The following is a 57671-nucleotide window of genomic DNA, read 5'->3' as shown; positions in this document are numbered from 1 at the left end:
GCGGAAGTGCAAAAGAGTCTTGCCCTCAAGCGCTGGGGCCAGCCGGAAGAGATCGGCGATGCGGCGGTGTTCCTTGCATCCAACCGCGCCGCCTATGTTACCGGGCAGCAGATCAACGTATCGGGTGGCTATGGCATCTAGGCATGGCATCCTATCCACAACAAGAGGTCGAGGCCGCCATTACCCGCCTGCGCGACGCCTTTGTCGAAGCGGAGGCGCGTAACGACTGGGCATGGATCGCCGACGAACTCTACCATGAGGACTGCGTCTATATCTGTCCCTATGGTGGCGCGATGCCCGTCCGTGCGGACGGGCGCGAGGCGATAAGACGGACCCATTATAGCCGCGACATGGATGTCGGTTCAGGGTGGGAAGGCTGGACCTTCCCCATATTGGACTGGGCGATCACGGATGATCGGATCATCAGCCACTGGGTCAATCGCGGCCCCGGCAGACGAGCGGACGGGGGATTTTACGAGACGCATGGCGTATCGCTGATCACCTATGGGGGCGGCGGTAAATTTTCATCGCAATATGATCTGTTCGACATCGCCCACCAGATGCGCCTGTGCGATGAACTGGAGGATGCCGGTCTGCTTAGCCCCACGCTTAAGGCGGAATGGGTCGATCCGATGAAGGACAGGCTCATAACCATGCTGGAACGGCGCTGATCCCTTCCAACGTGACGATGCGCGCCTGATGCGTAACCACCAATCAGGATGTTTGACACCTGCCATCCGAGCAGGGTGAAGGAGGATCGCCACATGGCCTATAGCCATCTGCTCGCACCGGGACGTATCGGCGCGATGGACTTGCGCAATCGGATATTCATGACGCCGATGGGGTCCAACCTTGCGGACGAAGACGGGATCACCGGCGAACGGCTGCGCGCTTATTATGAGGAACGCGCAAAGGGCGGCGCGGCGCTGATCACGATGGGATCGGTATCGATCGGCTATCCCGAAGGCTCCGGCAATTGGCGCAACGAGGCGATTTCGCACGAGCGCCACGTGCCGGGCGTGCGGGCGCTGGCCGACGCGGTCCACGCTCATGGCGCGAAACTCGCGATGCAGCTTCAGCACGCTGGTCTGGTCGCGATGAACGACATGCTGGCTGGACGACCGATCTGGACGCCTTCGATCCCGGCGGTCGGCAAAAGCGATGGCGACATGATGGAGGGATTCCTGGAGGATGAACTGGCCATCTTTACCGCGCCATTTGCTGCCATGGGTGCGCCCAATTACCGCGTCATGACCGTGCAGGATATCGAACAACTGGTCCAGATGTTCGCCAGCGCCGCGCAACGCGCCCAGCGCGCAGGCGTCGATGCGGTCGAACTTCATGCCGGTCACGGTTACCTGATCTCATCTTTCCTCAACCCGTTGATCAACCAGCGCGACGACGATTATGGCGGCTCGATCGAGAACCGCTCGCGCTTGCTGTGCGATATCATTCGCGGCGTGCGCGCTGCCGTCGGCCCCGCCATGCCGATATGGCCGCGCCTGGACAGCCAGCATTTCCTGATCGACGGCGGGATCACAGTGGAGGACGCGGCCGCGACCGCCCGGCTGGCGCAGGAGGCAGGAGCAGACGCCATCCACATATCGGCCGATGGCCATCCGGGGCGGGGCCTCACCTATTCGACCGGACATGCAACCGACACGCGCAACGGGTTTGTCGAGGCCGCAGCGCGGATCAAGGCACATGTGACCATACCGATCATCTGTCCCGGTCGGATCGAGCCGGAAGATGCCGACCGCTTCATTGCTGATGGGAAGCTGGATTTCGTGACGATGGGCCGCAAGCTGCTGGCCGATCCTCATTTGCCGGCCAAGCTGGCCGCAGGGAAGGCCGATCAGATTCGCCCTTGCGTCTACTGCTACACCTGCATCAGCCAGATATTTTTCAGTCGTCCGGTGAAATGCGCGGTCAATCCCGAAACAGGCTTTGAGCGTGAGCGCGCGCTCGTTCCTGCCGCCGCCGCTCGTCATATTGTCGTGATCGGCGGTGGACCGGCCGGAATGGAGGCGGCGCGTCGGCTGGCAAAGCGGGGCCATCGGGTCACGCTGCTGGAGGCAACAGACTCGTTAGGCGGGACTGCCCGCTTCGCATCGATCGCCTATGCCCCGAACCAGGGCATTGTCGATTGGCTGAAACGGGAAGTGAAGGGGGATCCGAATATCACCGTGCAACTGGGCGCGAAGGCGACGCCCGAACTGCTCGCGTCCCTGGCCCCCGACGAAGTCGTGGTCGCCACCGGCGCGCGACGTGCGCTGCCCCCCATTCCCGGCGCGGATCGCGACAACGTGTTCAGCGGCGACGAAATGCGCAGCCTGATGCTGGGCCAGGATCTGGGCAAGCTGGCGCGCAAGGTCGACGCCAAGACGCGGCTGATGATGCGTGCAGGTCGTGTCACCGGCCTGACGGCGCGGCCCGGTTTCATCCGCGCTGCCAGCACCTATTTCATGCCCTTTGGCGAACGCGTGGTGATTATCGGCGGCGAATTGGTTGGGCTGGAACTGGCCGAATTCCTTGCCAAGCGCGGCCGAAAGGTCGTCGTGATCGACGAAGCGGCCAAGATGGGTGCGGGTCTTCAGGTCGTGCGCCGCTGGCGGGTGCTTGATGAACTTCACCATCTGGGCGTCACGCTCCTGCCGAACGCCGGGGACATTGCGATTGGCGATAAGAACGTCAGCTACCGCAACGGCTGCGGACAAGTGAGAACGGTGGCCGCCGACCAGGTGATCGTCGCCAAGGGCGCGCAAGGCGACTCTCGCCTGGCCGACCAACTGAAAGCGGTCGGATTCAGTGTGCGCAGCATCGGCGACGCCAATGGTGTAGGCTATATAGAAGGTGCGATGCAGGATGCGGCCGACGCCGTGCTTGATATCTGAAGAAAGGAATGGCGATGTTCGACTTTACCGGACGGCACGTGCTCGTCACCGGGGGGACCAGCGGGATCGGCGCGGGCATCGCTGCTGCCTTCATCGCTGCGGGCGCACATGTTATCGTCACCGGCACACGGCCGACAGAGGCGGATTATGAAGACATTCCGCCAGGCGCCACCTATCGCCCCCTTCGTCTTGGCGACCGGCTTAGCATCGACGCCTTGGTGGCGGGTTTGGGGACGTTGGACATCCTCATTAACAATGCGGGCGGTACGTCCGTCCCGGAGGATTTCGACGCAGCCATCGACGCCAATCTGAAAGGCGTCCATGCGTTGACGATCGCCTGCTTGCCGCTGCTGATGCAAAGTCGGCACGACGGCGGCGGCGCGGTCGTGACGATCGCCTCGATGATGGCGATCTTCGGCAACTCCATGTTCCCCGGATATAGCGCGGCCAAGGCTGGCCTTCTGCTACTGACCAAATCGCTGGCGCAAGGATGGGGGACAAAGGGCGTGCGGATCAACGCCGTGGCGCCTGGTCCGGTCCGCACGCCGATGACGGTGCGTTACGCCGATGATCCTGTCTATGGTCCCGGCACGGCGCAGCGGATGGCGCTTGGCCGCTGGGGAACACCAGACGACATAGCAGGGCCGACCCTGTTCCTCGCCAGCGCGGCAGCGCGGTTTGTGACGGGGGAATGTCTGGTGGCGAGCGGCGGGTATATGATCGCCGAGGCATGATGCTTGCCAAAGACATGGTGACGATTGGCAAGCCTCGCGCAACCGACTACGCTCTCCATCAGACGCATCCGGTAAAGGAGTGCGAAGGAGATAATAGGATGGTTGCACACGCGAATGAAGTCGCCTGCTTTTCGCGTATGATCCTGGCGCTCAATGCTTCGCTGGTCAGCGAAGATCCATGGCGAGACTTTCTGCTGCTGCTTCGCGACCATGTGAACGCAAAATGGGCAACGCTGATCCTCACGCCACCCAATATAGATGGTTTGGGCACAATGATAACGCCCACCGCACCACCGCCTGCGATTCAGGAATATCTTGACCGCTTTATGCAGATCGACCCATTTGTCGGCCTGCCCGAAGGCAAGGTCATGGCGTTGTATGAATATGTGGCCGAGGCGAAACTCAAAAATTCAGCCTATTATAAAGGGTGGCTGGAAGGGATCGACGGTTCGCACGTTCTTGGCGTGGATCTGCGCATAAGCAATGGCCTGGAAGCCCGACTTCGGCTGACGAGGGCGCCCGATGGCGCCCCTTTCGATACCGAAGAGCGTGGCCGCATAGAAGAAATCGTGCCCCATCTGCGGCAGGCGGTCGAACTCTATCGCCGACTGGAGGTATCCCGTTCGGAGCAGGCAGTGATGACCGGCGCCATCGAACAGTTCGCTGTCGGCACCGTGATGCTCGATCATAATCTGAATGTTCTCAAGATGAACGAACTTGCCGCATCCATCCTGGCCGATGCGGATGGGATAAGCATCGTGGGGCAGCGTCTGGCGATCGCCAATTCCAACCGTGACCGCGAATTTCGCCAGCAACTCAAGGATGCGGTGAACGCCGCGCCAGGATCATCTCCTTCAGTATTCCTGGTCGAACGTCCATCGGGCCACCGAGACATCGGGATCGTCATTCGGCCAATCACTATTCCTAATTTCATGCATGGCGGGACAACGCCGGCCATCGCGCTTTTCCTGGGCGATCCGGAACGTCAGTGCGTCGTGACCAGCGATGCCCTGAGGGAATTGTTCGCCTTTACCCCGACAGAGGCGTCGATCGCGGCTTCGCTTGCAAACGGCGTGTCGGTGATCGAGACCGCGCATCGGCTGGGCATTGCCGAAAACACCGTGCGCGCGCATCTCCGCTCTATCTTTGCCAAGACGGGCGCGAGCCGCCAATCACAGCTTGTGCATCTCATCCACACCAGTCTGCCCGAACTCGCCGTTGTTCGCCGCTAAATTATCCAGCCTAATTGATTTGAAGGTATTGCAGGACGCTTAGCAGAACGATGTTCAACCACACAGGATCCGCGCCAAAGCGGACAGGACTGAGGGGATATCGAAGATGGCTTACGGAAAATATCATTATCTTGCTGGTTCGGCATTGATGCTTGCTCTGGTAGCGTCGCAGGCAAATGCGCAGGATTCTTCGCCAGCAGCACCCGCCCAAGCGACGCAGGGCGTGGGTCTTCAGGACATCGTGGTTACTGCGCGGAAGCGTACTGAAAACCTGCAAAATGTCCCAACAGCCGTAACAGCTCTCGGTGCGCTTCAAATTGCGGATTATCAGATCAAGAGCTTCCAGGACGTCGGCAAGACCGCGCCAAACGTCAATATCCAGAAGCAGGCAGGCTCGCCCAGCGCGCCGCAGTTCAATATTCGCGGCGTTTCGTCCGGCTCCATCAACTTCCAAGTCGATTCCGGCGTCGCGCTCTATGTAGATGGCGTTTATCTCGGCCGCCCCGGCAACTCCGCCTTCGATCTGGCCGATCTGGAACATCTCGAAGTCCTGCGCGGTCCACAGGGCACACTCTTTGGCCGCAACTCGACCGGCGGCGCAATCTCATTTGTGACGGCCAGCCCGACTGGCAAATTCGGTGTTGAAGCCGAAGGCACGCTAGGAAACTATCAGCGGCGTCGCGGGCGGATAACGGTCAACACGCCTGAATGGGCTGGTCTTTCGGCGCGGTTCACATATGTCCATGACGAAAATGACGGTTATGTGAAGAATTCCGCACCGCAGCGCACATTCCTTTATCCGGCACCGTTCGGGCCGTCCACCAGCGCGAAGAGCTTTGGCGCGAACAACACCGAGTCGTTTTTCGCAGCAATCCGTTATGCCGGAATCGATGGCCTGACGCTCGATTATCGCTTCAACTATACCGACGCGGTAACCACGCTCGACGCCATGCAATTACTGCACAGCGGCGCCGCATTTAGCGGCATCACCAACTTCCCGAACCAGCCTGCACTTGGCGGCACGATGGTGGAGAGCCTGACGCGGCTCGACCGTATTCCGATCGATGGCCTTTCTCCAGCTACCCAGAAAACCTGGGGCCACAGCTTTACGGCCGTTTATGAGCTTAGTGATTCCTTGAGCGTCAAATATATCGGCGGGCTGCGCGGATTTACGCTGAACACATCGTCTGATCTCGACGGAAATTCGCTGGTCGACCCTTATGGCGGGACGGGCGGATATTATCAGGCGCTTGCAGCCGAGCGCTATGCAAAGCAGCGGCAGTCGTCCCACGAACTGCAACTCCTCGGTCAGACCGGCAGTTTGGATTTTGTTGGTGGCCTGTTTTATTATCGCGAAAAGGCCTACCTCAATAGCCCCACCATCTTCGGACAGGTCAGCCAGCCGGGCGTCCCGATCCCCATCGATAATCCCGGCAGCTATCTTGCGAGTGGCGATCTGCTTAAGGTGCTCAACAAATCTTACGCGGCTTATGCCCATGCCAATCTCAGGTTGACCGATGCGCTCGAACTGGGCGGCGGCATCCGCTACTCTAAAGATGATCGCACGGAGAATGATCTGATTGATGCGGATCGGACCCCCACGGTTCAGCGCGGCAGCTTCAACGCCAAGCAGGATCGCGTCGATTATGACGCATCATTGAAATATCAGTTTGCCCAGAGCAGCAACGTCTATGCGAAATTCGCGACCGGCTTCGTTTCGGGGGGTATCTTCCATGGCGCGGAATTCCAGCCGGAAACCATTAAATCCTACGAAGCGGGCGTGAAGTCTGAATTTCTCGATCGGCGCGTCCGGCTTAACGTCGCTTTATTCCAGGCGGATCGAAAAGGCCTCCAGGTGACGGGCTTTGATCCCAATCAGGGTGGCAACATCCTGTTGAATGCCGGTAGCGAAAGAGCGCGGGGTTACGAGATTGAAGCCACGATCCTGCCGGTCGACGGCCTTACTTTGACCGGCACTTATGGCTTTACGGACGTCAACACAAAGCCACAGACGGCTAATCCGGCCGCTACCCCGGTGCGTACATATCAACCCCGGCGCACCGGCTATGTCGCTGCGCAATATGAGTTCCCCGAATTTCCAGATGGCACCAAGATGAGCTTCCGCATTGATGGCCAGTATAAGGGCGATCATTTCCGGTTGCAGTGCCCGGTGGGGGCCACACAATCGGCGACCGACGGCTGTATCGGCGCTGGTGACCCCGTGCTCGACGACCAGTTGGTGATAAGGGCAACTTGGGAAATAGGCGCACGGTTCACCTTTGCCGAAATCCCGGTAGGCAACGCTAAGGGCAAGATTTCCCTCTGGGGCAAAAATCTCAACAATTCGGATAAGCCAGAGTTTCTGTTTCCGATCTTCGATACGTGGGTACTCGGCACCTTCCAGGCTCCGCGCACATACGGGATCGACGTCGGTATCGCGTTCTGAACTTCAAGTGTGTGTGTCGGCTGCTTCGTTATTGTCGACACACACACGCCATTTCTTATTGCGACGGACGGGTATATCGCCTTCCCCGTCAGAAAATGGCTATCCCTTTCGGCGGCTTTGATTTGAAGTGTGACACCCGGGGTTATGCATAGTATTTCATCCGGCTTGAGGAGGGCGACCTGTTCTCCCACGACATCGTGCGGGGTGCGATAGCTCAGGCACTTGAGGGTTGTGCTGTTGAGGCGATCAGCGGCTTGTGGATTTCCTTGTCCGACAGCAGCGTAACGTGTTGGAGGGCAGGAAGCGCCGTATCCGTCCATTGCAATTTTCCACGCCGCCTTTCTGCCGGGCGCGGACGGCAGGCAGAAATAGCTGGAGATGCCGAGTTGTTTCGCAGTTTCGCAAAAGCGGCAAATTCCGTGTCCGGATCGAAGGTGATGCTGCGCCAGAGGGCAGGGCGGATGCCCCGCAAATGCCGATCGATGTCGGCCATGACCCCGGCGGAATGCCGACTCGGACTACGCGCGAGAAAAGTGAAACGGCTGCGACGTTCGACCAGCGAGGTGAGGTTTGCTTTGCCTTCCTGGAAAGGGGATCAAACCCTTATAAATCCTGGGATTTCGCACTTCGAAATAGAATCCGCCATCCGCCTTAGGGAAATTCGATAAACTCACCTAACTTCCTTATAGGTCACCTCTGACGGCGACCCATCGCAGTCGTTTAGTCGAAAAGACTCCGATCTCCGCTGCGGACAGTCCCCTTGTTCCGTTGCCAAGTCTCTAACCGCACAATGGCGGACTCGCAGACTTCGCTCGGGTCAAAGATATAATTGCCGCAGAATATGGCACAAACGGCGCTATCTTATAGGCGGGTCAATCACCCAATTTGCCTCCCCGGTCAGCGCCACGGCACGCGCCAGCGCCTCGCGGCATTCGCCCACGATGCGCTCGATCAGTTCGGCGCAGGTCGGAATATCGTCCATCAGACCGATGCCAAGGCCTGCCCAGACTAGCCCGCCATCCACTTCGCCGCTCTCCAGCGCCGCACGCCCGCGCGCACCAGCGACCAGCGGCCGGATATCCTCAAAAGTCGCGCCGGGCTCCCGTTCCTTGACGTTCACCTCCTCGGCGACGGCATTGCGGAACACGCGCGCGGTGTTGCGCAGCTGGCGGAAGATCAGCGTCGTATCGCGCTCGCTGCCCTGCACCACCGCCTGCTTGATCGCCTCATGGATCGGCGCTTCCTTCGTCAACATGAAGCGGGTGCCCATCGTCACGCCTTCCGCCCCCAGGGCGAGCGCCGCCGCCATGCTGCGCCCGGTCGCCATGCCGCCCGCCGCCAGGATCGGAATCTCCAGCGCCCGCGCCGCTGCGGGGATCAGCACCATGCCCGGAATATCATCCTCGCCCGGATGCCCCGCGGCTTCGAACCCGTCGATCGACACGGCATCGACGCCTGCCCGCTGGGCCGACAGCGCATGGCGGACGGCGGTGCATTTGTGGACGATCTTGACGCCCGCCTGCTTGAACCGAGCAATGAACTCGGCGGGACTGCGTCCGGCTGTCTCGACCACGCCAACGCCGGAGCCTGCGATGACTTCGGCATAGGCTTCGTAAGGGACCGGCTGCGCGGTCGGCAATATGGTCAGGTTCACGCCGAACGGCTTGTCCGTCATCGTGCGGCACCGCTCGATCTCGGCCGCCAGCGCCTCGGGCGTCGGCTGCGTCAGCGCCGTCAGGATGCCGAGGCCACCAGCATTGGACACCGCCGAAGCCAGCTCCGCGCGGCCGACCCACTGCATGCCACCCTGGATAATGGGATAGCGCGTGCCGGTAAGCTCGGTAATCCGGGTCTTCATTCCACCATTCCCCTGTTGATCAGGCCGCTTCCGCCTCGCCTTTATCCTGCGTCCCCAACCGCCAGCACTTGTATGTGGCGTATAGCCCAGCGCTTCTGCTTAGTTTTCGAAAGTAAGAGCAAGGATGAGAATCTTCACGACGCCAAGGCTCTACGGCCCTGTGTCCGGCTCATCCAAGCAAAGTTGATAGCCGCCCCGAAAGATAGAGCCATGAGCAGCAGCATCGCCACATGATAGTTGTTCGTCGTATCCCGCAGCCAACCTGCGGCCGGAGCGCCGAACGTGAAAGGCAGGGTGAAAGCGCCCAGAAATCCTATAGTGCGCGGAAATGCCGCTACCCCAAATATCTGGGCGACAAGAACCGCAACCAGCGGGAAAATGGCCGCTCCTGATATACCCATGATGATCATCGCCAGCGCCAATGCTGGAAACCAGCCGCTTGCTGAAATTAGGATCCAACTGACGGTCAATCCGGCACCGGCAGCACTCAATGTGCGCGCGGGGCCAAATTTATCGCAAGCCAGTCCTGCCAGGATGGACCCGAATATGCTTGCAAAGCCCTTGATGGACAGGAGCAGCGCTCCCCAGCGGGCCGCGACCCCATATTCGGTTGCGATGGCAACGATATGGGCAGACCCAGTGATGGTACTCGCCTGAAGGACACCCTCGCCGATCAACACCCCCCAGAACAGCGGCTGCGAGAGGATGGAAGGTCGTGAGCCCGCAGCCACTGTGGCGCTTTCGGGGTAATCGCTCTGCGGCGGCTCCGAAACGCCCAGCAGTACGGGCAGGAGCAAAATGTGCAGTACCGCCAGGGTCACGAAGAATGCCGGCAGGCCAAATCTTTGTATGACTGCAAGGCCGAGCAGGGGAATGACAGTGACGAATAGCGGAATATACGCAATCCCGACCGCCCTTCCTCGCGCATGTGGATGCCAGTTCCCGGCCAATATACTAGGCGGCAAGCCTCCGAGCAGAGAAGCGCCAGGGCCGATCGCGAGCGTGCATACGATAAGTGTAGCCTCAATCGATTGCACCAAGGCAAGCAGAAAATAGCCTGTTATCGAAAGCACAGCACCGGTCATCATGGTGTTGCGCAGGCCGATGCGGGAAATCATGCCCGCGACGATCAGACCCAGCCCGCTCATCGCCAGCACCGTGAGGGCAAGGACCATCGCGGCCATGCTCCGCGTCGTGTCGAAACGGGCCTGAATCGCCAATATGCTGACCGCAAAGCCGCCAAACGCGCACCCTGTGGCTGTGTTCTGCGCGAGAAATGCCCGGACGAGCATCATGCGCGCTGTCCGCCTGTTCGGGTCAGCGGCGGCGCGCCGTTGCGCAAGGCTGCTCATATTATGGCGATCCCAAAAAAGTGGAGAAGGCGAGCGTAGCCGCCACATCAACTGTGACGAGCGGCTACCTTTGCTCACAATAGCTGCCTCATTTTTCCCGCAACGATGCGTTATCGATGACGAATCGGTAACGCACGTCGCCCTTTTCCATGCGCTCATAGGCGGCATTGATGTCCTGAATGTCGATCAGTTCGATGTCGCTCGCGATGCCATGCTCTGCGCAGAAATCGAGCATCTCCTGCGTTTCGGCGATCCCGCCGACATTGGAGCTGGCGACCGACTTGCGGCCCATCATCAGCGACACATTGTGCAGCGGCGGATCGATCGGGCCGAGCAATCCCAGCAGGATGAGTGTCCCGTTCCACGCAAGTGTCGCGACATAGGGATTCACGTCATGCGCGTTGGGAACAGTGTCGAGGATGAAGTCAAAGCTGTTGGCCGCCGCCGCCATCTGCGCCTCGTCAGTCGACAGCACGACATGGTCCGCGCCCAGGCGGCGTGCTTCTTCCTCCTTGTCGGGGCTGCGCGTGAACAGCGTCACTTCGGCGCCCATCGCCTTGGCGAACTTCAGGCCCATATGACCCAGGCCGCCCAGGCCGATCACCGCGACCTTGTGCCCCGGGCCGACCTTCCAGTGGCGCAGCGGTGAATAGGTGGTGATGCCTGCGCACAGCAATGGCGCCGCCGCCTTCGCATCCAGCCCATCGGGGATGCGCACCGTGAACTTCTCCGAAACGACGATATTCTCGGAATAGCCCCCTTGCGATGGCATGCCGTCATGCCGATCCGCGAACCCATAGGTGGGCGTCGCATATTCCACGCAATAGGGCTCTTCACCCGCATTGCATGGCTTGCACTTCTGGCAGGAGTCCACATAGCAGCCCACCCCAACCATGTCGCCGGGCTGGAATTTGCTAACGCTGCTCCCGACCGCCGCCACCCGGCCAACGATCTCGTGGCCAGGAACGGTAGGATAGGTGACATACCCTCCGTGATTACGGACGTGATGCAGGTCGGAATGGCACACGCCGCAATAGAGGATATCGATGGCCACGTCGTCGGCACGAAGATCCCGGCGGGCGAAGGAGAAGGGCTCCAGATCGGCATCAGAGGCGAGCGCCGCATAGCCTTTGGTCAAGTTGGTCATGACTGTGTCTATTGTCCTTAGATGAGGCCGAGACCGGAGAGGTCAGCCAGATATTTGCCGATCAGTTCGCGCAACAGATGCGGGACGTCCTTGGCAGCGCCCACTTCATGTCGGATCACATCCGCGCGGAAGCGAGCGGAAGGAACGCTGGTCCCGAATTCTCCCGGCATCTGATATTGCAGCTGGTGCAGCAGCGGCAGCGACGAATGTTGCCGCCGATCCTCGGGCAGCGCACGCATGGCGGTGCCGAAACGTTCGAGCCAGTCGGCGTAATCCTCGATCCGTTGGACCGGATATCCGGCGGCGTCGATCCAATCGACGAAGCTGTCCAGCGAAATGCCGTCATCATGGGAATTGATGACATGGTAGGTGCGATAGCCGCTCGTCGCCTTGGCCCCCAGGACGGCGATGGCCTCTGCCGTGAAGTCCACCGGCAGCCCGGGATAATGGGGCTTGGCCGTGCCGCTGTAGAATGACCGCGGCGCCAGCCCCGTCACTACGATGCTGAGCAGCAAGCGGGTGAACATGTCGGGGACGTTGAGTTGCCCTTCATAACGGCTGTGCGCCAGGATCATGTCCGATCGGAAGGTCGCGACCGGCAGGCCGAAGCGATCATGCGCATCCCGCAACAGAACCTCAGCCGCCCATTTGCTGTTGGCATAGCCATCGGCGTAGCCCTCGCTCGACAAGGGCCGGACGGGGGAGGTTGTGCGCACGTCGGCGTCTTCGTCGATCATCACGCCGTCCGGCGTATGGGCCGCCGCCACGGTCGAGACATTGTTGATGGGCTTTAGCCTATGCGTGATCGCCAGGCGGATGACCTCCGCCGTGCCTGCGACATTGGGGCCGAACAGCTGATGATAGGGCAGGACGTGGTTCACGAGGGCGCCCGGATGGACGATCAGATCCACATCCTGGGCCAACCGCTTCCAATCGGCATCGGCAAGGCCAAGCTGCGGTTCGCCAAGATCGCCTGCCAGAACCTCCAGATGCGCGTCGGCGAGCGCCTCAAAGCGGCTCTTAAGTTGCGGGTCGCTGCTGAAGACCTGCGCGATGCGCTGTCGTGCCGCTGCTGCGTCGCGACCACGCGCGACGCAGATCAGCTTGCCGCCTATGTCGGCCATGCGCTCCAGCCATTCCAGGCCGAGGAACCGCCCCAAAAAGCCGTTCGCTCCGGTGAGGAAAACCGTGCGAACTTCCGTCGAAGGAGGCAAGGCGTTGCGCGCCGCGTCGAGGACACTGCCATCAATGAAGCGATCCAGCGTCAAGTCGCTCGCCCGGATCTCCTTCGCACCGGCACCGTGTACCGATGCAAAGGTCGTTCCCTTCGCCTCGCCACTCCGACCCCGTTCGATGAACTGGGCGAGGTCCTGCATGCTGCCGGCAGGGCTGTTGATGACCGATACCGGCACATCAATGCCGTAAATATCTTCAAGCAGCAGCGAGCAGGACACGGCCGAGAGCGAGTCTCCACCCAGATCGGAGAAGCTCATCCGCTTGGAAAGATCGACATCCTCCAATCCGAGCGTCGCCTTGACGGCGCGGGCGACGGCTTCGAGCACGGGAAGCTCCTTGCCTTCACGGCGCAGGGCCTCAAGCTCATCCTGCTGGCTTGCCGCGATCCTGTCGTAAACGGCTTCAAGCGCGCCGGTATAGCGTTCCTTGAACTTGGGCCGCTGATATTTGCCGATGCCCGCCAGCAGGCCATTCTCTGCGCTGAAGGGCTCATGCTCGACGATGAAGTCGCGCGGCACTTCATAAGGTTGCAACTGTTCTGCGCGCGCGATGTTCTGGATCGCTTCGCGCAACGCGTCCTTGATCGCAGCCGGGTCATCGGCGATGCCCATCTGCTCGAGCGTCGCTTCATTGGGCACAAAGACGCCGACCAGGAAGGCGCGCTCGCTGCTGCCGTATAGATAGACTTGCCGGATGAGCGGATCGCCGTTGGTGAAGATCGCCTCCAACCGGGCAATGGCGACGAACTCGCCCTGGGCGAGCTTCAGCACATTGTTGCGGCGATCGATGTACACCAGATGGTCGGGTGCGATCTCCTGCATGATATCGCCGGTCTTGTAATATCCGTCTTCGTCGAAAACTTCGGCGGTCACATCAGGTCGCTTGTAATAACCAAGCATGATGCTCGACGTCTTGATCCGCAACTCACCGCGCGGATAGGGCTTATCGGTCTTGAAATAGCCAAGCTCCGGTACATCATCCAGCTTATAGTCGATCACCGGCGGACGCTGAATGCGGTTGTCAGTCAGCACTGCGGCGACTTCGGTGGCGCCATAATTATTGCCGAGCTTGTAGCCCAAACATTCTTCCATGAACTGCGATAGTTCAGGGGCGAGCGGGGCCGAGGCGAATGAAGCGACGAGCAGCCGCCCGCCGAGGAGAATATCGCGTGTTTCGCGCAGCAACTCGGCCTTCACCGTGTCCAAGTCCGCGCCGGGTACGGAGCGCCGGTCGAGCGCGACCTGATATTGCTGGTAAATCATTTCGCACACGCGCGGGACCAGCATCATGTAGCTTGGCCGACAGATGCGCATGTCGTCGAACAGTTCGGACAGGTCCTTCTTGCCCGTGAAATAGCCGATGCCGCCCAGCCCCAGGAGCGAGAAGACGATGCTCCGCCCTGACGTGTGGTTCATCGGCATGTAGATGAGGTTGATCATCGGCATGGGCGAATCCACCAGCCACAGCTGCTTGATCATCCGCTCAGGCAGCATCGCGCCCTTGGGCAAGCCGGTGCTTCCCGATGTGTAGTAGATGGTGGAGAGCCGCTCTCCATCCGCTTTGTCGAACAGTGGCGCGGGCGGCAAGGCGCTGCCCTCCGTCAGAGCCTGTTCCAGCGTGACCAGCAAATGCGACAGACCCGCATCGGCGAGCTTTGCCCGGGCGGCTTCGAACCGTTCGCGCTCGTCATCAACCTCCGGATGATAATCGAACAGCAGCACACCGCGCGGACGATGGCCCTGGATGACCAGTTCGGTGGCCGTTTCGATATATTCCAGGCTGACCGCGAGCCAACTTGGCGCCACCTCGTTGAAGATGGACAGCGACTGCTGGAACGCCCCATTGGCCTGAAGGGGAACCGCTACCGCCCCATTGTGGATCGCGGCAAGATCGACCGTCGCAAAGTCCACGCTGCCAAAGGCAAGAAGGCAGAGAAACTCATCGGCTCCCAGCAACTGATCAGGATTATTGTGCCAGAAGGCCGCAAGTCGACGCGCCCGGTCCCATAGCGTGGCGTAGCTCGTTGTTTCGAAATGCTTCTGGATTTCCCGCGTGGCCCGGCCAGTCGCGGGATCGACCTTCAGTTCCACCGCGCGCTCCGCCAACGCAGGGCGGTCAGCATAGCCCTCCATGCAAATCGCCACGATCTGGGCGAAGCCGAGACCGCTGAGACGCTTTGCAGTGTTGATTGCAGGGTCCGGTATCGCTGCCGCGACTTGCGGATCGGTTTCGATCAATAACTTCAGCCGTGTTGCAATGCCTTCGGCATAATCATCTATCGACACCGTGTATTGCGAGCGATCCAGCTTGTCCTGAATACCCATATCACCTCTCGAAATTATCTTATTCAGAACAATATCATTCTATTGTCCGGAACATCTTTATTCAGTTCATCCATCTAACGATGAGGATGATCGAAATTGCAGCCGTTGCGCAGTATGGCTGCGGTGCCGACTTTTGCCTTGCGTCGTGAAACTACGGCTCCTGCCGCCGGGCAATTCCGTCGTCAGAAGCATGGTCTGAATATTTGGCAATCACCAAGTTTTGTCAATGACCGTTTTTTGAGCAACGCGCATTTCCTGCGCGCGCGCAGAGGCAAAGCCTAGAAGAGGCCGTGCATCTGGTCATCCCGTTTCCGTTTGGCGCCCTGCGCGTCAGCCCTACTTGGCCCGGGATTTAGCGTCTGCCTTGGGGAGTTTCGATATGTCTCGCGGAGTGATCGTTTTCGCGAGCTCTACCAACCCCTTGATCGCGATATTTTTGACGCCGGGCATGTCGGATGCCCAGGGCCGCCCAAAGCCCGAAAACATCGTCATTCCATCTGTCGCGCCATATATGAATATGGCCACCACTTCCGCATCCTTATGGCTCAACGCGGGGTTCAACCGCTCCACGAAAGAGGTTATCATCTGATGGACATGGCGATGCAGTACCCCCAGCCTGTCCGCCACCAATTTGTTATGGTTGGCCATTGCCCAAAGCTCGGTAAACAGATGCGCGGTCTGCTTCGTGCTGACGTCATCAAGAATATGGGCGATCAACCGCGCTAACCCGTCCTCTGCGGAAAGGCTGGGCTGTTCCATCGCCCCGTTGATCTGGGTTTCGCCCGCAACAAGAATTTCGTCGAGCAGCACCTCGACCAACAACTCCTTGCGCGGAAAGTGATGATTGACGTGTCCGACCTTCAAACCGCATTCGGTAGCGATGCGTTGGAGCGTAAAGGCGCTGGAGCCTTCCTCGACCAATACATGCAGCGCCGCCTTAAGGATGGCGTTCACCGTTTCGGCTCCGCGCGAATAGACGCCGGGTTTCCGGCGCTTGGTTCCAATACGGTCATCGTTCATGGGCCGCTTATATCTCTGGCTGGGCGGCGATCAACCGACGAAACAGAAATGGGAAAAGATCAGGGAGACCCAGTGGGCTTGCGGTGAGACGCTCGAATCGCGCTTCTCCCTGACGATCGTCCGGGGCATCTGATTTTCCCCATTGACAAAACCTTGTCATTCACCAAGTATTTGGCGCGAACACACGTTGCTCAGCGGGGAGGTATAGGAAAGGGGCAGATATCACGGAGAGTTAGAAAGGAAAGACTCCATCCGCTGATGATCCGATCTCCGAGTCGGGATGATCCTGCTGAGTTTAAGATCAGAGCTGATAAGTTCGTAAATCGATTCGTGATTGAGAATTCTGACGTGATTCAAGTCATAACCATTCTGGTTGATGGCATGAACTTTTATATCGTTAGATATACGATTATCTTTATAACTATTATGTCCATTAGATGATCGAAAAATATTCGAAAAATATTACCAGGCAAAAAGGGGAGATTTCATGATTGCGCGACATCTATTTCTCGTTCGCACCTTGATGGGGAGTGTAGCTCTCGTCGGCTGCGCTGGAACGGCCTTTGCTCAGACGTCGACGGGACCGGATGAGCCCACGACAGCGGCAAGCGGTTCTGCGCCCTCCGGTCTGTCGGAAATCATCGTGACGGCACGCAGGCGGGCCGAACGGCTTCAAAATGTCCCGATCTCTGCCACTGCCTTTGATGCTGGCTCGCTCACGCAGCGAAATATTTCAAACACGCAGGACTTGCTCGGACAAGTGCCGTCGCTCGTTGTCGGCGGCTCTGGCCAGCAGCGCAATAGCGAGAACGTGACCATCCGTGGCCAAGGCGCGACTTTCAATGCAGCCCCAGGCGTGGTGCTCTATTCCGCCGAGGTTCCGATCATCGCCGATCAGCGCAATAATGCGCAGAATGGTGGCGGCCTCAATTATTATGACCTCGCCAGCCTGCAGGTATTGCGCGGGCCGCAAGGCACGCTGTTCGGCCGCAACACGACAGGCGGCGCCGTCTTGTTCGAGCCGCAGCGTCCAACCGATCGTCTCGAAGGCTATGGCCAGATCCAATATGGCAATTACGATTCGATCGAATTGCGCGGTGCTCTCAACGTGCCAATTGTTGAAGACAAACTCTTGCTGCGTGTCGCCGGCATTTATCAAAAGCGGGACGGCTTTACGCACGAGATCACCACTGACACAGACTTGGACAATCGCAACCGTTATTCATTCCGCGCAGGCTTAACTTGGCGCCCGGCGGAGGGGATTGAGAATTATCTTCTTGCGACCTTCGCTCGCGTTCAGGAACATGGCACCGGGACGGTGCTCAACGCGGTTCCCGACGGTGTGGATCCTCAGACGGGGTTGCCGTTCAGCACATATCTGCAACAGCAGATTGATCGCGGTATCCGTTCGGTAGCCCTTAGCCCACTGCTCTTTAGCGAACGCACGCGCTATTTCTCCGTAACAGATATCTTCTCGGCAAAACTCACGGATGTTTTGACGTTCCGCAACATCGCCAATTATCAGCATCTGAAGAACAGCGCGCCTTTTGACGGTGACGGTTATCCCGACGATCACAGGCCGCTATCGACAAATGGCGGAACTTTGATCGGGGGGGATGAGATTAGTCCCGGTGGATTTTCGAAATATAACTATTACACTGACGCACGCCAATATTCGATCGAACCTCAGATTCAGGGCAATTTGGGTGAAGACGCGCTTAACTTCACGGTAGGCGCTTACTACCAGAATGTTAAGCCGACAGGTCCGCAGCTTGTCAGCGCGTCTAACCCGACAAGAAGAGGCCAAAGGTCAGACAGCAAAGCGCTTTATGCGCAGGGAACGTTATCGTTCGGCAGTTTCTCTGATAGTCTTGATGGGCTACGGTTGACAGTCGGCTATCGCTATACATGGGACAAGCTCACGGCCTTCTCAAACTTCGGCCTCCCTGACGCTCCGGTTACGTCATCGAGTGCCAAATTCAAGGCGCCAAACTGGACAGCCGGCCTCGACTACAATGTCGACAAGAATGTGTTGTTGTACGCAAAGGTCAGTCGTGGATACAAGACAGGCGGCGTCGGCACTGCAACGCCCGCGCCTGAACTGCGCTCGTTCCAGCCCGAATTCGTAACGGCTTATGAAGCAGGCATAAAAGCCGATTGGCACATCGGCAGCATTCCGATCCGCACGAATATCAATTACTACTACACGGATTATAAGGATCTGCAGAGGACAGGAGGAACCGCCTATTTCTATAATGGGCAGCAAGTCTTTGGCGCTCAGACCAGCAATGCGGGGAAAGCGCATATCCAGGGTGTGGAATTCGAAGGCGAGTTGCGGCCCGCAAGCTGGCTCACGCTATCGGGGACCTATTCGCACATCGCTGCGAAATACGACAAATATACGGCGCCATCGCTGTTTCCTGACGGCATTCCCGCCTACGGCCTGCCGCCCGGCTTCGACTGCGGCGTGGGCGTTCCGTTCAATGGCGCAACGGGCCAGTGCGTCCTGACTGGCATACCTTTCCAGTTCACGCCGAAGAACCAGTTCAGCATTACCGGCAGGGTGGATCTGCCGCTGGATGAGTCCATCGGGAAGGTCAGCATTTCCGCTACCTATTCCTATATCGATGCCCAGTACACGTCGCCTTCCAAGGCACCCGTTGACGAACCGTTCGCCTATATCGGCGGAAACTGCCCCCGCCTGAATTCCGGAGCCTATGCCGGGTCAGTTCAGTGCGGCCCGGGTGATGGCTACGGCTTGCTCAGCATGAACTTGCAGTGGCAGAATGTCGCAGGATCGAACTTCGACCTTGGCGCGTTCGCAACCAACCTTACTAACGTGAAGTATATCATCAGTAGCCAGGGCGTATCCTATCAGAATGGCTTCAACTCCTACATATATGGGGAACCCCGAATGTACGGCTTATCGATCCGATATCATTTCGGTCGTTGAGTAAGGCGAAGCGCCATCGGCCAATGGGGCCGGTGGCGCTTCGAGCCGAACATTCGTTTCTCCATTTGATCCGCCGATACCGGTCGGGAACCATGCGAGCAGAAACCGCCAGCGGAGCGGTACGTGGACCCCCACCAGGACTGAGAATTGAGGGCTGGGTTGGATCGCCGGGGTAGGCTCTGCGCGCTAGGCGCTGTCTGCATTCACAGGATTCCCATTGAGTTGAAGTTCTGATTCAAGGTTGTCGAAGGAGACGATCATTGAGCAGACGTGCACTGACGGACGACCAGTGGGAGCGGATCAAAGGGCATCTTCCCGGGCGATCTGGCATGCCGGGCCGGAGCGGAGTGGATAACCGGTTGTTTGTCGATGCGATCTTGTGGATGGCGGGCAACGCAGCGCATTGGCGGGATCTTCCTGAGGTTTTCGGGAAGTGGACGGGGGTGCATGCCCGCTTTCGCCGCTGGTCTCACAATGGCGTGTGGGAAGAGCTTTTCCATGCCATGGCCGATACGCCCGACTTTGAGTATGTCATGATCGACAGCACGATCTCAAAGGTCCACGCCGACGCGGCGGGCGCAAAAGGGGGGCTCAAAGTGCCGCCATCGGTCGTTCGCGTGGCGGGCTGACAACCAAATTGCATGCCGTGGTCGATGCGATCGGCCTGCCGCTGCGCATCCATCCAACGCCGGGGCAATATGGCGATTGCCCGCAGGCCCAGTCCCTCCTGGCCGGGCTCAAGGACGTTGATCATGTCATTGCCGATGCCGCCTATGACGCCGATCCGCTACGCGCCTTCATCGCCGGTGAACTCGGCGCAACCGCTCAAATCAAGGCCAATCCCAGCCGCGCTGTCGCGCCGCCCATTGACTGGAGGCTCTACAAGGAGCGCCATCAGGTCGAATGCTTCTTCAACAAACTCAAACGCTTCCGTAGGATCGCCTTACGATGCGAGAAAACCATCTCAGCCTTCATGGGCTTCGTCCATCTCGCATGCGCCATGATCTGGATACGGTGAATGCAGACGGCGCCTAGCCCGAGAGTTATTTAACATAATGATTATTATCGATCATAATGACCGTGGCGGCTATTCGGGCATGCCCCCTGCCTGACCATCATTGTTATAAGGCGACACCTCTCACTGGACAAACGACATAGCGCTGGACTCATTTGTGCAGGCAAAATGATGATCGGAGCCTCCGAAAAGTGCCATTTTCGTGTCTAAATCCAAGCCTGTTCGGTCGCCAGCATATCCATCCGATCAATGAGTCAGTTGGCGGGCCTTATCGCTACATATTCTTCCATTGATCGATCATATCATCGGGTTCTCGCGGCTTCATTTCCCGTCGTAGGCCCTGGCAGTCCGTCGCTATTCTACGGTTGCGCAAGGCGGATACCGATCTGAGGCGCTCGGCAGCTGCCACCTCTTGCATGCAAAAAGACCTCAATGTCCGTTAGCCAGTATGGATGTGCTCTGCCGCCCTACCGGAACCAAAATCTACTGTTAGCACCTCATCATGCCGATTCGAAACAGGAATACGAGCCCTCGATTTTGGCCATCCCTCGTCGCAGTTGCCCGTCCTGAAAATAAATTTCAATCCAAGAAAGCGTGACGGCGTTTCCCTGTTTCTAAAAGATTAGTTCCTCAACGAGGAAACGGTGAGGGACTTTATAGATTCTTTTTTCATGAATTACAAAGGGATAGCTTCAAGCCGTTTACCTCATCTTAGCGGGTGCCCCAGCAATTACACGCCAGACGACAGGCGTGGATTGCGAACCGTTACAAGCCCACATCATAGCACCTTTGACGACCTGGAAGATTACCGAAATGTTCTTCAGATGCTCCGGTTGGACTGCAATGAATCTGTCCATTTCCCCTCTGAAGGAGCATACCCTATCGATCTTGATGAGGATTCATTCAAAGCTTTAGTGGACGGCCAAACGTTGACGAGGCATATGCCGCCCTTTTTGATGACGGGAGACTGTTTGATGTTCCTCGCGTCGAACTCTCAACCTCTTTAATGTACAAAAAATTGCAATGATAACGTATTCGTCTGTACCAGTTGCTTGCAGCTGAGCTGATTTTTCTTGATTTTATCGAGAAGAATTGAATTGTTATATTCTGCGTGGCATGTGAATATATCTTATGTTAAGTTCTATCGTTCATGAATATAGCTGTTCGATCCTTTTTCATATTTTCATCGCCAGACCTCTGGCGCGCAGACGCCAATGTGGGGCGTGGACGGAAGCATGACGATGCCGCGTCATCACGTGCAGAGCTTTGGGATCGGCCTTGACAAATTATCATGTTAAATAGATAGCGGACTGCGTATTGGAGGCCCCGCATGTCGAGTGGGACGATCTAAGGAAGTGCGTGAAATGATCGCAACGAGCAGAAAATGCGCACTTTAGTCGCCTCAAACTCCGGATTGTTTTGATCATGCCACTCGCCGATGAAACCATCGCCCGCCTGGCGGATCAACTCGAGGCCGCCGAACAATCGCGCACGCAGGTTGCCCAGTTTTCACTGACCCATCCCGACATGACAATTGAGGATGCCTACGCCGTGCAGCGCGCATGGGTTGCCAGGAAGATCGCCGCTGGACGACGCGCGATTGGGCGCAAGATCGGCCTCACCAGCCGCGCGATGCAAAGATCGTCCAATATCAGCGAACCCGATTTCGGGCTGTTGCTCGATGACATGTTATTTCCCGATGGCCAGGATATCCCGATCGATCGCTTTATTGTTCCACGCGTCGAAGTGGAGTTGGCGTTCATCCTCAAGACCAGCTTAACTGGCCCCGGTTGCACGATTTTCGATGTTCTGTCGGCGACGGACTATATTGTTCCAGCGATCGAGATCATCGATGCGCGCATTGAGCAGGTGGACAAGGCAAGTGGCGTGACGCGGAAGGTGTTCGATACGATATCGGATAATGCCGCCAATGCCGGGATCGTACTCGGGGGTGGGCCGATCCGTCCGATGGACGTTGACCTGCGCTGGGTTTCCGCGCTGCTTTACCGCAACGGAGTGATCGAGGATTCGGGCGTTGCCGCGGCGGTGCTCAATCATCCGGCCAATGGCCCAGCCTGGCTGGCCAACAAGCTGGCTCCTTATGGCGAGTATCTGGAGGCGGGAGAAATTATCCTTGGCGGCAGTTTTACCGCGCCGGTGCCCGCTCGTCCGGGAGACAGCTTTCATGTGGACTATGGTCCCTTGGGCGCCATTTCGGTGCGCTTCGCATGAATGCTTTTCGTGCGCTGTTGGATGAAGGACGCCCGTTGATCGGGCTTTGGCAGGCGCTGGCGAATCCTTATACGGCAGAGATTTGCGCGGGTGCGGGCTTTGATTGGCTGTTGTTCGATGGGGAGCACGCGCCCAACACATTGCAAACGTTGCTGGCGCAGCTTCAGGCGATCTCCAACTATCCGGTAGCCCCGGCTGCACGCGTTCCCGTTGGCGAAACAGCAATCATCAAACAGTATCTCGATATCGGATTCGAGACCCTGTTGGTGCCTATGGTGGAAAGTGCTGCGCAGGCTGAAAGGATCGTCGCGGCTACACGGTTTCCGCCTCTTGGCATACGCGGCGTCGCAAGCGCGACCAGCAGGGCGTCGGGGTTCGGCGTCGATAAATCCTATCTGGCGTCCGCGCATGAGAGGATATTCACAATCGTTCAGATCGAAAGCCTAGCAGGACTGGATGCGATAGAGGATATCGCATCCGTGCCGGGTGTGGATGCGCTGTTCATCGGGCCGGCCGATCTCGCCGGGTCGTTAGGACATCTTGGTAATCCCGGTCACCCTAATGTGCAGCAGGCAATTTCCATGGCGCTGAGCCGCATCAGGTCGGTTAGAAAACCAGCGGGCCTGTTTGCCATTTCACCTGATGATGCACAGCAGCGCATCGCTGAAGGGGTCGATTTTCTGTCTGTCGGCACCGACATCGGGCTTTTGGCGAATGGCGCCCGCAGTCTGCGCCAAGCGTCTGAATAGGCCGATTAGCCTAGAGTATCCGTGATGATCAAGCTGGAGATTGCATCCAGCATCGATCGGCTTTGAGCAGGGCGTTCGCGGTGACGACGAGCTTTCGCATGACGGCGGTGATGGCGATCTTGGCGGGCTTCCCGGCAGTAACGAGCTGCTGATATTTTGCCTTGAGATCGGGATTGTACCGGGCGGCGACGAGGGCCGGCATATAGAGAGCCTGCCGCACGTTGGCGCGTCCGCCACGGATGAAGCTCTTGCCTTTCCATTGTCCGGACTGTCGAGCGACGGGGGCGAGACCGGCGAGGGATGCGGCCTGCTTATTCTCGAGGCTGCCGAGTTCGGGCATGGTGGCGATGAGCTGGTTGGCGGTCAGCGTTCCGACGCCGGCGATGCTGGTGAGGATCTCATGCCGGCGGGCGAGCGCGGCATCCGCGGCGATCAGGTTGGCGATCTCGGTATCGAGCGCCTCGATATGCCGATCGATCTGCTCGAGCCGCTGCCGGCACTGGCGCTTGAGGAAGGCGATGGTGAGGTTCTTCTCGCGATTCTTGAGCGCGGTGCGATCGCGCACGAGGCCGTCTCGGGCATTGATGAGCTCCGCCATCTGCGCCTGCTGTGCGCTTCGAGCGGGTCTGACCGGCGGCTGCAAGGTGGCCGCCATACGGGCCAGCAACATGGCATCGATGCGATCGGTCTTGGCCAGAGTGCCAGTCGCTTGGGCGAAGCGCCGGGCGCGCTCTGGGTTGAGCTTAACGCAGGGCCAGTCGGCCAGAGCCGCCTCCAGCGCTCGATGGTAGGTTGCGGTTGCCTCATAGGCGATCCGCTCGACCGGCCATTGTCGCAGCCAGGCGATCAGCGCCTTGTGGCCCTTGGCGGTGTTGGCGAACTGACGTTCGGCGCCGGCAGGGTGGACATGGCAGTCGAGGCTCGCTTTGGAGATGTCGATGCCGATCGTCTGTGGTAGATTGTCGCTCATCTTTTCCGCTATCCCATGCTTGTCATCCGGGTCCAAAACCCCGGTATCCGTTCGGGCCTGATGGAAAAGAAAGGGGCGATCCTACTCTAGCCCGGTCCCACAACGACCGGCGTTTTCACGATCCGTCCCCTTCCGCCCGGGCCGGGGTGGCCACCCCGGCCCGGGCAATCCAGCATGACCCAAACGGACCGCAATGTCATAAGACAAGCATTTTTCGAAGCAGATGTTATTATCTGCTGGCAAAAAATGCGGGAAACAAAGACAAATGGAGCAAGGAGGCCGCCGCCAGAATATGGCTGCGGCCTTTCACATTCTCAAATCAGACGATGCCTGCGCCCAGCCCAACGGCTTTGCGCTCCTGCGCCTTGCGCTCGCGCCATAGACTGGCGCGGTAGGTCGCAAGCACATCAATTGCTCCGCCAGCTTCCAGACGTGCCTTGGCAATGATCGGCGCGACATCGACATTATAGGCACGGCGCAGCGCCTGGAACGCCATCATCGTGTCATTGCCTTCCTGCGCGGCGTGCAATGCTTCGCGATCGACCAGCAGCGCCTTGGCGTAGCAAGCCGTGATCGTCTCGGCAGACGACAGCATGGATTCGATCGGGTCGGTCACATTGTGCGACTGATCGATCATGTAGCTGGGGTTGAACCCGTCGCGCGGGTGCAGTTCCGCTTCGACCAGCTCATTGAAGACCAGATACAGCTGGTGCGGGTTGATCGAACCGCTGTCCAGATCGTCGTCGCCATATTTGCTGTCGTTGAAGTGGAAACCGCCCAGCTTCCCGAAGCGGTGCAGGCGCGCCACGATTTGCTCGATATTGACGTTGGGCGCATGGTGGCCAAGGTCAACCAGGCACTTGGCCTTCGGACCCAGTTCCTGCGCGGCCAGGATCGACGAACCCCAGTCAGAGATCACCGTCGAATAAAAGGCCGGCTCGAACATCTTATGTTCCAGCAGCATCCGCCAATCGTCAGGCAGCGCCGAATAAACCTGCGCCGCCGCTTCCAGATAGCGGTCCAGGCTGCGGGCGAAATCCTGCTGGCCCGGGAAGTTGGTGCCATCGCCGACCCAGACGGTCAGGTCGGTCGAACCCAGCTGACGGCCGATCTCGATGCATTCGATATTATGCTCGACCGCCTGCTGGCGCGTCGCTTCCACGGTCGAGGACAGCGATCCGGTGGCGTAGGTCTGCGCCTGTCCAACCTGATCCTGGAAAGTGTTGGAGTTGACGGCATCAAAACCCAGACCAAGGCTCTGAGCTTCTTCGCGCAGACCCTTGTAATCGCTTACCTTGTCCCAGGGGAAATGCGGCGACACGCGCGGCGTTACGCGGCTCAGCTGGTTGATGACGGCGCAATCTTCCAGCTTCTCATGGATGTTCGTCGGCTCGCCTGCGATCGGGAACTTGGCGAAGCGGGTGCCGCCCCGTCCCGCGCCCCAGCTGGGCACGGCGACGGAAAAGCCCGCCACGCGGTCCTTGATCGCTTCGATGTCGATGCCGGTGCGCGACAGCTTACGGCCGAGCGCGGCATAATCTTCTTCCAGTGCTTGCGTGTCGCGGGCATTGGCTTCCGCGATCAGTTCGGCGGAAATGGGCAGATTGGTCATGATGATAGCCTCTCCGTTGCCGATCAGCGCGTGAACGCCTGGGCGTTGCCCGCATCGACATTGATCATGTTGCCAGTCGACTTGGCCGACATGTCGCCGGCAAGGAAGTAAACCGCTTCGGCGATGTCGGACGGCAGCACGTCGCGCTTCAGCATCGAACGCTGGCGGTAATGCTCCTCCAGCTCCTTGCCCGAGTCAATGCCATGCGCTCCGGCGCGCTCCTTGCGCCAGTCGCCGTCCCAGATCTTGCTGCCCTTGATGACCGCATCCGGGTTCACCGTGTTGACGCGGATGCCGAAGGGCGCGCCTTCGAGCGCCAGGCAGCGCGCCAGATGGTTGGCAGCAGCCTTGGCCGAAGCATAGGCCGACGCGTTGGTCGCGGCGGCGACGCCATTCTTCGAACCGATGAACACGATTGATGCGCCGCCCTGCTCCTTCATCCGCTTCATCAGCGGAAAGGCGGCGCGAGCGGTGAGGAAATAGCCCTCGGCCAGCACATCGTAATTCTTGCGCCACAGGGCGACCGTCGTTTCCTCGATCGGCGCCGACGAGGCGATGCCCGCATTGGCGACCAGAATGTCGAGGCCACCGAACTCGCGGGCGCAATCATCGAACGCGGCCTGGACCTGCGCTTCGTCGGTCACGTCGCAGACGGCGGCGCGAATCACATCCTTGCCGAACTGCTTGGCAAAGCCCGCGCGGACCTCTTCGATCGCGTCGGCGGCACGGTCGGCGAGCATGACACAAGCACCGTCGGCCAGCAGGCGCGCAGCGGTCGCGGCTCCGATGCCGCCCGCGCCGCCAGTTACGAGGGCGATCTTGCCAACCAGCGGCTTGGGCTTGGGCATGCGCTGGAGCTTCGCTTCTTCCAGCAGCCAATATTCGATGTCGAACGCTTCCTGTTCGTCCAGCGCGATATATTCACCGATCGCTTCGGCGCCGCGCATCACGTTGATGGCGTTGCCGTAGAACTCTCCGGCCAGGCGCGCGGTGGTCTTGTCACCGGCGAAGGTGATGCGGCCGACGCCCGGCACCAGCACGACGATGGGGTTGGCATCGCGCATCGCGGGCGAGTTGGACCGCTTGCAACGCTCATAATAGGCCGCATACATGTCGCGATAGGCCGCGATCTGCTCCGCCAGATAGGCATCGTCCTGCAATTTCGCCGGATCGAGCGGCAGCGGCGCGATCTTCGTGCGCAGGAAATGGTCGGGGCAGGATGTGCCCAATCCGGCGAGGCGGAGGAATTCGGCCGAACCGACAAACTCCAGCGCTTCGGCGTCGTCCGAATAATGGCCGACCTTGGTGCGCGCGCCGGTCATCAGGCCGCGCAAGCGGGGCATCAGGTCGGCGGCGATCGCCGCACGATCGGTATTGGGAGCAACGACCTGACCACCAAAGGCAGGCTTTTGCGCCAGCTTGGCGTTCAGATAATTGGCTGCGTCCGCGATCAGTTCGACCGTATGCTCGTAGCAGGACTTGGCGCTGTCGGCCCAGCAGATGATGCCGTGGCCCGCGAGCATTACGCCTTCGACGCCCGGATTAGCCTTCACATAGTCGCGCAGCTGCACGCCCAGCGTGTAGCCGGGGCGCTTCCACGGCAGCCACCCGATCTTGCCGCCCCAGATTTCCTTGGTCGCGGCTTCGCCACCAGAAGAAGCGGCCAGCGCGATGATGGCGTCGGGGTGGACGTGATCGACATGTGCAAAAGGAAGTAGCGAATGGAGCGGGGTGTCGATCGAGGCGGCGCGGGGGTTCAGGTTGAACGTGCAGTGGGGCAGGTAGCCGACCATCTTGTCGTCGTCGTCCGGGCCGCCATAATGCTTCTCAAGGCCTAGCAGCTTTTCCTGATAGAGCGTTGAAAATCCATCAAGCTTCATCGAACCGATGTCACCGCCGGAACCCTTGACCCACAGCACTTCGGTCTGCGCGCCCGTCAGGGGATCGGTCTCCACGATCTTGGCGGAGGTGTTGCCGCCGCCGAAATTGGTCACCGTCAGGTCCGAACCGAGCAGGTTCGACCGATAGAGGAGCAATTCGGCAGGGCTGAGAGTCGCGGCGACGCCGTCATCCCAGCGGCTGGAGGGGGCGGCAAAGGGGATGGCCGCCGACGAGACTGGATTTTGCATGTTCATGGCGCTCCTATTATCATTTGCGCTTTCCTCTATCAATCCTTTGCGTTACTAATCGATCATATTCGATCAAACAATATGAGAAAAGTTTCATGCGGGAGGACGAACTGAACTGCGGCTTCGCCATCATCGTCGATATCGGCAAAACGCTGAGCAAAGTGTCCCTTTGGTCTCGTGACGGCCAGATTCTGGACCGCCAGGTCCGCCCGAACGAGGTGCGGATCGAGGACGGGATTCGCCGCCTCGACACCGCGGGCATCGCCGACTGGCTCACAGAATCACTGTCGCGCTATGCGTCGAGTCCCGTGGAAGTCATCGTCCCCGTCGCGCACGGCGCGGGCGTGGCCGCGCTTGTCGGCGATAAACTTGCCTTCGCGCCGCTCGATTATGAGCAGTCTATTCCGGGCGAGATCATGGACGCCTATCGCGAAGAGCGCGATGCCTTTGCGATCACCGGTTCGCCCGCCCTGCCCGACGGCCTTAATATCGGGTCGCAACTTTACTGGCTCGATCGCCTCTACCCTGCCGAGATGGCGGCGGCGACCCTGCTGCCCTGGGCTCAATATTGGGGCTGGTTCCTGTCGGGGACCGCAGCGACGGAAGTGACAAGCCTCGGCTGCCACAGCGACCTATGGACGCCCGATCAGGCCCGTTTCTCGCCGCTGGCTGAACGGCTCGGCTGGGCAGCGCGCTTTGCGCCGCCGGTCAAGGCGGCGGACAGCCTGGGCGCTATCCGGCCCGAGCTGGCGGAGCGCACCGGCCTTTCTCCCAATATCCGCGTTCTTGCCGGGCTGCACGATTCCAACGCGGCCTTGCTTGCCGCGCGCGGATTTGACGAAATCGCACAGGGCGATTCAACGATCCTGTCCACCGGCACCTGGTTCATCGCGATGCGCCTGCCGAAAGAGGCTTTGGCGACCAGCAGCCTTGCCGAAGGGCGCGATTGCCTGGTGAACGTCGATGCCTATGGATGCGCTGTGCCATCGGCCCGCTTCATGGGTGGCCGTGAAATCGAGACGGTGATCGAATTTGACACGCGCCGCGTCGATATCAAACCCGATCAACCAGCCTTGCTCGCCGCTGTGTCCGAGGTCGTACAATCGGGCGCGATGTTGCTGCCGACGTTGGCCCAAGGCTTTGGCCCCTACCCCACCGGCAGCGGCAACTGGATCGCACGGCCGGAAGATTGGTATCAGCGGCGCGCTGCGGTCTGCCTATATGCCGCATTGGTGGCCGACACGATGCTGGACCTGATCGGCTCACGCGATCGACTGTTGGTCGAGGGACGCTTTGCCGACGCGGAGGTGTTCGTCCGGGCTCTGGCTTCGCTGCGGCCCGAAATGCAGGTCTATACGGCCAACGCCCATAATGATGTGTCCTTCGGTGCGCTGCGCCTGATTGACCCCAGCCTGAAACCGCAGGGATCGCTCAGCCTTGTCAAACCGCTGGATCAGGATATTTCCTCTTACCGTTCCAGTTGGTTGGCTGGGATTGGTGAGATGGTTTCTTAAAGGTTTCCGCGAATGCCGATAGCCAGCGTTACCGATTTCCGCGAGGCCGCCCGCCGCCGCCTGCCCCGGTTCCTGTTCGAATATATCGATGGCGGTTCTTACGCCGAAGTAACACTGCGCAAGAATGTGAGCGAGCTGAGCGATATCGCGCTTCGCCAGCGGGTGTTGCGCGATGTGTCTGAACTCGATCTTTCGACCAACCTGTTCGGGCAGAAGCTGGCGCTGCCGGTGGCGCTCGCGCCGATCGGGCTGGCGGGGCTGAATGCACGGCGCGGCGAATGCCAGGCGCTGAAGGCGGCCGAAGGCGCTGGCGTGCCCTTCACCCTGTCAACCGTAGGCGCCTGTTCGCTGGAGGAAGTCGCACGTGCGGCATCGCGTCCTTTCTGGTTCCAGCTGTACATGATCCGGGACCGGGCCTTTATGAAGGACCTGCTGGCCCAGGCAGCGGCGGCCAACTGTTCGGCGCTCGTCTTCACTGTCGACATGCCGGTGCCGGGCAGCCGCTACCGCGATTATCATAGCGGCCTTGCGGGCGCGGATGGCCTTAAGGGCGCGATCCGGCGTGCCGCTCAGGCCGCGATGAAGCCCGGCTGGGCATGGGATGTGGGCGTTCGCGGCCGCCCCCATACGCTGGGCAATGTCGCTCCCGTGCTCAAGGGCAAGACCGGGATTGAGGATTTCTTCGCCTGGATGCGCAACAATTTCGACCCGTCGATCAACTGGCGCGATCTGGATTTCATCCGATCCGAATGGAAGGGGCCACTAATCATCAAGGGCCTGCTCGATTCGGAAGACGCGCGAGAGGCCGCTGCCTTGGGGGCGGACGGCATCGTCGTGTCCAACCATGGCGGGCGACAGCTGGACGGCGTGCTGTCCACGGCCCGAGCCCTGCCTCCGATTGCCGAGGCGGTTGGCGACAAGCTGACCGTCCTGGCCGATGGCGGTGTCCGATCGGGTCTGGATGTGGTGCGCATGCTGGCGCTGGGTGCCAAGGGCGTGTTGCTCGGGCGGGCTTGGGCCTATGCGCTGGCAGCGCAGGGGGAAGCGGGCGTGACGAAGATGCTGCAATTAATTGAAGCCGAAATGCGCGTGGCGATGGCGCTCACCGGCTGCTCCAATATCGCCGACATAGACCAGAGCATTTTGGCCGGGAGGGACGTATAATGAGTGCGGGAGCACAGAAGGACAATTGGCGCAATACGATCCTTGCGGGTCTGGCCAACTATATCGATGCCGGTTCGATCGTCGCGGGCTCTGCCGCCCTCGCGCTTTGGCAGGAAAGCTATGGCCTGTCGAATGACTTCATCGGCCTGATCGGTGCGTTCGGGCCTAACGCGATCGGCGCCGGGATCGGCGCCTATGTGGGGGGCCGGTTATGCGACAAGCTGGGCCGCAAGAAGATCTATCAGTGGGACATGCTGATTTATGCGATCGGCATGGCGATGCTGGTCTTTGCATTCGCGCCATGGATGATCGTGGTGGGCTTCCTGATCGTGGGCGTGGCCGTGGGCGCGGACATTCCCGCATCATGGTCACTGATCGCGGAGCAGGCGCCAGATGACCGGCGGGGCAAGCATTCAGGCGTTGCGCAGGTGCTGTGGTATCTGGGGCCTGTGGTCGTGCTGCTGCTCAGCCTGGCGCTGACCAGCCTTGGCGAATTGGGCGCGCGCATCGTCTTTGCCCATCTGCTGGTGATCGCCCTAGGCCTGACCCTATTGCGTTCGCGCATGAAGGAGTCGGAACGGTGGGAAGCGGCGCAAGCGGAAGGCGTCACCAAGCTGCCGGTGTCCACGCTGTTCCAGCCCAAATATCTCGCGTCGATCCTGGGGCTGGTTGGCATGTATGGCTTCTGGAACCTGTGGGCAGGGACTAACGGCTTCTTCTTCCCCTATATCCTGCGCACGGTCGGCGCGGCCACGCAGGCGCAATCGGTTGCCATTCAGGCGCTGTCCTTCGCGATCGGCATGGCATCGATCGGCCTCATCTTCATGCGCTATGCCGACAAGGTCAATCAGCGGATGCTGTTCGCGATCTCCGCGATCATCCAGGTGATCGGTATGGCTCTGCTCGCCATCTTCCCGCTGACCATCCCGATCGCGCTGCTGCACGTGTTCCTGCTTCAGTTCGGCGGCGGTTTCGGCGCCCAGAGCTTCTTCCAGCTGTGGAGTGCGGAGATGTTCCCGACGGCGCTCCGTTCCACCGCGCAAGGCCTGTGCTTTGCCATCGTTCGCATCAGTCTTGGCATATTCAGCTTTTTCGTTCCGATGCTGAGCGCTACGGGCTTCACGACGCTGGCGTGGATTTTGACAGGCTTCCTCGTCATAAGTGGCATTATCGGCACCCTTTGGGCGCCGCGCAACGAAGGCAAGTCGCTGGAACAGCTTGAAGCTGAACGGGCGACTGCCTGATCAAGGGGGTTCGGGGACAATGCACGCGGAAGAACGCGAAAGGCTGATCATTGAAGCCATGAGCCTTACCGGCTTCGTCAGCTATCGCGCTCTTGAATCGCGGCTTGCGGCGTCCCCCGCCACCATCCGCCGGGACCTGACTCGCCTGGAGGAAGAGGGGGTAATCCACCGCGTTCGTGGTGGTGCGAGGTTGACGGAAAGCCATGGCGGCAAGCCTGAAGGCGCCGCCCGGCTCGCGGGTACGCCCTTTGCCCAGTCGATCACGGAACATCTGTCGGAAAAGCGATCGATCGGGCGGGCCGCCGCCCAGCTATGCCAGCATGGCGAAGGCATCATGATCGATGGCGGCACGACGACATTGCAGATGTGCCCGCATATTGGCGGACTGGACCTGTCGGTGCTGACCAATTCGCTGCACATCGCCAATGCGCTGCTGCCTCAGTCGGGAACGCAGATATTGCTGCCTTCCGGGACATTGTTCAGGGAGCAGAACATCATTCTCGCCCCTGCGGGTGAAGAATCGATGCCGCGTTTCCATGCGCCAAAGCTGTTCATGGGCGCGGCGGCGGTGGGGCCACAGGGGGTGATGCAACAGGATGTCATTCTGGTTGCCGCCGAACGCCGCCTGATTGATCGGGCGGAGCAGGTGATATTGCTGGTCGACAGTAGCAAATTCACCTCTTCATCGGGCGCGATCGTATGCGGCCTGAATGAAGTGGATATAGTCGTGACGGATTCGGGCGTCGCCCCGGCAGCGAGGGCGATGCTGGATAAAGCCGGGGTGAAGGTGATCATCGCTGAGGTTTGATCGCCCGTGCCGCCTGCTATCAAAGAATAGAGCGGGCGAGATATCGCTACAGCTTTTTCGGCCATCGCGGCATCTCGCCCGTTTATCTATTCAAAATATTTGATTGAGCGAGTGTTACTCCTCGCCATTGTCCTTTACGCCAACGGTCGGGACGTCGATGGTCTCCTTTTTGGAGCCGACCACCACTTCCTTGGAATCAACGTCCACTTTGGGAAGCTCACCGCCCTTCACGCTGACTTCCGGAACATCGCCGCCGGATACGTCGGCCTTCCAGAAGCCGGTGGCAAACAGGATGCCGACAATTGCCAGAATGACGATCAGCACGATCGCAACAGTACGTCCGCCGCTGCTCTTGTGAACGACCACGCGGTCTCCGGTATAGGGATCTTTATGTACTTCGGCCATCTTGTACCTCCTCCAGGTGGATATTGAACAGCTGGACCTTCAGCTTGTTCCGTCCCCAGCCTAGAAGAAGCAGAGCGTCGCTCTCATCAGGTCACGCTGTTCAAATCCACTCCGCGCGTTTCGGGGGCGGCAGCGACGGCGATCAGGGTGAGGAGCAGGCCGCCTATCACATAGGCGGCGACCATGCCCGTTCCGCCGCTCGCCTTGTATAATGACAGGGCGATGATGGGGGCGAGAGACCCTGCCACGATGGAGGTCGCCTGATAGGCGATGCTGGCACCCGAATAGCGCAGGCGCGTCGGGAAAAGTTCGGTGATCATCGCGCCCTGGGGCGCATACATGGCGCCGTGCGCTACCATCGCGATGGTGATTGCCAGTCCGACGGTCCAGATCGTCCCGCTGTCCAGCAGGGAGAAGAAGATCGTGAACCAGGCTGCAACGCATATCGCGCCCGCGCCATATACGAGCCTGCGTCCGATCCTGTCCGACAGTGCGGCGAAAAAGGGCATGGTCAGGCATTCAAGGGCAGAGCCGATCAACACCGCGTTCAGGACGAGCGAACGGTCCCCGCCCCTTATTTCGGTCCAATAGGTTATCGAGAAGGTCGCGGCGACATAGTAGCAGATATTCTCGCCAAAGCGGAGCCCGGCTCCGGTGAGCAAAGCCCGGCCCTTGCGCCGGATCGCTTCTACCGCCGGGAAGCGCTCGACACCGCCTGCGGCCGCTTCACGCGCGAAAACCATGCTTTCCGAAACGGCGCGGCGGAGCCACCAGCCCACGAATACCAGCACGATCGACAGAAGGAAGGGAATGCGCCAGCCCCAGGTGATGAAGTCCGCTTCCGTCAGCAGCGCGGATGACGCGGCGAATACGGCAGCGGCGAGCAGGTTGCCTGCGGGCGCGCCGACCTGCGGCCAGCTGGTCCAGAAACCGCGTTGCGACGCGGGCGCGACTTCCGCCACGATAAGGACCGCCCCGCCCCACTCGCCGCCGACCGCGAAGCCCTGCAACAACCGAAGCAGAACGAGCAATATCGGCGCCCAGGTTCCGATCTGCTGATAGGTCGGCAGCAAACCGATGGCCGTGGTCGACAGGCCCATGGTGAGCAGGCTGATCATGAGAAGCGTCTTGCGCCCGATCCGGTCACCGAAATGGCCGAAGACCACGCCGCCGAGCGGTCGGGCGAGGAAGCCGAGGGCATAGGTCGAGAAGGCGAGCAGCGTGCCGGTCAATGGATCGAAAGACGGGAAAAACAGGCGGTTGAACACCAGCGCCGAAGCCACGCCATAGATGAAGAAGTCGAACCATTCGATCATCGTGCCGATCAGGCTGGCGCCCACGACCGTCCGTAGCTCACGCTTGCTGACGCCAGATGTCGCCGCAACGGCCGGTGTGTTCGTCCCCGTCAGCATAGCCCCTCCTGCCCTTCCTGCTCCCAGACGCCTGCATAGAGGCGAACCGCCCGAGTGAACAAGGGCGTGAAGTGGTGAAGCGTGAATATCGTGGAACCAATGTTCGCTCGGGTCGTTGGAGACCGCCGGGATGGAATTGACGGCTCTGTATTGCAGGGTTTGGATGTTCGATCAGGGAATGGGTCTAAAGGGGGAGCGAGCTTCCTGTGCGCTTGGAGCGTCACAGGGGCTCTTTTTTTAAAATGCAGCAATTCAAATCGACGATCACGCAGGCCGGGCTTTATGCGGCGTTGGCCGTCCTGCTCGCGCTTCCCTTTCTGGCCGATATAATCTTTCCGTTGGGAACCGCCGTATGGGTGGCATATTTGCTGCCGCTCGTGCTGTCTTATGTCGCCCGGCGTCCACTAGTCCCGATCGTCGTTGCAACAGCCGCGACGCTATTGATGATCGTCGGATTCACCTTCGCCCCGGCCGGCGTCGATCCACAGGTTGCCATCACCAACCGTTCGCTGGCGGGCGTGACCTGCTGGATACTGGCCATTGTCGGCGTCCTGTTCATCCGCAACCGCCTGGCGATATCGCGGGAGGAATGGCTGCAAAATGGGCAAGTCGGCCTTGCCAAGGCAGTGGGTGGCGAACAGCCGCTGGATACGCTGGCGTCGAGCGCTCTTACGTTCATGGCCGATTATCTTCAGGCGCAGGCCGGAGCGCTTTATATCGCCAATGGCGAGGGTTTTCGCCGCTACGCCACCTATGCTGTTCCCGCCGATGCACCCCTGCCCGAACGCTTTTCGGTGGGAGACGGATTGCTAGGACAGGCGGTGAGCGATCGTTGCAGCTTTTTCCTCAAAGATGTTCCTGAGGGCTATCTGTCCTATGGATCGGCGCTGGGCCAATCGAAACCGGACAACCTGCTGATCAGCACCACGCAGGCTGACGGCACGATCAATGCCGTCATAGAACTCGGGCTTCCCAAGGACGCCGATGGCGATGCGCTGGCGTTGCTGGACAGGATCGCGGGGCAGTTGGGTGTCGCCATTCGTTCCGGCAAATATCGTGCGCGCCTGCGCGAATTGCTGGAGGAAACGCAGCAGCAGGCGGAGGAATTGCAGGCGCAGAGCGAAGAACTGCGCGCCAATAATGAGGAGTTGGAGCAGCAAAGCCGCCAGTTGCAGGAATCGGCCGCACGCCTGGAGGCGCAGCAGGCGGAACTGGAACAAACCAACGCCCAGCTGGAGGAGCAGGCGCGGCAATTGGAGATCCAGCGCGACGACCTGACCCGGGCACAGCATTCGCTGCAAAACCAGACGGGCGAACTGGAACAAGCGAGCCGCTACAAATCCGAATTCCTGGCGAATATGAGCCACGAACTGCGCACCCCGCTGAATTCGCTGCTGATCATGGCGCGGTTGCTGGCGGAAAATCGCGGCGGCAATCTCTCCCCCGACCAGGTCCGTCACGCCGAGACGATCGAAACGTCGGGCAATGACCTGCTGACCTTGATCAACGACATTCTCGATATTTCGAAGATCGAGGCGGGCAAGCTGGAATTGCAGCCCCGCCGCATGAGCATCCGCGCGCTCACCGAGAAGATGGAAGCGATATTCGCGCCGTCCGCCCAGTCCAAGGGGCTGGCCTTCGATGCAAGCCCCTCCCCCAACGCGCCAGCCGAGATGGAAAGCGATCCTCAGCGGATCGAGCAGGTGCTGAAGAATTTCCTGTCGAATGCGATCAAGTTCACCGAGCGTGGATCGGTCAAGCTGAGCGTGAACAGCACGCCAAATGGGCGCATTGCGTTTACCGTGCGCGACACAGGCGTCGGCATCCCGGCCGAGCAGCAGCAGGTGATTTTCGAAGCGTTCCGCCAGGCGGACGGCACGGTCAGCCGGAAATATGGCGGCACCGGCCTTGGCCTTTCCATCTCGCGTGAACTCGCCCGGTTGCTGGGCGGCGAAGTGCAGGTGGAAAGCACTGCTGGCGAAGGCAGCGCCTTCACGCTGATCCTGCCCGAGCGGTATGACGGCGCGGCGGCGGCATCGGCGGACAGGATACGGCCTGCCGAGCAGTTCCGATCCGCGCCATCCAATCCCAAGCCCAGCCGCCCGCGCCGAGGCCCCGCTACGCAGGACGATCGAGAAAGATTGTCGGGCGACGCCCGCGTCATCCTGATCGTTGAGGATGATCCTGTCTTCGCCAAAATCCTCTGCGATGTGGCGCACGAACTGAATTTTCAGTGCCTGATCGCCAGCACTGCGGATGAGGGCGCTCTGATGGCGCGGCAATATGTGCCGAATGCCGTCATTCTGGACATGAACCTGCCCGATCATACCGGCCTGTCGGTGCTGGACCGGATCAAGCGGGACGTGCGCACCCGCCATATCCCGGTTCATGTGGTATCCGTTGACGACGATAGTCAGGCGGCGCTGTCCAGCGGCGCCATCGGTTATCTGTTCAAGCCGGTGAAGCGCGACGCGCTGGTCGAGATGCTGGAAGGGCTGGAAGCACGCATGGCGCAGCGCATGCGCCGCGTTTTGGTGGTCGAGGATGATGCCCAGCAGGCGGAAAGCGTCAAGCTGCTGCTGGCGTCGCGCGATGTCGAGACGGTGGAGGCGCATTCTGCCGCGCAATGTTTCGAACTGCTTGGCCGCGAAACATTCGACTGCATGGTGCTGGACCTCAACCTGCCCGACGCGTCGGGCCTCGATCTGCTGGAGCGGCTGAGCGCCGACGAAGCCGTCGGCTTCCCGCCCGTGATCGTCTACACCGGGCGCGACCTCGCCCAGGAAGAGGAGATGCGGCTGCGGCGCTACAGCAAGTCGATCATCGTCAAGGGCGCGAAGTCGCCCGAACGGCTGCTGGATGAGGTGACGCTGTTCCTGCATCAGGTCGTGTCGGACCTGCCCGAACCGCAACAGGCGCTGATCGCCAAGTCATTGAACCGCGACGCCGCGCTGGATGGACGCGAAATCCTGGTGGTCGAGGATGATATTCGCAACGTCTATGCCCTTACATCCATATTCGAGCCGCATGGGGCGAAGGTGCGTATCGCGCGCAACGGGCGCGAGGCGCTCCAGACGCTGGACGAGGCGGCGCGCGGGCTGTCCGATCCGGTCGATCTGGTGCTGATGGACGTGATGATGCCGGAGATGGACGGCCTGACCGCCACGCGGGAAATCCGGTCGCAGCCATGGGGTCGGCAGATGCCGATCATCGCGCTGACCGCCAAGGCGATGGCGCGCGATCAGCAGGATTGCCTGGACGCGGGCGCGAACGACTATCTCGCCAAGCCGCTGGACGTCGACAAGCTGCTGAGCCTCACGCGTGTGTGGATGCCGCGATGAGTGAGGAGGTTTTCGCACCTCACGAGGAGTTGGAACTCGATTTGCTGCTGGAGGCGCTGTGGCGGCATTATCATTATGATTTTCGCGGCTATTCGCGTGGTTCGTTGCATCGCCGCCTTGCCCGCGCGCAGCAACGGCATGAATGCGAAAGCCTGTCGCAACTCCAGCATCTGCTGCTGCGCGACCCGGCGGTGTTCGCAGACCTGATGGGGTTCCTGACCATTCAGGTGAGCGAGATGTTCCGTGATCCGGCCTATTTCCGGGCGCTGCGGGAAATGGTGGTGCCGCATTTGCGCACCTATCCGTCGCTCAAAATCTGGATCGCGGGCTGTGCCAATGGCGAGGAATTTTATTCGCTGGCGATCCTGTTTCGGGAAGAGGGGCTGGAGGATCGCACGATCTTCTATTGCACGGACATCAGTCCCGCCGCGCTGAAGAAGGCGGAGGCCGGGATATATGATCTCGACCGCATCGCGCAGTTCACGGAAAATCACCGGCTGGCTGGCGGCAAGCGGTCGCTGTCCGACTATTATACCGCCGCCTATGGCGCCGCCGTCTTCGACAAGACGCTGCGCCGCCGCGCGGTGTTCGCGGAGCATAATCTCGCCAGTGACGAGGTGTTTGCCGAAGTGCAGCTGGTGTCGAGCCGCAATGTGCTGATCTATTTCGATCGAGAATTGCAGGACCGCGCGCTTGGGCTGTTCGGCGGATCGCTGGTGCGCGGCGGGTTCCTGGGGCTTGGGTCTAAGGAAACGCTCCGCTTTTCTCGCTATTCCGAAGCCTTCGCCGACTTCCACGAAGCGGAAAAAATCTACCGCCGCAACGTCAAGGATATGGAGGATCTGCGTCATGCCGCCTGAAAGGCCCAAGATCCTGGCTGTCGACGATGTTGAGGAAAATCTGACGGCGTTGGATGCCCTGTTCGCCGGAGAAGGCGTCGAACTGCTCAAGGCGCGATCTGGCGTTCAGGCACTCGAACTGCTGCTGGTGCATGATGTCGCACTTGCGCTGCTGGATGTGCAGATGCCGGGCATGGACGGCTTTGAACTCGCCGAACTGATGCGCGGCACCGAACGGACACGCAGGGTCCCGATCATATTCCTGACGGCGGTCGCGACTGATGAACGGCGGCGCTTTCGCGGTTATGAAGCAGGCGCGGTCGATTATCTGCTGAAGCCGGTCGACGCGCATATCCTGCGCAACAAGACGGCGGTCTTCGTCGAGCTATTCGGGCAGCGGCAGGAACTGGCCCGGCAGCGCGACGAGATTGCCGCCGCCCTCGCCCGGCTGCATGCCCATAGTGACAATTCCCCGCTGGCGATCATCGAATTCGATGCCGGGCGGCACATTGTGGCCTGGTCCAATGGGGCAGAGCGGCTGTTTGGATGGCGGGCGCCGGAAGTCGCTGGCTTCAAGGCGGACGAACTGAAATGGATCGACCCGGAAGACGAGGCCACGTTCGACAGCCTGATGAGTGACCTTATCGCCGGGCGATCCGTTCGCGCGGTCCAGCATCTGCGCATGCGGACGGCCGAGGGGCCGACGCTGGAATGCGAATGCTATTGCTCTGCGCTGCTCAATGGACAGGGGCGGCTCGTGTCGGTCAACGTCCAGGTGCTGGACGTGACGGAAAGGAAGCGGGCAGAGGATACGCAGCGCCTGCTGATTGGGGAACTCAATCATCGGGTCAAAAACACCCTCGCCTCGGTTCAGGCGATCGCGGTGCAGACATTGCGGCATTCATCGGGTCCGTCGGACTTTGCGCCAACCTTCACCGGGCGCATCCACGCCCTCGCCCGCGCGCACTCGTTGCTGAGCAGCACGACATGGCAAGGCGCGTCGTTGCGGGAGTTGGTCAATGGGCAGATCGACATTGGCGCTATCGATCTTGGGCAACTGACTATCGAAGGGCCGGAACTGGAACTGGCGCCTGAGCTGGCTTTGCACGTCGCACTCATCCTGCATGAGCTGGTGACCAACGCGCATAAATATGGCGCGCTTTGCATTCCGGCGGGAACGGTTTCACTCTCGTGGAAGATGGAGCGGGACCGGCTGTTAATCCGCTGGGTGGAAAGCGGCGGGCCGCCCGTCACTCCACCCTCACGCAGAGGGTTTGGCACGGCTCTGATCGAACGTAGCCTGAAGGCGGAAGGCGGCCAGGCCAGCGTGGAATATGAGGAAAGCGGGGTTTGCTGGACCATGACACTACCCTGCGGGCCACGGATCAGCCGCATCAACACCGCCAGTGCCGCCATGAATCTGAACGAAGAGGCGTTGGCGGTGCAAGGCGGCGCGATAGCGGGGCGCAGTTTCCTCATCATCGAGGACGAACCGCTTGTGGCGATGGAGATTGCCAGCATTTTGGAGGATGGCGCGGCCGCCGTCACCATAGCGGGATGTGCGCAAGAGGCTCTGGCGTTGATACAGCATGCGGATTTCGACGCCGCACTACTGGATGGCAATTTGCAAGGCATGCCGGTCGACGATGTGGCGGCTGCTCTGTCGGAAAGGGAGATACCTTTCGCCTTCGTCACAGGATATGGGCGCGAGAGCCTTCCTGAGCGGTTTCAGGATCGGTTGTTGATCAGCAAACCGTTTGATCCGAAGGCATTAATGCACTGTAGTGGCAAGCTGTGTGAGGAAAATAGCGGGGCTGTTTCAGGCGGGCTCGACAGTCAGTTCGGCGATTTCGAACAGGAAACTGCGCCACCCGCGCATCCTTGATGCCTCCTCTGCCGCAGTGCGTTTCCTCTTCGCCTCGGCGAGCGATTTGACATGACCCCAGAATATTTCGGTGTTGCCATTTTCCAGTTCGGCAACGATTCGCCAATAATGGGTGAAGGGGTCGGTCGTCGGCCCGATCCGCTTCACATATCCGTCCGGCATCGTTGCTGTCAGATATCGTCTTTTCCGCTTCGCCATGCCCTTTCCTACCATAGATGGTGCAAATTCGCGCAATAGCCACCATGTAGGGGGCATGGAAAAATTCACTGCCGCTTTCCCGCAACGCCATCGGCTATCGCGTACGTCTAACTGCGCGGTGCCCGCATGAACGAGAGCATCGCTTATATCGGCCTGCTGGCTGACGAAGAGATCGAGCTGGACAGCGCCGCCTTGATGTTGAGCGCTCTGGACCATGAAGGGATCGACGTCGAACCCTATCTGGCCCTGCTGCGCGAAATCGGCGACGCGATCGAGGCGGAACGAGCGGACATCGATGATGATGATCTGCAATCGGGAGAAGCGCAGGGCACCCTTCTCGCGCATATATTCAGCGGCCAGTTCGGGTTTGAAGGCGATAGCCTGACCTACGACGCGCCCTTGAACGGCGACATGATCCGGGTGCTGGATCGTCGAAGGGGGCTGCCGGTCAGCCTTTCCATCCTCTATGTCGCAGCCGCCCGACGCGCCGGATGGCAAGCGCATGCGCTGAACACGCCCGGCCATGTCCTGGTCAGCATCGGGCCTGATGAGGCTCCGGCGATCATTGATCCGTTCCGTGGCGGCGCGCTGGTGCAGGCCGGGCAAGTGGCCGGGCTTTTCACGGTCGCCGCATCGACGGGCAGGCAAAACGTTTCGACCCTTGAGCCGATGTCGAACCGCATGACCCTTGTGCGCCTGCTCCTCAATCAGGCCACTCGGGCGGAACAGGCGAACGACACATGGCGGGCCTGCTCGATCTATGAGCGTATGACGGTGGTTGCACCCGAACATGATGCAGGCTGGTGGGCGCTTGCCCGATTGCAGTTGGAACATGGCGAGGTGGAAGCCGCCCGGGGGAGCCTGTGCGCCATGCTGGAGATCAGCCGCGATCCTGAGCGCCGCCGCTATGTTGCCGCAGCGCTCAGTCGGCTATCCGGTCAATCTCAGGCATGAGTGGGCGTTAGAATCTTAGCCCTGAGACTCACGCCGCTTGTTCAATCCCTCTTCAAGTCATTCCCCGCGCGTTCCATAGCGGCACCCGCATCTTCCTTCACTTCCCGGGCTTCGCGCCTTGCATCCTGCGTTGCGTTTCTCGTCGCCGCACCGATCTCGTTCGCGCCTCTGTCGATCGCCCGTTCGGCATGATCAAGACCATTGTCGATCTTCGCTCCTGCCTGATCGACCGCCCGGCTGACGTCATTGCCAATCGCCGACCCCGCATTTTCCAGGCTATCAGATGCTTTTTCCGAGCAGGCCGACAGGCCCACCCCTGCGACAATCACCAAAGCGGCCACAATTGATGCTTTCATGCTTCCCTCATCTTGCTGTCAAACGCATCAGCCCAACCGTTAGCCAGCCTTATGGTTGCCTGTGGGTCAGCGGCTACGCAGGCCGGAAACCATCGATCGATCTGTGTCGGGGATTAGCCCCTCCAGCACCCGCCAGAAGCCCGTCACCGACCCCTGCCCCGCCTGCGCATAAGCCGCCGCCATCTTTTCACGCAGTGCGCGGAACAACTCGGCCTCCAGCATCTTGCCCGACGGGCTGAGCCGCAACAGCTTCTGCCGCCGGTCGCTCGCCCCCTGCCGCGTTTCAATATAGCCACGCTCTATCAGGTCATTGAGCACCCGGCCCAGCGACTGCTTGGTGATGGACAGCAGGCGCAGCAATTCCTTCACCGTCAGGTCCGGCTGACGCGAAATAAAATACAGCGCGCGGTGATGCGCACGCCCTAGCCCCTGTGCCGCAAGCCCGTCGTCGATCGACCGGGTAAGCGCGGAATAGCCGAAATACAGCATCTCGATCCCCCGCCGAATCTCATCCTCGCGCAGGAAGAGGGGCGACGCAGGCGTGATCTGCGAAACCGGTGCATTGGCGGGCGAACTGTTTGCATTCATGCGGGGCGTCCAGGAAGATTTCGAAGCCCGCATATTGGCGAAGCCATAGTGACATGACTAGGCTTTCCTTTCGCGCAACAGACGCTATATGCCGTCCCGCGCGGCGGTCGCCGCACACATGCTGGGGCGTCGCCAAGCGGTAAGGCAGCGGCTTTTGATGCCGCCATGCGCAGGTTCGAATCCTGCCGCCCCAGCCAAGTTTTTCCCAACATACTGCCAAACCTGGCTTTTCGGACGACGCCGGAACCGTGGTGGGGCGTCTGCTACAGAACCGTGCTACAAAGTTGGGGCTTTGTGGGCATGGGAAGCATCCCGAATACTGTACGACGCGGGGGCGTCTATCACTTCCGGCGAGCGGTCCCAATCGGGCTGCGCGTATGGCTGGCACGCAGCGAATTGACATGCAGCCTTCATACGCACCAAGCAGGAGAAGCGCGGTTCCTGTCGCGCTGTCCGTATCTGCGCTCGGAGGAATTGTTCGTAGTGATCGATGCACTAAAGGAGCTCTTCGAGACGCCGATCTGGACAGGTTGCCAATCCGAACACCGGAGGTCGAAGCCGGGGACGTACATCATTCGGGATGAGAATTTCTGGCTGCCCCTGATCGCTGTGTTTTCGGGAATGCGTCAGGAGGAAATCTGCCAACTGCGTTTGGAGGACGTGCGCCAAACGGAAGGCATATGGGTTTTCGACCTTAGGGAAGGTGACGGGCGGCAGCTGAAAACAGCAACGCGATTCGAAAGGTCCCAATTCATACGAACCTGATCCAATTGGGCTTGCTCCGGTATGCTGATGGGATGCGAGCGCAATCTAGCGCGTAGACTCATTACGCGTTGCACCAGAGGCGAACGCAGATGAGCTTGATGGCGGCGAGGAAGTTGGCCGGGTCTTTGTCGTAGCGGGTCGCGATGCTGCGGTACTGTTTGATGCGATTGAAGAAGCGCTCGACGAGGTTTCGCTGTTTGTAGAGCCATGGCGAGAAAGCGAAGCGTTGCGTGCGGTTGGATCGATTGGGAATGTTGGCCCAAACGTTCCTGGCGGCAGCGGCCTCACGGATGGCATTGCTGTCATATCCCTTGTCGCCCAGCAGGGTTGCGCCTTCGGGGATGGCCTCGATCAGCGCCTCGGCTTCACAGGCGTCGTGGACCTGCCCGCCTGTCAGTCTCAGGCTGACAGGGCGTCCGTCAGCATCGACAAGAGCATGGAGTTTGCTGGTAAGGCCGCCCCGGGAACGTCCCATGCCACGATCGCAGCCTCCCCCTTTTTGCCCGTCGCACCATTCTGGTGGACGCGCATGCAGGTGGAATCGATCATCACCAGTTCGCCATTATATCCGGCAGAAACTGCTGCCAGCAGCCGGTCCCACACCCCGGCTTTGCGCCAGCGGACGAACCGATTGTAGCAGGTTGTCGAAGGCCCATAGCGCTCGGGCACTTCGGCCCACGTCGCTCCCGAGCGAAAGCGCCACATGATCCCGTTGATAACTCGACGGTCATCCACCCGGGCCACGCCGCGCGACTTGTTGGGAAGCAAGGGCTCGATAATCGCCCATTCCCGATCTGTCAGTTCATACCGCCGCCGTGCCATCAAACCCTCCAAATCTGGAGGCCCCTGAATCATGCAAATGGCCAATCCTCAAGCCATTTTATGAGTTTACGACCTAGTCGGCTTCTGTTCCCCAACCTGCATCCCCGTCCCAGGCTTTGACGTTCACCTCCGTGCCCACATCATCGACCGCCGGCTGCTGTCGGGCTACCGGCAATGCGACCTCTCCAATTGGGCCGCACTCTCGGAGTAAGAAACCGGACGGCCCCGCAACCGTTCCGCCGGACTCCTTCAGACCTCCCGCAGCGCCTCCCGGAGTAATCCCCGGTTGATGCCTGCTGCCGAGGATGCCGCAGACTGTCCCCCTTCAGCACCAATGGCACAGATGAGGCCGATGATCTGACCATAGCATGTCAGGCCATAATGTTTGCCCACGACATAACCGATGAAATCGGACGCCGCGCCGCCAAAACCGGCTTGCACGGTATCTATGATAGCGCTACCATATTTTGTAGGAGTAGGTGAGGCATGTTTCTCGGCATCGACATTGGGACCTCGGGCGTCAAGGCCGTCATCGTCGGGATCGACGGACGGGTGGTAGCGTCAGAGACAGTTCCGCTCAGCGTTTCCAATCCTTATCCGCTCTGGTCGGAGCAGGGTCCGGAAGACTGGTGGGATGCGACACAGAGCGCCGTCCTTGCACTCGAACCTGCGCTTCGTGCTCAAGTGCGTGGTATTGGCCTTGCGGGGCAAATGCATGGGGCGACCCTGCTGGCTGCGGATGATAAGCCGTTGCGGCCTGCGATCTTATGGAATGACGGTCGTAGCTTCGCAGAATGCGGGGAACTGGAAGCACTTGTTCCACAATCTCGGGTGATCACCGGCAATCTGGCCATGCCAGGTTTTACAGCGCCCAAGCTACTCTGGGTCAAGCGGCAGGAACCGGCTCTCTTTGACCGGATCCGTGCGGTGCTGCTGCCCAAGGATTATGTTCGCTTGTGCATGACGGGCGACAAGGCGTCAGACATGGCGGATAGTGCCGGCACGCTCTGGTTAGACGTTGCGAAACGCGACTGGAGCGATGCGATGCTCGACGCGACCGGCCTCGCTCGCGATCAAATGCCCCGGCTTTTCGAAGGCAACCAAATCACCGGGATGCTGCGCAGAGAGGTCGCTTCGGCCTGGGGCATGGAAGCGATCCCCGTTGTCGCGGGCGGTGGAGACAATGCGGCAGGAGCTGCTGGCGTGGGCGTCGTAAATGATGGGGACGCGCTGCTTTCCCTGGGAACATCGGGCGTCATCTTCGTCGCAACAAATGATTTTCGTCCGAACCCGGGGCGCGCGGTTCACGCCTTCTGCCACTGCTTACCTGGCATGTGGCACCAGATGAGCGTGCATTTGTCTGCTGCCTCCTGCGTGGACTGGGGAGTTCGAGTGACAGGCTTAGAGGGGGTCGCAGCCTTTTTCTCCCTGGCGGAGGCGGCAGGTCCTGCTACCGGGTCCGAATTGTTCCTCCCTTACCTGTCTGGGGAGCGTACACCGCACAATGACCCTCACATCAGGGCCGCGCTGCTTGGCATTGGTAACGAAACGGACAAAGGGCGCATTGCTGCCGCAGTGCTGGAAGGCGTTGCCTTCGCCCATGCTGATGGCATGGCCGTATTGCGAGAGGCCGGAACGACTATAAACGAGTTGTCTGTCATCGGCGGAGGCGCGCGCTCGCGCTATTGGGGACGGATATTGGCATCGGCGCTGAACGTGCGGCTTGCTTATCTCGACGGCGGAGAGGTTGGGCCGGCTCTTGGCGCAGCAAAGCTCGCTTTAATGGCGGTAACCGGGGCCAGCATTGCCGAAGCCTGCGCCCCTCCTCCTATTACAGATGTCGTTGAGCCGGAGTCCGCCCTTGCGGATCGCCTCGCTCCCCGTCTCGCCCGTTTTCGCGCAGCCTGTTCCGCGCTCAAATCACTCCAATAAGGATTTCCCATGTCCGCTGACTATTTCGCCGAGTTCGCCCCCGTTCGCTATGAAGGACCTGATAGCGCCAACGATCTCGCCTATCGCTGGTACGACAAGGATCGCGTGGTCCTTGGCAAGCGGATGGAAGATCATCTGCGCTTCGCGGTGTGCTTCTGGCACACATTCTGCTGGCCGGGCAGCGATGTGTTCGGCGGTGGCACATTTCGCCGCCCATGGCACGTCGGCCCGAACGACACCGCGGCAGCGCGCGAAAAGCGGGAAGCTGCGCTGGCGTTCGTGGAGAAGCTGGACCTGCCCTTCTACTGTTTCCACGACGTCGATGTCATGGCGGACGCAGACGACATCGGGGCGTTCCGAAAGAGCTTTGCCGAAGCGGTTGATCATCTGGAGGAACTGCAGGTCAAACATGGCCGCAAGCTTCTCTGGGGCACCGCCAACCTTTTCAGCCATCCGCGCTACATGGCTGGCGCGGCCACAAATCCTGATCCCGAAGTCTATACCTGGGCAGCGAGTCAGGTACGCGATGCGCTGGAGGCGACCCATCGTCTCGGGGGACAGAATTACGTACTTTGGGGCGGCCGCGAGGGATATGACACTATTCTGAACACGGAAATCGGCATCGAGCAGGAAAATTTCGGACGATTCCTGAGCCTGGTCGTCGATCACAAGCACCGCATTGGGTTTAACGGCACGATCCTGATCGAACCCAAGCCGCACGAGCCGACCAAGCATCAGTATGATTTCGACACTCAGACCGTGTACGGCTTCCTCAAGCGCTTCGGCCTGGAAAAGGAAGTGTGCGTGAACATCGAAGCCAATCACGCAACACTATCCGGCCACACTTTCGAGCATGAGATTGCCATGGCCCGCGCACTGGGCATTTTCGGTTCCATCGACGCCAATCGAGGCGACCATCAAAACGGGTGGGATACAGACCAATTTCCAAATTCGGTGGAGGAATTGACGCTGGCCATGCTCGAGATCATCCGTGCGGGCGGCTTCACGACCGGCGGGTTCAACTTCGATGCGAAGGTGCGCCGCCAGAGTATCGACGCGGTGGACCTGTTCCACGGCCATATTGGCGGAGTCGATACGATCGCGCATGCGTTGGTGAAGGCCGCCGCTATCATCGAGGATGGACGCGTCGATGCTTTCCGGGCCGAACGCTATGCCGGGTGGAAAGGCGAGCTTGGCCAAGCGATTCACAAGGAAGATGCGACGCTGGCGTCGATTGCCGATATTGCGGCCGAACGCGGCTTGCAGCCGCAGCCGCGCTCCGGACGTCAGGAATGGCTCGAAAATATGGCGAACCGCTTCTGATGCTGACGCTGGGGGCAGGTGACTATCGGATTGATATCGACCCGCGCAGGGGCGGTTCGGTGCTGCAATTCGACTGGAACGGGATGCCCCTTTTCCGGCGAGATAAAGGTCGATCCGTGCTGGATGCTGCCTGCTTTCCCCTCGTCCCTTTCTCCAACCGCATTGCCTTCGGCCGTTTCCAAGCGGGCAAACGGACGGTCACACTTGCCCCGAACTTTCCCGGTACAGGCCATCCGCATACGCTGCACGGTTTCGGCTGGTTGTCACAGTGGAATGTGATGCAGGCTGACGAGAGCAGTGCGACGCTCGAGCATCTTTATCCAGGCGGTGAGTGGCCCTGGCCCTATCGCGCTGAACAGCGATTTGTGCTTTCGGGAGAAGGGCTCTCCATGACCCTGTCGATCGTGAATTTGGGCGAAGAGGAGATGCCGACAGGGCTGGGCTTTCATCCGTATTTCCCATGTGACGCCGACACTGTGTATCATGGTCTGCACCGGGGCGAGTGGCAGAACAGCGCCGACTGCCTGCCTGAACAGCTCGACTTGCGGGCAGAGGCCCTGGATTGGTGGGGTGGCGCGGCGGTGACGCGGCGATCAGTCGATACAGTCTATACCAACAGGGTTGGCCCGCTGCGAATTGACTGGCCCAGCCGAGGGCTGTCGCTGGAGATGACGCCCGATGCGGTTTTCCAGCACACGGTGGTTTATACCCCGGAAGATGCGGGGTTTTTCTGTGTTGAGCCGGTGACGCATAGCACCGACGCCCTGAATGCGGATGGCACACCCGATATGCAATGGCTTTTGAAGGATGAGGTATTTTCGGCAGGCGTCAAATTTTCGGCGGCCGAAATCACGAAAGAAGTAGCGAATTGAACGCCTTTTTTGTGAGGCAGGTTTTGAGCCGCCTCCCTCTCCGCCTGGGGCGCCTTTAAGGCGCCCCTTTTTTTAACCCGGCGAAGGAGTCCAGAGAGACCGCAGGCTTGCTCGCAAGAGGATGGCCCGATAGCGGTTGGATGGGAGCACATCAAAACCATGAGCGACAGGAAATACGCGCGGAAAAGACGAGACGGACCCAGGATCGCGGATGTTGCGGTCGCGGCGGAGGTTTCGCCCATGACCGTCTCGCGGGTCATAAATGGCGATCCCCGGGTGCTTCAGGCCACCCGCGATCGCGTTCAGGAGGCGATCGGCAAGCTGGGCTATGTGCCCAACCCGGCAGCCCGCAACCTGGCTGGTGCGCGTCAGTGCAGGCTGGTCCTGCTGCACACGAACCCGAGCGCCGCCTATCTGAGCGAGTTTCTTCTGGGCAGTCTGGCGGCCGCGCGCAAGTGCGATGCGGAACTAATCATCGAAGAACATGACAACAGTGAAGGACCGGCAGCCCTGGCGGCCCGGCTGGCGGCTCACCGGGTCGATGGCGTGCTGCTGCCACCGCCGCTCTGCGACGATAAGACGCTGCTGGCGTCACTTGCTAGCCATAGGCTGGAGGTCACACAGGTCGCGACGGGGAAGCCCGCACCCGATGCCCATGCCGTCCTGATCGACGACGAGGCGGCCGCCTTCGCCATGACGACGCACCTGCTGGAGCAGGGCCATCAGCGGATCGGCTATGTTTCGGGAAGCCCCGATCAATCCGCGAGCCACTTGCGCCGACGCGGCTATGAAAGGGCGCTCGAATCCTTTGGCATCAGCATAGACGAGACGCTGATCGTACCAGGCGATTACACCTATAGATCAGGGATGAAAGCGGCCGAACGCCTGCTCAACCTGTCGGCCCGCCCTACGGCCATTTTCGCGGCAAATGACGACATGGCCGCAGCCGTCGTGGGCGCTGCGCACCGGCGGGGCCTGGATGTGCCGGGCGCGCTGTCGGTCTGCGGTTTCGACGACACCGCGATCGCCACGACGATCTGGCCGGAACTCACCACTATTCGGCAGCCAGTGTCGGCGATGGCCTATCGCGCCATCACCATATTGGCCGAGTCAGTGCGCCGGAAGGACGATGCTCGACCCGTGACCATGCAGCGAATTCTCCTGCCGTTCGAACTCGTCCGGCGGGAGTCTGACGCACAATTACAATCAGTCACTTGACGCAGACGAGAAGAAGGTGATGTTAGCGCTCTCATAGGGAGGATGGCTTTCATGCAGGCAATTGAGCGGGACGGTCTCAACCTGGCGTTGATCGGGCGTATCGTGGCCGTGGCGACGATCGGCGGCTTCATGTTCGGATATGATTCCGGCGCGATCAACGGCACGCAGGACGGCCTGAAACACGCATTCGCGCTGGGCGAGACGCAGCTGGGCCTGACGGTCAGCGCCTTGCTTCCCGGCTGCGCGCTGGGCGCATTCATGGCCGGGCGCTTTGCCGATATATGGGGGCGCAGGACGGTCATGATGACCGCCGCTGTCCTCTTCATCATGAGCGCTGTCGCGTCAGGCGCGGCCAGCTCCGCCCTGATGCTCGCCCTCGCCCGCTTTTTCGCGGGAATGGCCGTCGGCGCCGCGAGCGTCCTTTCGCCTGCCTATATCAGCGAGGTGACCCCGGCCGAGATACGCGGCCGCCTGTCGAGCTTGCAGCAGATCATGATCATTTCGGGCCTGACCGGCGCCTTTTTCGCCAACTATTATCTGGCGCAGACTGCCGGATCGTCGCTGGGCATCATCTGGGGCGGGCAACCCGCCTGGCGATGGATGTTCTGGGTACAGGCGTTCCCCGCGTTGCTGTTCCTTGCGGCGCTGCTGGGCATTCCCGAGAGCCCGCGCTTCCTGGTCGCGAAGGGACGCAAGGAGGAGGCGCACCGGGTCCTTGCCCGATTGCTGGGACATCGGGCCGCGACGAGCAAGCTGGCGGAGATCGACGCGTCCATCTCCCATGATCACCGGCCCAGCCTGGCCGACATCCGCAAGCCAGACGGCGGGTGGCGGCCGATCGTGTGGGTGGGCATCGGCCTTGCCGTTTTCCAGCAATTGGTCGGCATCAACGTCGTCTTTTATTATGGCGCCGTCCTATGGCAGGCGGTTGGCTTCACCGAAGGCGACGCGCTGAAAATCAACATCGTTTCGGGTCTTGTGTCGATCCTGGCCTGTCTGGTTTCGATCATGCTGATCGACAAGCTGGGACGCAGGCCTTTGCTGCTGATCGGGTCGGCGGGCATGACGCTGACTCTCGGCACCCTCGCCTGGTGCTTCAGTCAGACGGAGATGGTGAACGGGGTGCTGCACATGCCCGGCGCAACCGGTACGGTCGCGCTGTTCGCCGCAAACATCTTCGTCATTTTCTTCAATCTCAGCTGGGGTCCGGTTATGTGGGTCATGCTGGGCGAGATGTTCCCGAACCAGATGCGCGGTTCGGCCCTGGCGATAGCGGGCGCGGCGCAATGGCTGGCGAATTTCCTCGTCAGTTCCAGCTTTCCCTGGCTCGCGAAAAATCTCGGTCTGCCGTTCACCTATGCCATGTACACGGCGTTCGCGCTGCTTTCGCTGATCTTCGTGAACAGCATGGTCAAGGAGACCAAGGGCATCGAGCTGGAAGACATGCAGGGATAAGGGCGAAGCGCCGAGCGGTAGCCTTGGCTCCCCCTGCGTAGCCACCAGGAGCAAAACGTTGGGCGAGGCTGTCGTCAGCTCCGCCCCCCAAACCAGCGTCGGCGGATCAGTTATCCGATTGATCCGCCACGAAGCCGGGCCAGCTATTCATATAATCGATGAACGGCGGCGATAGACCTTCATCCAGCAAATGGCTAATCGTGACAGGCAGCGCAGGTGATTCATAGGCGGCGTCGGCGCGAACGCGTTCGGGGAAGTCGTGGCGCAGGATTGCGCCGCGACCAATGGTAACGAAATCACAGCCGGATTGGACGACCCAGGCGGCGGTTTGCCCGCTCATCACCTTGCCTGCGGCTCCCAGGCGGACATCGCCGCGCGGCAGTTCGGTGAAATAGCTCAGCAAGCTGCGGCCCCTGAACCGTTCATCTTCCGGTTCCTTGGTCACATCCCAGAGCGACAGGTCGAGATAGTCGATCTTCCCCTCTCGCATCACGCGAGAGGCGACAGCAACCACCTCGTCCAACTGCTGCGCATAGCGTTCTGGCGACAGGCGTAACCCGACCTGAAAATCAGGGCGGCAGGCGGCCCGGATGCCGTCGATGATCTCGAACAAAAGGCGCGCGCGGTTTTCAGCATTGCCACCATATTGATCCGTGCGCTTATTAACTTCGGGCGAGAGGAATTCGGCCAGGATATAGCCGTGCGCGCCATGCACCTCGACGCCGTCGAAACCCGCCTCCTCCGCCCGCCGGGCTGCCGCAATGAAATCTTCCCGCAGTTGGTGTACTTCGTCCAGGGTAAGGCCGCGCGACCCGGTCTCGTCATGATCAGAAGGGCAGACAGGCGTGCCTACTAGCTCTTTCGGCGCTCTATAACCTGCATGGTGTAGCTGGACGGCCGAAAGCGCACCCCGCTCCTTTATGCCTATTGCCAGCCGCGTGAGCCCCTCGAGGTGCTCGTCGCCGAATATGCCCAGTTGGCCGGGGAAGCCCTGCCCCACCACCTGCACATGGGAAGCCGCCGTCATGACCAAGCCGAAACCGCCGCTCGCCCGCTTCGTTAGCCAATGATACTCTGCGGCAGACAGGCGGCCGTCGGCATGGCTTTGCTGGTTGGTCAACGGCGCGAGCATCAGCCGGTTTTTCATGCCAGGGCCGCGGCTGAAGGACAGCGGGCAGAACAGATCCGTCATAAATATGGCTTTCTACAGTGGTTCCCTAACGGCCCGTAGCGAAAAACAGAAAGACGAAGCACAAAGGCGGATTGAATGGGCAGAAAATCTTTTTGGTAGGCTTGGAGGGGTGGAAAGATGATATCGATCCAAAAGGGACCTTTCTAAGCGGCGACTTCGAACATGACCTTAAGGCCCTCAGCTTCGGCGGAGGGCGCGGCCCATAGGGTGAACTGACCCGGCTCGATCAGCGGTTTCAGATCCATGCCGAGGAAGGCGAGGTCGGCGGCCGAGAGGGTGAAGCTCACCTGCTTCGATTGGCCGGGCGCGAGATCCACATGCTGGTACGCCTTCAGTTCACGGATCGGCTGGGTGACGCTGGCCACCACATCCTGCACATAGATCTGGACCAGTTCGCGCGCGGCGTGCTTGCCGTCATTCTTCACGGTCACGGTCGCGCGTAGCTGCCCGTCCCGCCCTATCTGCTTGGCGGAGAGGCTGAGGTCCAAATAGCTGATCTTGCCGTAGGTCAGGCCATGGCCGAAGGGGAAGCGCGCCTCATTCTTTACCGTGATGAAGCGCGTGTTGGTGGGGCGCCCGGGGCGGCGGTGCGCGTAATAATAGGGCACTTGGCCTGGCGAAATCGGAAAGCTGACCGGCAGGCGGCCCGACGGTCCGGTCGCGCCGAACAAGATGTCGGCGGTGGCGTTGCCAGATTCCGATCCCAAGAACCAGGTGACGAGGATTGCGGGCGCATTCAGCACCGCGCCTTCCAGCGCCAGCGCGCGGCCGTTGCGCAGCGCGACGACGACGGGTTTGCCCACTGCGGCGACCGCTTCGGCCAATGCCTGCTGCGGCGCGGGCAGGACGATGAGGTCGCGCGAGGATGCCTCGCCCGACATGGCCTCACGCTCGCCGATGGCGAGGATGACGATATCGGCGGCGCGGGCAGCAGCGACGGCGGCGTCGATGCCGCCATCCACCGGCGAGGTGACTTCGCTGCCCTTGACCACCGTCACCAGAGATGCGTCGGCAACCGCCGCGCGAATGCCGGTTGCGAGGTCCACGGCTTCCTTGCTGTCGGCGAACAGGGTCCAGGGGCCATGCAGGTTGCCCTGCCCTTCGGCAAAGGGACCGATGATGGCAATGCGCTTGCCCGCGCGCGGCAGGGGCAGCAAATCGCCCTCATTTTTCAGCAGCACGATCGAACGCTGCGCCGCTTCTCGCGCCAGGGAAAGGGCTGGCTTGGTGCGCATGCGGACCTGCTGGCGCTTGAGGTCCATGCGGCGGAACGGATCGTCGAACAATCCAAGCTTTTCCTTGAGCGTGAGGACGCGGCCGACCGCCTCGTCCACCCGCTCCATCGGCACTTCGCCCGCAGCGACCAGGGAAGGGAGATGGTCGCGATAGATGCCGCTCGCCATGCTCATGTCGAGCCCCGCCATGATGGCGATGCGCGCGGCGTCGCGGGCATCGGCGGCAAGGCCACGGGCGGCGATTTCCACATCGCCATTATAGTCGCCGACGACCAGCCCGTCGAAGCCCATCTCGCCGCGCAGTATATCCGTCAGCATCTCGTGGCTGCCATGGACGGGACGGCCGGCAATATCTTCAAACGCAGCCATGACAGTCGCACAGCCCGCATCGATCGCCGCCTGGAACGGGGGCAGATAGACTTCGCGCAGCGTGCGTTCGGAAATATCGGCGGTGTTGTAGTCGACACCGCCTTCCGCCGCGCCATAGGCGGCGAAATGCTTCATGCAGGCCGCGACCGATCCTACATCGGCCAGCGAGCGGCCCTGGAAGCCGCGCGTGCGGGCACGGGCCATGTCGCTCGACAGCAGCACGTCCTCCCCCGCCCCCTCGACCGTCCGACCCCAGCGGGCATCCCGGCCAATATCGACCATCGGCGCGAAGACCCAGTCGAAACCTGTCGCCGCCATTTCCTCTGCCGCCGCGCGCGCGGAGCGCTCTGCCAGGGCGGTGTCGAAGCTGGCCGCTTCGCCGAGCGGTACGGGGAATACGGTGCGGTAGCCATGAATGACGTCGCCCGCGAAGATCATCGGGATGCCGAGACGCCCCTTCATCGCGGCAGTCTGAAGCTTGCGATGCGCGTCCACGCCAAAGCCGTTGAACACGCCGCCTAGCCGCCCAGATTCGGCGTCGCCCAGCATATTCTCGACATTTTTGACAGCGGCGGCAGGGTTGATCTTGGCAGCGGCCGCTGACGTCCAGGGGGTCGGCATCAATGTAAGTTGGCCCGCCTTCTCCTCGATCGTCATCTGCGCGATCAGCGATTTGACGCGGCTGGACAGCGGGCGGCGCACAGCCGCCATCGCCGCCGGAATGCCTGACGCCTGCCACGCGAAAAGGCAGGCGGAACTGATCAATAGCGAGCGGCGGCTGACGGAGATGTCGCGCGACATGCGGGGAAGCTCCAGGGGGTGCGGCGATACTGTCATGGTGGTTCCCGGATATTTTCGTTCAGCAGCGAGCAAGGCATAGCCGCCTAATCCGCATAAAGTAAACAGTTCAGTTGCATTTTTTCGTGAAGCTGCTTTACATGGCAAGCCACCCATCGAACGGAGAGTATGATGAAGAAATGGATTATCGCTGCGGCCCTGATGGCGATGTCACCGATGCCCGCGTTCGCGCAGGCCGCCTATTCGTCGAGCACCACTGAAATTGGCGCGCTGCTTGATGACCCTGCGGCCAAGGCGATCCTGGAAAAGCATGTTCCCGGCATGACCACCAATGACCAGGTTGATATGGCTCGTGCCATGACGCTGAAGGACATTCAGCAATATTCGCCTGACGAGATTACCGATAAGGTACTGGCAGAGATCGATGCCGATCTGGCCAAGCTGAAGAAGTAAGACGGAAAGGCTGGCCGGGATCAGCATGCCTGGCCAGCCTACCCCCGACCGGGGCCGGTGGTAAACCCGGCTGCCCCTTCCCTTCTCACAATTGCCGATCAGGCCTTCAACTCGATCAGCGCCACACCCTCCGGCGGCAAATCGAGCGTGAGCATACCCTGCTTGTCCAGCCGCCGGGTTTCGGGCGGCGCTAGTTCCGCTGACCGCCGGATTTGATCGATTTCATCTTTCTTGGGATATTGCGGCGACCCCAGTTCACGCCATTTGGGCAAGGGCGAGCCGCGTTCCTGATCGACATAGCTGACGCGAACGGCAGCACCTGGGCGCGCGCCTTTGAGCGCAACCAGCATATGTTTCCGTTCGCCATTAACGATGCGCTGGCTGCTCATGCCTGGAATTCCGGAAGGCTGTTTCACCTCCGCAAGGTTCCAGACCAGCGCTGCGGCGCCTTCCTTCGTCCGGCTTGCGAGCGCTGGGCCAGTTGCAGCGAGGCGGCGCTGTCCCATCCGGTGCAGCAGCTTGTAGGTGTTGAAAGCAGGGCGCGGAATATTGCGCTGCGCCAGCATGCCCCAGCCGCCATCCCCTTCCTTTATGATGAAGTTGGGGAAGTTGATTTCCTCGAACACATTGCTGATGCACCATTGCGACATCGCGTGGCAGTAGGGCAGGCAATTGCTGATCACATGGGCGATCATCGCCGGGCTGTCGGACGACCACTCGCTTAGCCACAATTCCGCGCCCTTGTAGCGGGTGGCGTCGATCTGGTTGCGGACCTGCGCCATGGCTGCGGGGATCACATCCTTGTGTGGATAGCGATTGGCCTGGCCGAATAATTCCTTTTGGTCGTCGCCGGCGTAGATGTGCGTCGATACGAAATCGACTGGCAGATTTTCCTGTGCGCAGAAGCCAAGGAATTCCGGCATCCATTGCGCTGCGGCTGTCGAAGGACCGCCGACCCGCAGCTTGTGATCCACCCCCTTGATCGCCTGCGCCGCTGCTTTGTACATGGCGAAATAGTCAGCCTGGGTCCCACTGAAGAACCAGGTCAGATTAGGCTCGTTCCACACTTCGAAATACCATTGGCGCACTTCGTTCGCGCCATAGCGATCGATCAAATGGCGCACGAACCCGGCGATGAACTGGCCCCAGGCTTCGGGCGACGCGGGAGGCGTGATATTGGCATTGTAGGTGAAGTTGAGCTTTGTATTCCCGCTCGCCAGCTTCTTGGGCATGAAACTCAGTTCGACAAAGGGCTGGACGCCGCGCTCCAGCAGGCCGTCATATACGGCATCGACATTCTGGAAGTTCGGGTCCTTGCCATTCATGCCGCCTGGCCAGACGCCCAGATCATCATTGAAGATGCCATGGAAGCGCACCCGCTCCAGACCTGTTTCGTTACGAAAGCGCTCCAGATCATTCCGCCACGCCTCCCGCAGGGTCGCAGATGCGCGATCCGAGCCGGCGCAACGCGACCAGATATGATCAAGCGCGCCGATGTCCTGACGCAGGTCGATTTCGACCTGCTCCTGTTCCGCCTGCGCAAAGGCTGTCCGGGTCAAGGAAGAAGCTGCGAAAGCAGCAGCGCCAGCGCCCATGATTTCCCGGCGGTTCCACATCAATCCGACTCCCTCGCGTCGCGGTCAGGCGACCGTCAGCTTCACTGATTTCAACTTGTCCGAACTGGGACCCGCATGAATTGTGAAGGTCCCTGGCTCGACGACATAGGCCATATCGATGTTCCAAAAGGCTAGGCTGTCCGGATCAAGCCGGAACTGCACCTTACGCTTTTCGCCCGGCTTCAAGGTGACGCGTTCAAACCCGCGCAGTTCCAGCAGCGGGCGCGGCACCGAGCTTACATCATCGCGGACATAAAGCTGGACCACCTCGTCACCGGCTCTTGAGCCTGTGTTGGTCACATCGACCTCGACAATCGCGGTTTCACCTACGGCAATGGTCGATTTGGCGAGGCGGGGCGCGGAAATGTCGAATGTCGTGTAGCTCAGGCCATAGCCGAACGGGAACAAGGGCGTGGGCTTGCCCTCGACATAGCGCTTGCCGGTCTTGGCCGACGGATGCTGGTTGTAGAACATCGGCAGATCGCCCACCGATCGCGGAAAGGTGACCGGCAGCTTACCGCCGGGATTGACCTTGCCAAACAGCATGTCGGCAAAAGCGTTGCCGCCTTCCTGTCCGAGATACCAACCTTCGACGAGCGCATTCGCTTTTTCCGCAAGCCGCGTCACGGTGAGCGGCCGCCCGTTGATGAGCAGCGCAATAATCGGCTTGCCGGTCTCGATCATCGCTTCGACCAGCGCGTCCTGATCGCCGAACAGATTGAGGCTGTTGCGATCGCCAGGCGCGCCCGCATGGATTGCCTCGCGCGTGATTTCCGGCACGTCGCCCACGACAAGGAGGATGACGTCGGACCGCTTGGCCACTTCAACCGCCTGCGCGATGCGCGCGGCATTTTCCGCCGGATCGGCATAGCGCGCGGGCCTGCCGGGGAGATGCTGCGCCATCTTATCGGGTTTGACGATCTGCACGCCTTCGGCATGTTCAACCGTGATATTCTTGCCTGCCGCAGCCTGGACGCCTGCCAGGATGCCAACGGCCTGCGCATTGACCG

44 protein-coding genes, 1 tRNA gene and 1 pseudogene (2 of these 46 cut by a window edge) are annotated in these 57671 nt (G+C 60.4%); 26 read left to right on the top strand and 20 right to left on the bottom strand.

All coding sequences use genetic code 11. The annotated features are described in order from the left end of the window. The 6 genes from ACZ5U1_RS16770 to ACZ5U1_RS16745 all read left to right on the top strand — a co-directional run. Nucleotides 1-141 carry the final stretch of an SDR family NAD(P)-dependent oxidoreductase gene (locus ACZ5U1_RS16770; RefSeq protein ID WP_464780271.1) on the top strand. It extends 633 nt beyond the left edge of the window, so only the last 141 of its 774 coding nucleotides appear in the window; the start codon falls outside the window, past its left edge; it ends in the stop codon at nucleotides 139-141. Nucleotides 142-143: 2 nt separating this feature from the next. After that, a complete protein-coding gene (locus tag ACZ5U1_RS16765; protein WP_464780270.1) occupies nucleotides 144-671 on the top strand; it encodes a nuclear transport factor 2 family protein in 528 nt (175 codons plus the stop codon). A 93-nt stretch (nucleotides 672-764) separates the two neighbouring features. Then, entirely contained in the window at nucleotides 765-2894 is a 2130-nt protein-coding gene (locus ACZ5U1_RS16760) for an FAD-dependent oxidoreductase (protein ID WP_464780269.1), read from the top strand. Between the two features lie 14 nt (nucleotides 2895-2908). Continuing rightward, nucleotides 2909-3628: an SDR family NAD(P)-dependent oxidoreductase gene (locus ACZ5U1_RS16755; RefSeq protein WP_464780268.1), complete on the top strand. Its 720-nt coding sequence runs from the start codon at nucleotides 2909-2911 to the stop codon at nucleotides 3626-3628. Nucleotides 3629-3726: 98 nt separating this feature from the next. Continuing rightward, nucleotides 3727-4860: a helix-turn-helix transcriptional regulator gene (locus ACZ5U1_RS16750; RefSeq protein ID WP_464780267.1), complete on the top strand. Its 1134-nt coding sequence runs from the start codon at nucleotides 3727-3729 to the stop codon at nucleotides 4858-4860. A 106-nt stretch (nucleotides 4861-4966) separates the two neighbouring features. Further along, nucleotides 4967-7306, top strand: coding sequence for a TonB-dependent receptor (locus ACZ5U1_RS16745; protein WP_464780266.1), 2340 nt, complete (start codon nucleotides 4967-4969; stop codon nucleotides 7304-7306). 164 nt (nucleotides 7307-7470) lie between these two features. Here ACZ5U1_RS16745 and ACZ5U1_RS16740 read toward each other — a convergent pair. The 6 genes and pseudogenes from ACZ5U1_RS16740 to ACZ5U1_RS16715 form a co-directional block, all read right to left on the bottom strand. After that, nucleotides 7471-7886 (bottom strand): annotated as a pseudogene (locus ACZ5U1_RS16740) (IS30 family transposase); the annotation flags it as partial. 276 nt (nucleotides 7887-8162) lie between these two features. Next, complete coding sequence (locus tag ACZ5U1_RS16735; RefSeq protein WP_464780265.1) at nucleotides 8163-9164, bottom strand: NAD(P)H-dependent flavin oxidoreductase; 1002 nt, start codon at nucleotides 9162-9164, stop codon at nucleotides 8163-8165. A gap of 134 nt (nucleotides 9165-9298) precedes the next feature. Beyond that, a complete protein-coding gene (locus tag ACZ5U1_RS16730) occupies nucleotides 9299-10516 on the bottom strand; it encodes an MFS transporter (protein WP_464780264.1) in 1218 nt (405 codons plus the stop codon). A gap of 88 nt (nucleotides 10517-10604) precedes the next feature. After that, nucleotides 10605-11663 carry an NAD(P)-dependent alcohol dehydrogenase gene (locus tag ACZ5U1_RS16725; RefSeq protein WP_464780263.1) on the bottom strand — a complete coding sequence of 353 codons (1059 nt, stop codon included), beginning with the start codon at nucleotides 11661-11663 and terminating at the stop codon, nucleotides 10605-10607. Nucleotides 11664-11680: 17 nt separating this feature from the next. Continuing rightward, nucleotides 11681-15223, bottom strand: a complete 3543-nt coding sequence (gene car, locus ACZ5U1_RS16720) for a carboxylic acid reductase (protein WP_464780262.1) — start codon at nucleotides 15221-15223, stop codon at nucleotides 11681-11683. Between the two features lie 336 nt (nucleotides 15224-15559). Continuing rightward, nucleotides 15560-16243: a TetR/AcrR family transcriptional regulator gene (locus ACZ5U1_RS16715; RefSeq protein WP_464780261.1), complete on the bottom strand. Its 684-nt coding sequence runs from the start codon at nucleotides 16241-16243 to the stop codon at nucleotides 15560-15562. A gap of 487 nt (nucleotides 16244-16730) precedes the next feature. Between ACZ5U1_RS16715 and ACZ5U1_RS16710 the strand changes: the two genes are divergently transcribed. From ACZ5U1_RS16710 to ACZ5U1_RS16695, 4 genes are all read left to right on the top strand, one after another. Then, the gene (locus ACZ5U1_RS16710) at nucleotides 16731-19196 is read left to right on the top strand and encodes a TonB-dependent receptor (protein ID WP_464780260.1); all 2466 of its coding nucleotides are present in this window, start codon (nucleotides 16731-16733) and stop codon (nucleotides 19194-19196) included. 260 nt (nucleotides 19197-19456) lie between these two features. After that, nucleotides 19457-20214 (top strand): IS5 family transposase gene (locus ACZ5U1_RS16705; RefSeq protein WP_464780259.1). Its coding sequence is split into 2 segments (ribosomal slippage): nucleotides 19457-19787 and nucleotides 19787-20214, totalling 759 coding nucleotides; the frame shifts between segments, so codons are not numbered across the junction. Nucleotides 20215-21636: 1422 nt separating this feature from the next. Continuing rightward, on the top strand, nucleotides 21637-22443 hold the full coding sequence (gene hpaH / locus ACZ5U1_RS16700) for a 2-oxo-hept-4-ene-1,7-dioate hydratase (RefSeq protein ID WP_464780258.1): 807 nt from the start codon (nucleotides 21637-21639) through the stop codon (nucleotides 22441-22443). After that, nucleotides 22440-23192, top strand: a complete 753-nt coding sequence (locus ACZ5U1_RS16695) for an HpcH/HpaI aldolase family protein (RefSeq protein WP_464780257.1) — start codon at nucleotides 22440-22442, stop codon at nucleotides 23190-23192. Before hpaH ends, ACZ5U1_RS16695 begins: the two co-directional genes overlap by 4 nt. A gap of 28 nt (nucleotides 23193-23220) precedes the next feature. On the opposite strand, the gene ACZ5U1_RS16690 is transcribed toward ACZ5U1_RS16695, so the two are convergent. From ACZ5U1_RS16690 to ACZ5U1_RS16680, 3 genes are all read right to left on the bottom strand, one after another. Next, nucleotides 23221-24162, bottom strand: coding sequence for an IS110 family RNA-guided transposase (locus tag ACZ5U1_RS16690; protein WP_464777874.1), 942 nt, complete (start codon nucleotides 24160-24162; stop codon nucleotides 23221-23223). 319 nt (nucleotides 24163-24481) lie between these two features. Further along, nucleotides 24482-25774, bottom strand: coding sequence for an L-rhamnose catabolism isomerase (rhaI, locus tag ACZ5U1_RS16685; RefSeq protein ID WP_464780256.1), 1293 nt, complete (start codon nucleotides 25772-25774; stop codon nucleotides 24482-24484). Nucleotides 25775-25797: 23 nt separating this feature from the next. Next, on the bottom strand, nucleotides 25798-27909 hold the full coding sequence (locus ACZ5U1_RS16680) for a bifunctional rhamnulose-1-phosphate aldolase/short-chain dehydrogenase (RefSeq protein WP_464780255.1): 2112 nt from the start codon (nucleotides 27907-27909) through the stop codon (nucleotides 25798-25800). Between the two features lie 89 nt (nucleotides 27910-27998). On the opposite strand from ACZ5U1_RS16680, the gene ACZ5U1_RS16675 reads away from it, so the two are divergent. The 4 genes from ACZ5U1_RS16675 to ACZ5U1_RS16660 are packed head-to-tail and all read left to right on the top strand — an operon-like array spanning nucleotide 27999 to nucleotide 32633. After that, on the top strand, nucleotides 27999-29417 hold the full coding sequence (locus ACZ5U1_RS16675; RefSeq protein ID WP_464780254.1) for an FGGY-family carbohydrate kinase: 1419 nt from the start codon (nucleotides 27999-28001) through the stop codon (nucleotides 29415-29417). Nucleotides 29418-29429: 12 nt separating this feature from the next. Then, nucleotides 29430-30581 (top strand): FMN-dependent L-lactate dehydrogenase LldD, encoded by a 1152-nt coding sequence (lldD, locus tag ACZ5U1_RS16670; protein WP_464780253.1) that lies wholly within the window; start codon nucleotides 29430-29432, stop codon nucleotides 30579-30581. After that, nucleotides 30581-31825 carry an MFS transporter gene (locus tag ACZ5U1_RS16665; RefSeq protein WP_464780252.1) on the top strand — a complete coding sequence of 415 codons (1245 nt, stop codon included), beginning with the start codon at nucleotides 30581-30583 and terminating at the stop codon, nucleotides 31823-31825. The genes lldD and ACZ5U1_RS16665 overlap by 1 nt, the downstream gene beginning before the upstream one ends. Before the next feature lie 19 nt (nucleotides 31826-31844). Beyond that, nucleotides 31845-32633: a DeoR/GlpR family DNA-binding transcription regulator gene (locus ACZ5U1_RS16660; protein WP_464780251.1), complete on the top strand. Its 789-nt coding sequence runs from the start codon at nucleotides 31845-31847 to the stop codon at nucleotides 32631-32633. Nucleotides 32634-32747: 114 nt separating this feature from the next. On the opposite strand, the gene ACZ5U1_RS16655 is transcribed toward ACZ5U1_RS16660, so the two are convergent. After that, the gene (locus tag ACZ5U1_RS16655) at nucleotides 32748-33038 is read right to left on the bottom strand and encodes a hypothetical protein (RefSeq protein ID WP_464780250.1); all 291 of its coding nucleotides are present in this window, start codon (nucleotides 33036-33038) and stop codon (nucleotides 32748-32750) included. 86 nt (nucleotides 33039-33124) lie between these two features. Then, nucleotides 33125-34450: an MFS transporter gene (locus ACZ5U1_RS16650; protein ID WP_464780249.1), complete on the bottom strand. Its 1326-nt coding sequence runs from the start codon at nucleotides 34448-34450 to the stop codon at nucleotides 33125-33127. Nucleotides 34451-34692: 242 nt separating this feature from the next. Between ACZ5U1_RS16650 and ACZ5U1_RS16645 the strand changes: the two genes are divergently transcribed. Genes ACZ5U1_RS16645 through ACZ5U1_RS16635 form a run of 3 tightly spaced genes read left to right on the top strand, consistent with a single transcriptional unit; the run spans nucleotide 34693 to nucleotide 40515 of the window. Further along, on the top strand, nucleotides 34693-37791 hold the full coding sequence (locus ACZ5U1_RS16645; RefSeq protein ID WP_464780248.1) for a response regulator: 3099 nt from the start codon (nucleotides 34693-34695) through the stop codon (nucleotides 37789-37791). Then, nucleotides 37788-38651, top strand: coding sequence for a CheR family methyltransferase (locus tag ACZ5U1_RS16640; RefSeq protein ID WP_464780247.1), 864 nt, complete (start codon nucleotides 37788-37790; stop codon nucleotides 38649-38651). The genes ACZ5U1_RS16645 and ACZ5U1_RS16640 overlap by 4 nt, the downstream gene beginning before the upstream one ends. Further along, entirely contained in the window at nucleotides 38641-40515 is a 1875-nt protein-coding gene (locus ACZ5U1_RS16635; protein ID WP_464780246.1) for a response regulator, read from the top strand. Before ACZ5U1_RS16640 ends, ACZ5U1_RS16635 begins: the two co-directional genes overlap by 11 nt. Here the strand turns inward: ACZ5U1_RS16635 and ACZ5U1_RS16630 are convergent. Beyond that, nucleotides 40450-40713, bottom strand: a complete 264-nt coding sequence (locus tag ACZ5U1_RS16630; protein WP_464780245.1) for a hypothetical protein — start codon at nucleotides 40711-40713, stop codon at nucleotides 40450-40452. The two genes, ACZ5U1_RS16635 and ACZ5U1_RS16630, sit on opposite strands and share 66 nt — an antisense overlap. Nucleotides 40714-40839: 126 nt before the next feature. Between ACZ5U1_RS16630 and ACZ5U1_RS16625 the strand changes: the two genes are divergently transcribed. After that, the gene (locus tag ACZ5U1_RS16625; RefSeq protein WP_464780244.1) at nucleotides 40840-41667 is read left to right on the top strand and encodes a transglutaminase family protein; all 828 of its coding nucleotides are present in this window, start codon (nucleotides 40840-40842) and stop codon (nucleotides 41665-41667) included. Nucleotides 41668-41708: 41 nt separating this feature from the next. Here the strand turns inward: ACZ5U1_RS16625 and ACZ5U1_RS16620 are convergent, their stop codons facing one another. Both ACZ5U1_RS16620 and ACZ5U1_RS16615 read right to left on the bottom strand, forming a co-directional pair. Then, a complete protein-coding gene (locus ACZ5U1_RS16620; RefSeq protein WP_464780243.1) occupies nucleotides 41709-42023 on the bottom strand; it encodes a hypothetical protein in 315 nt (104 codons plus the stop codon). A gap of 66 nt (nucleotides 42024-42089) precedes the next feature. Then, on the bottom strand, nucleotides 42090-42611 hold the full coding sequence (locus ACZ5U1_RS16615; protein WP_464780242.1) for a MarR family winged helix-turn-helix transcriptional regulator: 522 nt from the start codon (nucleotides 42609-42611) through the stop codon (nucleotides 42090-42092). Between the two features lie 122 nt (nucleotides 42612-42733). On the opposite strand from ACZ5U1_RS16615, the gene ACZ5U1_RS16610 reads away from it, so the two are divergent. Beyond that, a tRNA-Gln gene (locus ACZ5U1_RS16610) sits at nucleotides 42734-42808 on the top strand. Then, complete coding sequence (locus tag ACZ5U1_RS16605; protein ID WP_464780241.1) at nucleotides 42777-43376, top strand: DUF6538 domain-containing protein; 600 nt, start codon at nucleotides 42777-42779, stop codon at nucleotides 43374-43376. The genes ACZ5U1_RS16610 and ACZ5U1_RS16605 overlap by 32 nt, the downstream gene beginning before the upstream one ends. Nucleotides 43377-43437: 61 nt before the next feature. Here the strand turns inward: ACZ5U1_RS16605 and ACZ5U1_RS16600 are convergent. Further along, nucleotides 43438-44198, bottom strand: a protein-coding gene (locus ACZ5U1_RS16600) for an IS5 family transposase (RefSeq protein WP_464780240.1) whose coding sequence is annotated in 2 segments (ribosomal slippage) — nucleotides 43438-43868 and nucleotides 43868-44198 — 762 coding nt in all. Because the reading frame shifts where the segments join, the coding sequence is not laid out codon by codon here. Nucleotides 44199-44447: 249 nt separating this feature from the next. Further along, on the bottom strand, nucleotides 44448-44639 hold the full coding sequence (locus tag ACZ5U1_RS16595) for a hypothetical protein (protein ID WP_464780239.1): 192 nt from the start codon (nucleotides 44637-44639) through the stop codon (nucleotides 44448-44450). 45 nt (nucleotides 44640-44684) lie between these two features. On the opposite strand from ACZ5U1_RS16595, the gene xylB reads away from it, so the two are divergent. The 5 genes from xylB to ACZ5U1_RS16570 all read left to right on the top strand — a co-directional run bounded on the left by xylB (nucleotide 44685) and on the right by ACZ5U1_RS16570 (nucleotide 50998). Continuing rightward, complete coding sequence (gene xylB / locus ACZ5U1_RS16590) at nucleotides 44685-46130, top strand: xylulokinase (RefSeq protein WP_464780238.1); 1446 nt, start codon at nucleotides 44685-44687, stop codon at nucleotides 46128-46130. A 9-nt stretch (nucleotides 46131-46139) separates the two neighbouring features. After that, nucleotides 46140-47453: a xylose isomerase gene (gene xylA / locus ACZ5U1_RS16585; RefSeq protein WP_464780237.1), complete on the top strand. Its 1314-nt coding sequence runs from the start codon at nucleotides 46140-46142 to the stop codon at nucleotides 47451-47453. After that, complete coding sequence (locus ACZ5U1_RS16580; protein ID WP_464780236.1) at nucleotides 47423-48325, top strand: aldose 1-epimerase; 903 nt, start codon at nucleotides 47423-47425, stop codon at nucleotides 48323-48325. The genes xylA and ACZ5U1_RS16580 overlap by 31 nt, the downstream gene beginning before the upstream one ends. Before the next feature lie 159 nt (nucleotides 48326-48484). Beyond that, entirely contained in the window at nucleotides 48485-49543 is a 1059-nt protein-coding gene (locus ACZ5U1_RS16575) for a LacI family DNA-binding transcriptional regulator (RefSeq protein ID WP_464780235.1), read from the top strand. A gap of 51 nt (nucleotides 49544-49594) precedes the next feature. Further along, nucleotides 49595-50998, top strand: coding sequence for a sugar porter family MFS transporter (locus tag ACZ5U1_RS16570; protein WP_464780234.1), 1404 nt, complete (start codon nucleotides 49595-49597; stop codon nucleotides 50996-50998). A gap of 106 nt (nucleotides 50999-51104) precedes the next feature. Here the strand turns inward: ACZ5U1_RS16570 and ACZ5U1_RS16565 are convergent, their stop codons facing one another. Further along, the gene (locus tag ACZ5U1_RS16565) at nucleotides 51105-52190 is read right to left on the bottom strand and encodes an NADH:flavin oxidoreductase (protein ID WP_464780233.1); all 1086 of its coding nucleotides are present in this window, start codon (nucleotides 52188-52190) and stop codon (nucleotides 51105-51107) included. Between the two features lie 143 nt (nucleotides 52191-52333). Continuing rightward, the gene (locus tag ACZ5U1_RS16560) at nucleotides 52334-54631 is read right to left on the bottom strand and encodes a glycoside hydrolase family 3 N-terminal domain-containing protein (protein WP_464780232.1); all 2298 of its coding nucleotides are present in this window, start codon (nucleotides 54629-54631) and stop codon (nucleotides 52334-52336) included. A gap of 132 nt (nucleotides 54632-54763) precedes the next feature. On the opposite strand from ACZ5U1_RS16560, the gene ACZ5U1_RS16555 reads away from it, so the two are divergent. Next, the gene (locus ACZ5U1_RS16555; RefSeq protein ID WP_464780231.1) at nucleotides 54764-55045 is read left to right on the top strand and encodes a hypothetical protein; all 282 of its coding nucleotides are present in this window, start codon (nucleotides 54764-54766) and stop codon (nucleotides 55043-55045) included. A gap of 98 nt (nucleotides 55046-55143) precedes the next feature. Here the strand turns inward: ACZ5U1_RS16555 and ACZ5U1_RS16550 are convergent, their stop codons facing one another. Beyond that, on the bottom strand, nucleotides 55144-56661 hold the full coding sequence (locus ACZ5U1_RS16550) for a GH39 family glycosyl hydrolase (RefSeq protein WP_464780230.1): 1518 nt from the start codon (nucleotides 56659-56661) through the stop codon (nucleotides 55144-55146). Between the two features lie 24 nt (nucleotides 56662-56685). After that, a protein-coding gene (locus tag ACZ5U1_RS16545; protein ID WP_464780229.1) for a glycoside hydrolase family 3 N-terminal domain-containing protein crosses the window boundary here: on the bottom strand, nucleotides 56686-57671 show its 3' end. The gene runs 1303 nt beyond the window's last position; only the last 986 of its 2289 coding nucleotides appear in the window; the start codon falls outside the window, past its right edge — the gene reads right to left on this strand; its stop codon occupies nucleotides 56686-56688.

The organism is Sphingobium sp. TomTYG72, from assembly GCF_055394715.1.
Note: the sequence above shows the minus strand (reverse complement) of the source record. Positions and strands in the feature narration are given on the sequence as shown.

Coding starts and splice junctions, on each gene's coding strand:
- ACZ5U1_RS16710 (WP_464780260.1), top strand. CDS start 16,731: ATGATTGCGCGACATCTATTTCTCGTTCGCACCTTGATGGGGAGTGTA.
- ACZ5U1_RS16565 (WP_464780233.1), bottom strand. CDS start 52,190: ATGACGGATCTGTTCTGCCCGCTGTCCTTCAGCCGCGGCCCTGGCATG.
- ACZ5U1_RS16680 (WP_464780255.1), bottom strand. CDS start 27,909: ATGAACATGCAAAATCCAGTCTCGTCGGCGGCCATCCCCTTTGCCGCC.
- ACZ5U1_RS16760 (WP_464780269.1), top strand. CDS start 765: ATGGCCTATAGCCATCTGCTCGCACCGGGACGTATCGGCGCGATGGAC.
- ACZ5U1_RS16620 (WP_464780243.1), bottom strand. CDS start 42,023: ATGAAAGCATCAATTGTGGCCGCTTTGGTGATTGTCGCAGGGGTGGGC.
- ACZ5U1_RS16750 (WP_464780267.1), top strand. CDS start 3,727: ATGGTTGCACACGCGAATGAAGTCGCCTGCTTTTCGCGTATGATCCTG.
- ACZ5U1_RS16555 (WP_464780231.1), top strand. CDS start 54,764: ATGAAGAAATGGATTATCGCTGCGGCCCTGATGGCGATGTCACCGATG.
- ACZ5U1_RS16735 (WP_464780265.1), bottom strand. CDS start 9,164: ATGAAGACCCGGATTACCGAGCTTACCGGCACGCGCTATCCCATTATC.
- ACZ5U1_RS16570 (WP_464780234.1), top strand. CDS start 49,595: ATGCAGGCAATTGAGCGGGACGGTCTCAACCTGGCGTTGATCGGGCGT.
- ACZ5U1_RS16745 (WP_464780266.1), top strand. CDS start 4,967: ATGGCTTACGGAAAATATCATTATCTTGCTGGTTCGGCATTGATGCTT.
- ACZ5U1_RS16730 (WP_464780264.1), bottom strand. CDS start 10,516: ATGAGCAGCCTTGCGCAACGGCGCGCCGCCGCTGACCCGAACAGGCGG.
- ACZ5U1_RS16615 (WP_464780242.1), bottom strand. CDS start 42,611: ATGAATGCAAACAGTTCGCCCGCCAATGCACCGGTTTCGCAGATCACG.
- ACZ5U1_RS16630 (WP_464780245.1), bottom strand. CDS start 40,713: ATGGCGAAGCGGAAAAGACGATATCTGACAGCAACGATGCCGGACGGA.
- ACZ5U1_RS16665 (WP_464780252.1), top strand. CDS start 30,581: ATGAGTGCGGGAGCACAGAAGGACAATTGGCGCAATACGATCCTTGCG.
- ACZ5U1_RS16635 (WP_464780246.1), top strand. CDS start 38,641: ATGCCGCCTGAAAGGCCCAAGATCCTGGCTGTCGACGATGTTGAGGAA.
- ACZ5U1_RS16625 (WP_464780244.1), top strand. CDS start 40,840: ATGAACGAGAGCATCGCTTATATCGGCCTGCTGGCTGACGAAGAGATC.
- ACZ5U1_RS16690 (WP_464777874.1), bottom strand. CDS start 24,162: ATGAGCGACAATCTACCACAGACGATCGGCATCGACATCTCCAAAGCG.
- ACZ5U1_RS16655 (WP_464780250.1), bottom strand. CDS start 33,038: ATGGCCGAAGTACATAAAGATCCCTATACCGGAGACCGCGTGGTCGTT.
- ACZ5U1_RS16575 (WP_464780235.1), top strand. CDS start 48,485: ATGAGCGACAGGAAATACGCGCGGAAAAGACGAGACGGACCCAGGATC.
- ACZ5U1_RS16640 (WP_464780247.1), top strand. CDS start 37,788: ATGAGTGAGGAGGTTTTCGCACCTCACGAGGAGTTGGAACTCGATTTG.
- hpaH (WP_464780258.1), top strand. CDS start 21,637: ATGCCACTCGCCGATGAAACCATCGCCCGCCTGGCGGATCAACTCGAG.
- ACZ5U1_RS16675 (WP_464780254.1), top strand. CDS start 27,999: ATGCGGGAGGACGAACTGAACTGCGGCTTCGCCATCATCGTCGATATC.
- ACZ5U1_RS16715 (WP_464780261.1), bottom strand. CDS start 16,243: ATGAACGATGACCGTATTGGAACCAAGCGCCGGAAACCCGGCGTCTAT.
- ACZ5U1_RS16560 (WP_464780232.1), bottom strand. CDS start 54,631: ATGACAGTATCGCCGCACCCCCTGGAGCTTCCCCGCATGTCGCGCGAC.
- ACZ5U1_RS16765 (WP_464780270.1), top strand. CDS start 144: ATGGCATCCTATCCACAACAAGAGGTCGAGGCCGCCATTACCCGCCTG.
- ACZ5U1_RS16550 (WP_464780230.1), bottom strand. CDS start 56,661: ATGTGGAACCGCCGGGAAATCATGGGCGCTGGCGCTGCTGCTTTCGCA.
- ACZ5U1_RS16660 (WP_464780251.1), top strand. CDS start 31,845: ATGCACGCGGAAGAACGCGAAAGGCTGATCATTGAAGCCATGAGCCTT.
- ACZ5U1_RS16695 (WP_464780257.1), top strand. CDS start 22,440: ATGAATGCTTTTCGTGCGCTGTTGGATGAAGGACGCCCGTTGATCGGG.
- ACZ5U1_RS16755 (WP_464780268.1), top strand. CDS start 2,909: ATGTTCGACTTTACCGGACGGCACGTGCTCGTCACCGGGGGGACCAGC.
- lldD (WP_464780253.1), top strand. CDS start 29,430: ATGCCGATAGCCAGCGTTACCGATTTCCGCGAGGCCGCCCGCCGCCGC.
- xylB (WP_464780238.1), top strand. CDS start 44,685: ATGTTTCTCGGCATCGACATTGGGACCTCGGGCGTCAAGGCCGTCATC.
- ACZ5U1_RS16650 (WP_464780249.1), bottom strand. CDS start 34,450: ATGCTGACGGGGACGAACACACCGGCCGTTGCGGCGACATCTGGCGTC.
- xylA (WP_464780237.1), top strand. CDS start 46,140: ATGTCCGCTGACTATTTCGCCGAGTTCGCCCCCGTTCGCTATGAAGGA.
- ACZ5U1_RS16645 (WP_464780248.1), top strand. CDS start 34,693: ATGCAGCAATTCAAATCGACGATCACGCAGGCCGGGCTTTATGCGGCG.
- ACZ5U1_RS16605 (WP_464780241.1), top strand. CDS start 42,777: ATGCGCAGGTTCGAATCCTGCCGCCCCAGCCAAGTTTTTCCCAACATA.
- car (WP_464780262.1), bottom strand. CDS start 15,223: ATGGGTATTCAGGACAAGCTGGATCGCTCGCAATACACGGTGTCGATA.
- ACZ5U1_RS16580 (WP_464780236.1), top strand. CDS start 47,423: ATGGCTCGAAAATATGGCGAACCGCTTCTGATGCTGACGCTGGGGGCA.
- ACZ5U1_RS16725 (WP_464780263.1), bottom strand. CDS start 11,663: ATGACCAACTTGACCAAAGGCTATGCGGCGCTCGCCTCTGATGCCGAT.
- rhaI (WP_464780256.1), bottom strand. CDS start 25,774: ATGACCAATCTGCCCATTTCCGCCGAACTGATCGCGGAAGCCAATGCC.